At 58.8% G+C, this 57,671-nt stretch carries 53 protein-coding genes (1 of these 53 running past the window's edge); 32 read left to right on the top strand and 21 right to left on the bottom strand.

Going from position 1 to position 57,671, the window contains the following annotated elements; genetic code table 11:
* On the bottom strand, positions 1–297 hold the start of the coding sequence (alaS, locus tag HDE72_RS06590; RefSeq protein ID WP_183738131.1) for an alanine--tRNA ligase. 2,316 nt of this gene lie to the left of the window's left edge; 297 of the gene's 2,613 nt are visible here — the first part of the coding sequence; its start codon is at positions 295–297; its stop codon lies beyond the left edge, outside the window.
* 92 nt (positions 298–389) lie between these two features.
* Positions 390–830: a Fur family transcriptional regulator gene (locus HDE72_RS06585; RefSeq protein WP_183738130.1), complete on the bottom strand. Its 441-nt coding sequence runs from the start codon at positions 828–830 to the stop codon at positions 390–392.
* A gap of 190 nt (positions 831–1,020) precedes the next feature.
* On the opposite strand from HDE72_RS06585, the gene HDE72_RS06580 reads away from it, so the two are divergent.
* Positions 1,021–3,087, top strand: a complete 2,067-nt coding sequence (locus tag HDE72_RS06580) for a TonB-dependent receptor domain-containing protein (RefSeq protein WP_183738129.1) — start codon at positions 1,021–1,023, stop codon at positions 3,085–3,087.
* On the opposite strand, the gene ugpQ is transcribed toward HDE72_RS06580, so the two are convergent.
* Complete coding sequence (ugpQ, locus tag HDE72_RS06575; RefSeq protein ID WP_183738128.1) at positions 3,059–3,814, bottom strand: glycerophosphodiester phosphodiesterase; 756 nt, start codon at positions 3,812–3,814, stop codon at positions 3,059–3,061. The two genes, HDE72_RS06580 and ugpQ, sit on opposite strands and share 29 nt — an antisense overlap.
* A gap of 166 nt (positions 3,815–3,980) precedes the next feature.
* Here ugpQ and HDE72_RS06570 point away from each other — a divergent pair, with 166 nt between their 5' ends.
* Together HDE72_RS06570 and HDE72_RS06565 are read left to right on the top strand one after the other, a co-directional pair.
* Entirely contained in the window at positions 3,981–5,108 is a 1,128-nt protein-coding gene (locus HDE72_RS06570) for a sensor histidine kinase (RefSeq protein ID WP_260176546.1), read from the top strand.
* Entirely contained in the window at positions 5,105–5,911 is an 807-nt protein-coding gene (locus HDE72_RS06565) for a LytR/AlgR family response regulator transcription factor (RefSeq protein ID WP_183738127.1), read from the top strand. Before HDE72_RS06570 ends, HDE72_RS06565 begins: the two co-directional genes overlap by 4 nt.
* Before the next feature lie 2 nt (positions 5,912–5,913).
* Here HDE72_RS06565 and HDE72_RS06560 read toward each other — a convergent pair whose 3' ends face one another.
* Positions 5,914–6,240, bottom strand: coding sequence for a hypothetical protein (locus HDE72_RS06560; RefSeq protein WP_183738126.1), 327 nt, complete (start codon positions 6,238–6,240; stop codon positions 5,914–5,916).
* 91 nt (positions 6,241–6,331) lie between these two features.
* On the bottom strand, positions 6,332–7,567 hold the full coding sequence (locus HDE72_RS06555) for an MFS transporter (protein ID WP_183738124.1): 1,236 nt from the start codon (positions 7,565–7,567) through the stop codon (positions 6,332–6,334).
* 101 nt (positions 7,568–7,668) lie between these two features.
* Here HDE72_RS06555 and HDE72_RS06550 point away from each other — a divergent pair, with 101 nt between their 5' ends.
* Entirely contained in the window at positions 7,669–8,568 is a 900-nt protein-coding gene (locus HDE72_RS06550) for a LysR family transcriptional regulator (RefSeq protein ID WP_183738122.1), read from the top strand.
* Positions 8,569–8,614: 46 nt separating this feature from the next.
* Here the strand turns inward: HDE72_RS06550 and HDE72_RS06545 are convergent, their stop codons facing one another.
* The 4 genes from HDE72_RS06545 to HDE72_RS06530 all read right to left on the bottom strand — a co-directional run bounded on the left by HDE72_RS06545 (position 8,615) and on the right by HDE72_RS06530 (position 11,192).
* Positions 8,615–9,487: a hypothetical protein gene (locus HDE72_RS06545; RefSeq protein WP_183738120.1), complete on the bottom strand. Its 873-nt coding sequence runs from the start codon at positions 9,485–9,487 to the stop codon at positions 8,615–8,617.
* Between the two features lie 19 nt (positions 9,488–9,506).
* Positions 9,507–10,295, bottom strand: a complete 789-nt coding sequence (locus tag HDE72_RS06540) for a hypothetical protein (RefSeq protein ID WP_183738118.1) — start codon at positions 10,293–10,295, stop codon at positions 9,507–9,509.
* On the bottom strand, positions 10,285–10,797 hold the full coding sequence (locus tag HDE72_RS06535; protein ID WP_183738116.1) for a hypothetical protein: 513 nt from the start codon (positions 10,795–10,797) through the stop codon (positions 10,285–10,287). The genes HDE72_RS06540 and HDE72_RS06535 overlap by 11 nt, the downstream gene beginning before the upstream one ends.
* A gap of 101 nt (positions 10,798–10,898) precedes the next feature.
* The gene (locus HDE72_RS06530) at positions 10,899–11,192 is read right to left on the bottom strand and encodes a DnaJ domain-containing protein (protein ID WP_183738114.1); all 294 of its coding nucleotides are present in this window, start codon (positions 11,190–11,192) and stop codon (positions 10,899–10,901) included.
* 172 nt (positions 11,193–11,364) lie between these two features.
* On the opposite strand from HDE72_RS06530, the gene HDE72_RS06525 reads away from it, so the two are divergent.
* The 3 genes from HDE72_RS06525 (at position 11,365) to HDE72_RS06515 (ending at position 16,060) form a co-directional block, all read left to right on the top strand.
* Positions 11,365–13,131 (top strand): glutamine--tRNA ligase/YqeY domain fusion protein, encoded by a 1,767-nt coding sequence (locus tag HDE72_RS06525; protein ID WP_183738112.1) that lies wholly within the window; start codon positions 11,365–11,367, stop codon positions 13,129–13,131.
* Positions 13,132–13,413: 282 nt separating this feature from the next.
* Entirely contained in the window at positions 13,414–15,192 is a 1,779-nt protein-coding gene (locus HDE72_RS06520; protein WP_260176545.1) for a CHASE domain-containing protein, read from the top strand.
* Positions 15,193–15,349: 157 nt separating this feature from the next.
* The gene (locus HDE72_RS06515) at positions 15,350–16,060 is read left to right on the top strand and encodes a glycine-rich domain-containing protein (RefSeq protein ID WP_183738111.1); all 711 of its coding nucleotides are present in this window, start codon (positions 15,350–15,352) and stop codon (positions 16,058–16,060) included.
* Between the two features lie 160 nt (positions 16,061–16,220).
* Here the strand turns inward: HDE72_RS06515 and HDE72_RS06510 are convergent, their stop codons facing one another.
* From HDE72_RS06510 to HDE72_RS06495, 4 genes are all read right to left on the bottom strand, one after another.
* Positions 16,221–16,460 (bottom strand): hypothetical protein, encoded by a 240-nt coding sequence (locus HDE72_RS06510; RefSeq protein WP_029496207.1) that lies wholly within the window; start codon positions 16,458–16,460, stop codon positions 16,221–16,223.
* A 246-nt stretch (positions 16,461–16,706) separates the two neighbouring features.
* On the bottom strand, positions 16,707–16,952 hold the full coding sequence (locus tag HDE72_RS06505) for a hypothetical protein (protein WP_183738109.1): 246 nt from the start codon (positions 16,950–16,952) through the stop codon (positions 16,707–16,709).
* Positions 16,953–17,117: 165 nt separating this feature from the next.
* On the bottom strand, positions 17,118–17,381 hold the full coding sequence (locus HDE72_RS06500; protein ID WP_183738107.1) for a hypothetical protein: 264 nt from the start codon (positions 17,379–17,381) through the stop codon (positions 17,118–17,120).
* A gap of 85 nt (positions 17,382–17,466) precedes the next feature.
* Positions 17,467–18,384: an SDR family oxidoreductase gene (locus tag HDE72_RS06495; RefSeq protein WP_183738105.1), complete on the bottom strand. Its 918-nt coding sequence runs from the start codon at positions 18,382–18,384 to the stop codon at positions 17,467–17,469.
* Positions 18,385–18,396: 12 nt separating this feature from the next.
* On the opposite strand from HDE72_RS06495, the gene HDE72_RS06490 reads away from it, so the two are divergent.
* The 5 genes from HDE72_RS06490 (at position 18,397) to HDE72_RS06470 (ending at position 23,278) form a co-directional block, all read left to right on the top strand.
* Entirely contained in the window at positions 18,397–19,422 is a 1,026-nt protein-coding gene (locus HDE72_RS06490; protein WP_183738103.1) for a CDP-6-deoxy-delta-3,4-glucoseen reductase, read from the top strand.
* Positions 19,423–19,500: 78 nt separating this feature from the next.
* A complete protein-coding gene (locus HDE72_RS06485) occupies positions 19,501–20,772 on the top strand; it encodes an MFS transporter (protein ID WP_183738101.1) in 1,272 nt (423 codons plus the stop codon).
* Positions 20,773–20,812: 40 nt separating this feature from the next.
* A complete protein-coding gene (locus tag HDE72_RS06480; protein WP_183738099.1) occupies positions 20,813–21,478 on the top strand; it encodes a DUF1345 domain-containing protein in 666 nt (221 codons plus the stop codon).
* Positions 21,479–21,689: 211 nt separating this feature from the next.
* Positions 21,690–22,067: an HPF/RaiA family ribosome-associated protein gene (locus HDE72_RS06475; protein WP_183738097.1), complete on the top strand. Its 378-nt coding sequence runs from the start codon at positions 21,690–21,692 to the stop codon at positions 22,065–22,067.
* 245 nt (positions 22,068–22,312) lie between these two features.
* A complete protein-coding gene (locus HDE72_RS06470; protein ID WP_183738095.1) occupies positions 22,313–23,278 on the top strand; it encodes a GGDEF domain-containing protein in 966 nt (321 codons plus the stop codon).
* Between the two features lies 1 nt (position 23,279).
* On the opposite strand, the gene HDE72_RS06465 is transcribed toward HDE72_RS06470, so the two are convergent.
* Positions 23,280–23,891: a DUF5610 domain-containing protein gene (locus HDE72_RS06465; protein ID WP_311735203.1), complete on the bottom strand. Its 612-nt coding sequence runs from the start codon at positions 23,889–23,891 to the stop codon at positions 23,280–23,282.
* Between the two features lie 132 nt (positions 23,892–24,023).
* On the opposite strand from HDE72_RS06465, the gene sbcB reads away from it, so the two are divergent.
* Positions 24,024–25,472 carry an exodeoxyribonuclease I gene (gene sbcB / locus HDE72_RS06460; protein WP_183738091.1) on the top strand — a complete coding sequence of 483 codons (1,449 nt, stop codon included), beginning with the start codon at positions 24,024–24,026 and terminating at the stop codon, positions 25,470–25,472.
* A 54-nt stretch (positions 25,473–25,526) separates the two neighbouring features.
* On the opposite strand, the gene pyrF is transcribed toward sbcB, so the two are convergent.
* Positions 25,527–26,351, bottom strand: coding sequence for an orotidine-5'-phosphate decarboxylase (gene pyrF, locus HDE72_RS06455; protein WP_183738089.1), 825 nt, complete (start codon positions 26,349–26,351; stop codon positions 25,527–25,529).
* A gap of 196 nt (positions 26,352–26,547) precedes the next feature.
* On the opposite strand from pyrF, the gene HDE72_RS06450 reads away from it, so the two are divergent.
* From HDE72_RS06450 to HDE72_RS06430, 5 genes are all read left to right on the top strand, one after another.
* Positions 26,548–27,132 carry a LemA family protein gene (locus tag HDE72_RS06450; RefSeq protein ID WP_183738338.1) on the top strand — a complete coding sequence of 195 codons (585 nt, stop codon included), beginning with the start codon at positions 26,548–26,550 and terminating at the stop codon, positions 27,130–27,132.
* 2 nt (positions 27,133–27,134) lie between these two features.
* Positions 27,135–27,983 carry a TPM domain-containing protein gene (locus tag HDE72_RS06445; RefSeq protein ID WP_183738087.1) on the top strand — a complete coding sequence of 283 codons (849 nt, stop codon included), beginning with the start codon at positions 27,135–27,137 and terminating at the stop codon, positions 27,981–27,983.
* On the top strand, positions 27,983–28,519 hold the full coding sequence (locus HDE72_RS06440) for a TPM domain-containing protein (RefSeq protein WP_260176542.1): 537 nt from the start codon (positions 27,983–27,985) through the stop codon (positions 28,517–28,519). The genes HDE72_RS06445 and HDE72_RS06440 overlap by 1 nt, the downstream gene beginning before the upstream one ends.
* Positions 28,520–28,604: 85 nt before the next feature.
* Positions 28,605–29,369 (top strand): SDR family NAD(P)-dependent oxidoreductase, encoded by a 765-nt coding sequence (locus HDE72_RS06435; protein WP_183738085.1) that lies wholly within the window; start codon positions 28,605–28,607, stop codon positions 29,367–29,369.
* Between the two features lie 554 nt (positions 29,370–29,923).
* Complete coding sequence (locus HDE72_RS06430) at positions 29,924–30,340, top strand: VanZ family protein (RefSeq protein ID WP_260176541.1); 417 nt, start codon at positions 29,924–29,926, stop codon at positions 30,338–30,340.
* A 23-nt stretch (positions 30,341–30,363) separates the two neighbouring features.
* Here HDE72_RS06430 and HDE72_RS06425 read toward each other — a convergent pair whose 3' ends face one another.
* Positions 30,364–30,651, bottom strand: a complete 288-nt coding sequence (locus tag HDE72_RS06425) for a hypothetical protein (RefSeq protein WP_183738083.1) — start codon at positions 30,649–30,651, stop codon at positions 30,364–30,366.
* Positions 30,652–30,923: 272 nt separating this feature from the next.
* Between HDE72_RS06425 and HDE72_RS06420 the strand changes: the two genes are divergently transcribed.
* Positions 30,924–31,421, top strand: a complete 498-nt coding sequence (locus HDE72_RS06420; protein ID WP_183738081.1) for a hypothetical protein — start codon at positions 30,924–30,926, stop codon at positions 31,419–31,421.
* A 127-nt stretch (positions 31,422–31,548) separates the two neighbouring features.
* Here the strand turns inward: HDE72_RS06420 and HDE72_RS06415 are convergent, their stop codons facing one another.
* On the bottom strand, positions 31,549–32,742 hold the full coding sequence (locus tag HDE72_RS06415; protein ID WP_311735204.1) for a dipeptidase: 1,194 nt from the start codon (positions 32,740–32,742) through the stop codon (positions 31,549–31,551).
* Complete coding sequence (locus tag HDE72_RS27700) at positions 32,733–33,077, bottom strand: hypothetical protein (RefSeq protein WP_260176540.1); 345 nt, start codon at positions 33,075–33,077, stop codon at positions 32,733–32,735. The genes HDE72_RS06415 and HDE72_RS27700 overlap by 10 nt, the downstream gene beginning before the upstream one ends.
* 232 nt (positions 33,078–33,309) lie before the next feature.
* On the opposite strand from HDE72_RS27700, the gene HDE72_RS06410 reads away from it, so the two are divergent.
* Together HDE72_RS06410 and HDE72_RS06405 are read left to right on the top strand one after the other, a co-directional pair.
* On the top strand, positions 33,310–34,308 hold the full coding sequence (locus HDE72_RS06410; RefSeq protein WP_183738079.1) for an LLM class flavin-dependent oxidoreductase: 999 nt from the start codon (positions 33,310–33,312) through the stop codon (positions 34,306–34,308).
* Positions 34,309–34,501: 193 nt separating this feature from the next.
* Entirely contained in the window at positions 34,502–35,713 is a 1,212-nt protein-coding gene (locus HDE72_RS06405) for an MFS transporter (protein ID WP_183738077.1), read from the top strand.
* Between the two features lie 64 nt (positions 35,714–35,777).
* Here HDE72_RS06405 and HDE72_RS06400 read toward each other — a convergent pair whose 3' ends face one another.
* Together HDE72_RS06400 and HDE72_RS06395 are read right to left on the bottom strand one after the other, a co-directional pair.
* Entirely contained in the window at positions 35,778–37,427 is a 1,650-nt protein-coding gene (locus tag HDE72_RS06400; RefSeq protein WP_183738075.1) for a M28 family peptidase, read from the bottom strand.
* A 153-nt stretch (positions 37,428–37,580) separates the two neighbouring features.
* Positions 37,581–38,417: an HDOD domain-containing protein gene (locus HDE72_RS06395; protein ID WP_183738073.1), complete on the bottom strand. Its 837-nt coding sequence runs from the start codon at positions 38,415–38,417 to the stop codon at positions 37,581–37,583.
* Between the two features lie 294 nt (positions 38,418–38,711).
* Between HDE72_RS06395 and tcuC the strand changes: the two genes are divergently transcribed.
* The 11 genes from tcuC to gluQRS all read left to right on the top strand — a co-directional run bounded on the left by tcuC (position 38,712) and on the right by gluQRS (position 55,123).
* Entirely contained in the window at positions 38,712–40,031 is a 1,320-nt protein-coding gene (gene tcuC, locus HDE72_RS06390) for an MFS transporter (protein ID WP_183738071.1), read from the top strand.
* A gap of 93 nt (positions 40,032–40,124) precedes the next feature.
* A complete protein-coding gene (gene tssF, locus HDE72_RS06385; protein ID WP_183738069.1) occupies positions 40,125–41,966 on the top strand; it encodes a type VI secretion system baseplate subunit TssF in 1,842 nt (613 codons plus the stop codon).
* Positions 41,930–42,976: a type VI secretion system baseplate subunit TssG gene (gene tssG, locus HDE72_RS06380; protein ID WP_183738067.1), complete on the top strand. Its 1,047-nt coding sequence runs from the start codon at positions 41,930–41,932 to the stop codon at positions 42,974–42,976. Before tssF ends, tssG begins: the two co-directional genes overlap by 37 nt.
* Before the next feature lie 77 nt (positions 42,977–43,053).
* Positions 43,054–45,210, top strand: coding sequence for a type VI secretion system Vgr family protein (locus HDE72_RS06375; protein WP_183738065.1), 2,157 nt, complete (start codon positions 43,054–43,056; stop codon positions 45,208–45,210).
* A 14-nt stretch (positions 45,211–45,224) separates the two neighbouring features.
* Positions 45,225–46,580 (top strand): DUF2169 family type VI secretion system accessory protein, encoded by a 1,356-nt coding sequence (locus HDE72_RS06370; protein WP_183738063.1) that lies wholly within the window; start codon positions 45,225–45,227, stop codon positions 46,578–46,580.
* A complete protein-coding gene (locus tag HDE72_RS06365; protein WP_183738061.1) occupies positions 46,570–51,531 on the top strand; it encodes an RHS repeat-associated core domain-containing protein in 4,962 nt (1,653 codons plus the stop codon). The genes HDE72_RS06370 and HDE72_RS06365 overlap by 11 nt, the downstream gene beginning before the upstream one ends.
* Positions 51,528–51,899: a hypothetical protein gene (locus HDE72_RS06360; RefSeq protein WP_183738059.1), complete on the top strand. Its 372-nt coding sequence runs from the start codon at positions 51,528–51,530 to the stop codon at positions 51,897–51,899. The genes HDE72_RS06365 and HDE72_RS06360 overlap by 4 nt, the downstream gene beginning before the upstream one ends.
* 318 nt (positions 51,900–52,217) lie before the next feature.
* Complete coding sequence (locus HDE72_RS06355) at positions 52,218–52,673, top strand: hypothetical protein (protein ID WP_183738057.1); 456 nt, start codon at positions 52,218–52,220, stop codon at positions 52,671–52,673.
* 47 nt (positions 52,674–52,720) lie between these two features.
* Entirely contained in the window at positions 52,721–53,137 is a 417-nt protein-coding gene (locus tag HDE72_RS06350) for a hypothetical protein (protein WP_183738055.1), read from the top strand.
* Between the two features lie 657 nt (positions 53,138–53,794).
* Complete coding sequence (locus HDE72_RS06345; RefSeq protein ID WP_183738053.1) at positions 53,795–54,076, top strand: hypothetical protein; 282 nt, start codon at positions 53,795–53,797, stop codon at positions 54,074–54,076.
* Between the two features lie 132 nt (positions 54,077–54,208).
* A complete protein-coding gene (gene gluQRS, locus HDE72_RS06340) occupies positions 54,209–55,123 on the top strand; it encodes a tRNA glutamyl-Q(34) synthetase GluQRS (RefSeq protein WP_183738051.1) in 915 nt (304 codons plus the stop codon).
* 88 nt (positions 55,124–55,211) lie between these two features.
* Here the strand turns inward: gluQRS and HDE72_RS06335 are convergent, their stop codons facing one another.
* Complete coding sequence (locus tag HDE72_RS06335) at positions 55,212–57,488, bottom strand: TonB-dependent receptor (protein ID WP_183738049.1); 2,277 nt, start codon at positions 57,486–57,488, stop codon at positions 55,212–55,214.
* Positions 57,489–57,671: the final 183 nt, after the last annotated feature.

Here is a 57,671-nt window from a genome sequence, read left to right as displayed (position 1 = left end):
GTCGCCAAAGCTGAAGTTGCCCAGCATTTCAAAGAAGGTGTGGTGGCGCGCCGTGTAGCCGACGTTTTCCAGATCGTTGTGCTTGCCGCCGGCGCGCACGCAGCGCTGCACGGAGGTGGCGCGCGTGTACGGACGGCTGTCGGTGCCCGTAAACACGTCCTTGAATTGCACCATGCCGCTGTTCGTCAACAGCAAGGTCGGATCATTGCCTGGCACCAGGGAGCTGGAGCGGACGATGGAATGGCCCTTGGACTCGAAAAATTTGAGGAACTTGTCGCGGATTTCAGATGATTTCATGTTTTATTGGCAAAAGGTGGCGGCAGCTTTAAAGGGGTGATTATACGTGATATGGGTGCCCGGAATTAAGGACAAGACAAGGACACAGGCCGTCAGGCAGGGTCGGCGTGGCTGCAATCGTGCGGTGCCGCCGCCGTTGCATGCGCGGCGCTGGCGGCGGGATTGCAGTCGGCGCAGCGGCCATACAAGGTCAGCTCATGGTGCTCGACCACAAAACCTTGCGGCGCCATGCGTTTCAAGTCACCAGGGCAATCATGCACGTCGAACACGCGCTGGCACTGGGTGCACTGAAAATGGTGATGGTGGTGATTGGCCACCGCATTCGATTCATAACGCGGGTTTTCACCGGGCAAGGTCACCACCTGCACCTTGTCTTCCAGTACCAGCGATTTGAGGTTGCGGTAAACGGTGGCGATGCCCAGCTGCTTTACTTGCAGACTGGCCTGTTCGAGTATCTCTTGCGCCGACAAGGGGCGCTGGGCCGACTCGATGGCGGCTTGTATAGCGGTTTTTTGACGTGTTGTGCGTTCCATAGCCCACAGAATACACCATCGCCCTCTGCACTTCAGCACCACCTCAGTTGCTGTTTATCTTTACTGCATGCAAAATTTTCCACCCAGTAATGATAATGCGTTATCATTATCATTTTATGGCGCAGCTGATATTTTCTGAAACGCCTGTCACACCTTGAAAACACCGTTATAGATAAAGGAATCCCCGCCCATGACCGTTACCAAGCACCCGTACCGACCGACCCCGCTCGCCCTCGCCCTGACGCTGGCCTTTGCCGCTCCGGCCAGCGTATTGGCGCAGCAAACCCCTGCCCTGCCTGCCGTGACCGTTTCGGCCAGCGCCCTGGCCCTGGGCAGCGACGAGATGAGCACACCGGTCACCGTGCTGGAAGGCGAAGCACTGGTACGTGCACGCGAAGCCACCTTGGGTGAAACCCTGGCGGGCCAGCCTGGCATCACGTCCAGCCATTTCGGCGCTGGCGCCAGCCGCCCCATCATTCGCGGCATGGATGGCCCACGCGTCAAAATCCTGTCGGACGGTGCTGAAGTGCAAGATGCCTCCACCATCAGCCCCGACCATGCGGTAGCGGCCGAGCCGATGCTGTCGGAACAGATCGAAGTCTTGCGCGGCCCGTCGGCGCTGGCCTATGGCGGCGGCGCCGTCGGTGGCGTGGTCAATGTGATCGACAAGAAAATCCCCACCCGCGTGCCGGCCAAGGGGGTTGAGGGCAGCGCGGAAGTGCGCGCCAATTCGGCTGCGCGCGAAAAAGCGGGCGCCTTTGAAGTCACCGGCGGCTCAGGCAATATCGCCGTGCACGCGGAAGGCGTGAAGCGCAACGCCAGCGCCTACAAGGTCGGCAGCGGCTGGGAAGGCGGCTCCACCGTGCCTGGCAGCTACAACCGGACCGACACGGGCAGCGTCGGTGTGTCGTGGGTGGGCGAACGCGGCTTCCTGGGTCTGGCTTTTACCAGCCAGCACGCCGAATACGGCTTGCCCGGCCACAACCATGAATTCGAAAGCTGCCACCCGCACGGCACGCACCTGCATTGCGGCAGCCATGAAGGCCACGATCACGGTGATGGCGGCGACGAGCACGACCATGATCATGGCGCTGGCGACGTGCCTTACGTCAAGCTGAAAAGCGAGCGCTGGGATGTGCGCGGCGAATTGCGCGATCCCGTCCCTGGCTTTGCCAAGCTGCGCCTGCGTGCCTCGTTTACCGATTACCAGCATGATGAAATCGAAGGCACGGAAGTGGCCACCACCTTCAAGAACAAGGCGCACGATGCGCGGCTGGAAATGGAACACCAGCCGGTGCTGGGATGGCGCGGCGTAGTGGGCTTGCAAACATCGAAACGCGATTTCTCCGCGCTCGGCGAAGAAGCCTATGTGGCGCCCACCGTGACGAAAAAACACGCGGCTTTCCTGATCGAGGAATACAAGCTCGATCAATGGCGTTTCGAAGCGGGCCTGCGCCACGAATGGCAAGACATCGCCGTCGACAGCGCCACCCTGCAAGAGCGCAGCGCCAAGGGTACCTCGGTGTCGCTGGGCGCCGTGTGGAAATTCGCGCCGCAGTATTCGCTCGGTTCGACCCTGTCGCGCACGCACCGTTTGCCCAGCGCCGAAGAACTGTATGCGCACGGCGTGCACATGGCCACCGCGACCTATGAGCTGGGCAACCAGGATCTGAACAAGGAAACGTCGAACAATATCGACTTGACCCTGCGCAAATACGCGGGCGCCACCACGTTTTCGGCCAGCGCCTACCGCAACAAGATCGATAATTACATTTTCGGCTCCACGCTGGATAGCCATGAAGGTTTCCAGCTGATCCAGTACACCCAGCGCGACGCCACCTTCACGGGCTTTGAAGGACAAATCCGCCAGCAGATCAACCCGATGTTCGGCGCCAGCCTGTTTGGCGACAGCGTACGGGCCAGACTGGCCGATGGCGGCGGCAACCTCCCCCGCATACCGGCGCAGCGTTTTGGTCTACGGTTCGACGCCATCTGGCAGGCATGGAGCGGCCTGGCCGAGTTCTACCGGGTCAACAAGCAAGACAAGGTAGCTGCCTTCGAGACGGAAACGCCAGGCTACAATATGCTGAACCTGAGCGCCAACTACGACACCCGCATCGGCACCACGCCAGCCCAGTTCTACCTCAAGGCCAACAACCTGACGAATCAGCTGGCGTTCAGCAACACCTCGTTCATCAAGAATGCGGCGCCGTTGACGGGGCGCAATATCACGCTGGGGATGCGAGTGACGTTTTAATCAGGTCGATCCGGTCTGTACAAAAGCCGTCCACGCCCCAGGCCAGCAATTCGCTGGCCCGCTCGGGCGTGTTGACGGTGTAGCAGAACAAACCCAATCCTTCGGCCTTGACCGCCTGCGCCAAGGCCTGCGTCAGTAGCTGGTGCTTGCAATGCAGGGCCACCACGCCCAGCTCTTTTGCCTGCCGTGCCCAGTCAGCGGGAATTGCATCGACCAGCCAGCCGCGTGCCAGCTCGGGCGCGGTCTGGCGCGCCGCCTGCAGGGATTCAATACTGAACGACGATAGCAGCGGCAGTAATGCTTCGGCAGCAATCTCGGCAGCGAAATAATCGCGCGTGGCACGCGCCACCACCTCGCCCGTCTGCGCGTCAAAACCAGGCGCTGGCTTGATCTCGATATTCATCCAGATGCCCTGCGTCTTGCAGTAGGCCACCACGGCCTCGAAGCTGGGTACGCCCTCGCCGGCAAACTGGGGGCCGAACCAGGCGCCCGCGTCCATCTTGCCCAGCTGCGCCGCCGTGTAATCGTTGATATTGCCGCTGCCAGCCACGGTGCGGCCCAGTTCCGGGTCATGCACCACCACCGGCACGCCGTCGCTCGCCAGCATGACGTCAAATTCCACCGCGCGGTAGCCGTAAGCGAGGCCACAGCGCAAACCGGCGAGCGTATTTTCAGGGGCCAGCGTGCCGCCGCCGCGGTGCGCCAGGGTGCGTGGGTAGGGCCACATGTTTGTCCTTGTTCAATATGGTGGGCTTATCATCGCGTGAGCGCGCAGCCATGTAAAGGATAAATTGGCGAGATTGGCGCCGTGCCAGCCACGTTTCGTCGCACGGCTGTTGCACTGGCAGCGCACCGGCCACACAATGCCTTATCAACCACAAAACAAAATACCCATGTCCAGCCAGCATCCCTCCTCAGTCCAGTCCAGCCAGCCCGGCAAGTTGCGCCGCTCGCGCTATTACCGCATGCTGCACGATCTGCGCTATGCACTGGTCCTCAATGTGATCTGCGCCCTGCTGATTAGCTACATCATCAATCCGGGCAGCAATCTGGGACAAAACCTGATCGCCGCCATGTGCATAGGCACGATCGCCTTTGTGTTGATCGACGGTGCGCGCCTGACCCTGTGGAAGCCCGACCAACGCCCCAAGGCCTTGCCATTCATCCTGATCATCCTGGTGTCTGTACCGGTGGCGCAATGGCTGGGCATGTATTTGTTTACCTGGCTGACCAATGTCCAAGTGAAAGCCTTGAGCAAGCTCGATTCGACTGAAATGGTCGCCAACCTGGTGTTTACGCTGGCCGTGACAGGTGCTGCCGTCCTGTTTTTTTCCAGCCGCGAAAAAATTTCTCGCCTGCAAACGGCAGCGGCGCAGGAAAAAGCCCGCGCCGAATCGGTGGCGCGCCAGGCCATGCAAACCCAGCTGCAACTGCTGCAGGCGCAGATCGAGCCGCATATGCTGTTCAATACCCTGGCCAACCTGCAGGGCCTGATCAGCTTTGACACCGACAAGGCGCAGCTGCTGCTGGAACAGCTGATTCAATACCTGCGCGCCACCCTCAGTTCTTCACGCGCCGGCACCACCACCCTGGGCCAGGAATTTGCGCTGATGGACGCTTACCTGGGCCTGATGGCCATCCGCATGGGGCCGCGCCTGGGCTACACCCTGCAATTACCCGATCATTTGCGCCAGCTGACCGTGCCGCCCATGCTGCTGCAGCCGCTGGTGGAAAACGCCATCCAGCACGGGCTGGAACCCAAGATAGAAGGCGGCCATATCACGGTCGAGGCCAGCAGCGATGGCACACAACTTACGCTGACGGTGCGCGATGACGGCCTGGGTCTCGACCACCCTGGCCAGAGCAAGGGCACGCAGCTCGGTGTATCGAATATCCGCGAACGCCTGCAAGTGATGCATGGCGCGGCGGCCAGCCTGTCTTTACTTGCCCAGCCGGAGGGCGGCGTCATCGCTTGCCTGATCCTGCCCCTGCAATCGACTACCACGAGCATCCCATCATGAGCGAACACATTCCCCGCACCATCCGCGCCCTGATCGCCGAAGACGAACCGATACTGGCTGCCGCCCTCACCCACGCCTTGCGCCGGCTGTGGCCGGAGCTGGAGATCGTCGCCACCTGCGCGAATGGCGTGGAAGCGCTGCAACAAGGCCTGGCCCTGTTACCGGAGATCCTCTTTCTCGATATCAAGATGCCGGGCAAGACGGGGCTGGAAGCGGCCGAGGAAATGGCCGAGCAATGGCCGGAGACGCGTCCTTTTCCGCATATCGTGTTTGTGACTGCCTATGACGAATATGCCTTGAACGCTTTTGAACACGCGGCCGCCGACTACGTATTAAAACCTGTCAACGATGCGCGCCTGGGCAAGACGGTGGAACGCTTGCGGCAGCGCTTGCGTGTAGATAACATCGTGACCCCGGGCACAGACGACAACCTGGCCCGCTTGCTGACGCAGTTGCAAGCCATGACGCCACCTGCGCCAAGGCTGCAAATGATACGGGCGGCCGTCGGCAACAGCGTGCGCATGATCCCCATGGCGGACGTGGTGTATTTCGAAGCGCTGGACAAATACATCAACGTGGTGTGCCAGGATGGCGAAGCACTGATACGCACCAGCCTGAAAGAACTCTTGCCGCAACTGGACCCGCAGCAATTCTGGCAAATTCACCGTGGCACCATCGTCAACGCCAGCGCGATTGCCAGCGCCGTACGCGACGAAGCAGGCAAGCTGTCGCTGACCCTGCGCCAGCATCCGGCGCAATTAAGGGTCAGCCCTTTGTATGCCCATCTGTTCCGGCAAATGTAAAATCAGTGCAGCTGATGCTTCAGGTCCGACAACGCATCGTGCACCTTCAGCACCGCCTGCTTCATTTCCGGCGTCAACTGGGTCGCCATGCCGCAAGCCCGTTTGGCGCGGTCGCCCAGCGATTCCAGCTGGTCGACCGCCTGACGGATGCGCGCATCGTCATGCGTATCGATCGCCTGGCGTACCGCGTTCTTTTGCTGCTCCAACTGGTCCATGCAATCCTTCAAGTCCATCGGCATGGCTTGCGCGCTGCCGCACATTGTCGCCGCCTGGCCTATCGCCTGTTCGATAACGCCAAAACGCCGTGCCAATTCGCTTGCCTGCAACATGGTGATCCTCCTTGTGTTATTAGGTGTCTGCAGTTGGAGCAGCCAGCTGACGGGAGGTTCCCCAAGGTGCATGAATTTCCCCATGGTAGCTTCAGGCTGCTGCCGCCACGCTTGCCCCCAAAGGCTGCAAATGGCGCAAACGCAAGGCAATCAATACACCGCCGCCCAGGCACAGTCCCAGCATGATGATCACGCCGGTCCAGCCATCGAAGCCCCACATCATGCCGGAGGCGGAACCGATCAGGCTGGAACCGAGGTAATAGAACAGCAGGTAAAAGGCCGAGGCCAGCGCTTGCGGGGCGCGGGCGCGGCGGCTGACCCAGCTGCTGGCGATCGAGTGCGAGGCGAAGAAGCCAAAGGTGGCCAGCGCCATGCCGGCCACGATCAGCACCAGCGAATTGAACAGGGTCAGCAAGATGCCGGACAACATCACCGACAGCATGATCCACAGCACGCCGCGCCGGCCCAGGCGGTCCACCAGGCGGCCGGCCCAGACGGAGCTGAAAATACCGATCAGATACAAAAAGGCCAGCAAACCGATGGTGCTCTGGCGCAAGCCAAACGGTGCGGCCAGCAAGCGGTAGCCGATGTAGTTATACAGGCTGACAAAACAGCCCATCAGCAAGAACGCCAGGATAAATAGCCAGGGCAAGCCTTGATCTGAAAAATGCTGGCGGACGGCATGCGGCAAGGCATTCCAGCCTTTGGTCGTGGGGACGAAATTTTTCGAGGTCGGCAGGCTGCGCCAGAATTCAAGGCCGGCCAGCAAACCGGCCACGCCGAGGGTGCCCAAGGCCCAGCGCCAGGACAAAAAATCGCTGAGCACGGAAGCGATCAAGCGCCCGGACATGCCGCCAAAGGCGCTGCCGGCTATATACAAGCCCATCGACAGTCCCAGCGATGGCGGATCGATTTCCTCGCCCAGATAGGCCATGGCCACGGCGGGCATGCCGCCCAAGGCGATGCCCAGCACGGCGCGGATGGCCAGCAGTTGCGTAAAATCCTGGGCAAAGGCAGACAACACCGTCAGCACGGCGGCGCTGAGCATGGAAAACACCATCAGCGACTTGCGGCCGATGCGGTCCGACACGGCGCTCAAGAGCACCAGCGAGATGGCCAGCAAGCCGCTCGAGACCGACAGCGACCAGCTGCTTTGCGCGGGGCTCAAATGAAACTGGTGCGACAGCAAGGGAAACAGCGGCTGTATGCAATACAGCAAGCTGAACGTGGAAAAGCCGCCAAAGAACAGGGCGCGGTTGGTGCGCGTGAATTCGGGCGTGCCTTTGGCGATGGCAGGGGTAGCAAGGGGGAGCGATAAATCAGACATGGCCGTGTTCGGTAGGAGCGAGTTTTCATCATAAGATTGTCAACTCATATCGTCCAATATATATTTAAGGCCCAAGTCATACTTAAAAAAGATAACTGTATATGGAATTGCGCCACTTGCGTTACTTCGTCGCCGTCGCCGAAGAGCTGCATTTCACACGCGCGGCCGAGCGCCTGCATATCGGCCAGCCGCCGCTGAGCCAGCAAATCCAGGCACTGGAAGCGGAACTGGGGGCACAGTTGCTTGATCGCAACAAGCGCTCGGTACGGCTGACAGAAGCAGGCCGTTTGTTTCTGGACGATGCGCGCCGCATCCTGGCCCTGTCGGAACAGGCGGCCATCACGGCGCAGCGTGCCCAGCGCGGCGAAGCGGGAGAATTGCGCATCGGCTTTACCTTTTCCACGCCGTTTACGCCCTACTTCGCCACCGTCATCAACCGCTATCGCCAGCAGTTTCCGCATGTCAGTCTGACCCTGCAAGAAATCGCCACCCTGCATCAGCTCGAAGCGATTGCCGCGCGCACCCTGGACCTGGGTTTCGTGCGCACGCCCGAGACGACATTTCCTGACGCCATCAAACTCACGGAGCTGCGGCAAGACCCGCTGTTGCTGGTGCTACCCGTCGACCACCCGCTGGCGGCGAAAACAGCGGTGGCGGTGGCCGACCTGGCCGGCGAAGCGTTCGTCATGTATCCGAAAAATGCGGGGACAGGAATTTATATACGGATTTTCCGCCTGTGCCGGGCGGCCGGTTTCATTCCACGCATCACCCAGGAGGCGGGCGAAGCATCGACCATCATCGGCCTGGTGGCGGCCGGCTGCGGCATATCCGTGCTGCCCGCTTCCTTCGACCGTATCCGCATGGATGGCGTGTGCTACCGCCCGATTGCCGACCCGCAGGCGACCACCAGCCTGTTCCTGGCCTTGCGGGACGATGAAACCTCACCGCTGGTGACGGCCTTCGTGAAGCTGGCCGAAGCGGTGGCGCAAGAAGGCAAGTGAATGTGGAAAGTGTTGGGGACAGGCCCGAAGGGACTGCCCCAATCAGTTAAGAATAATCCGCGTCCAGCTCCGACCCGGCATAGTTTTCCAGATCTTCGAACAGGCTCTTCATGCTGGCCCGCGTGCGGATTTTCTGCACCACGGTGCAGCTGCGGCGGTACGCGGCGATACGGTCCTGCAGCACCGGATGGTGTTGCGCGGGCACCTTGGCCAGCAGGGCGGCCCAGCCTTCTTCGAAGTCGGGCTTGTTCTTGCGCACGGAACGCACGAAACGCTCGAATTCCTTCTGCCCCGTGCGCGCCATGATGCGCCCGCCGCCTTCGATGGCGAAGATGATGGCCACGGCAATCACGCCTTCGGCATTCAGGTCGCTGTCGCTGACGGGACCGTTGTCGTGGTGGCGGCGCAGCCAGCCGGCCAGGCGCACCACGGCTTGCACTTCCTTGCGCTGCTGCAACTGCAACGCATATTTCTCAAAGCCGGCCCAGTTCTGGTTCGGGTCAGCCTGGCAAATATCGATGAACAGCTCGCGCAAACGCCGCGCCATATAGACGGGGTCCTGGTCGTACTCGCCCACCAGCGCATCTTCGGGTAGTTGCGACAATTCCTTGATCAGGCGAAAACCCACCTGGAAGGCGTGCTCGGCGCCATGTTCGACCAAAAAATCCAGCGCGGCCTGGTCGCCTTCGTGATGCAAGGCGTGTTCCAGGCCCAGCGAGACGCCGCCCACCGTCAGGTACAAGGCTTTCTGGATGCCGTCGGCCGTGCGTTCATTGGTAAACTTCTCGGCCACCATGGCCGTGATGCCCGTCAATTCATCGGCCAGGTTCAGCGCCGCATCAAGACGCGGATCCGTCGGCAAGAGCTTGATGGCGCGTATCAGGCGCGGAAGATTCTCTACAACAATTGCTGGCAGCATTAGTGTTTCCCTGCTTTCATCAAGAGAAGATACCGGTGCCCAGGCTGCGGCGGGTGCTGGCGCGCGGCGCACTGCGCGTGCTCGGCACTTGCTTGCGCAAGCGGTACAGCAATTCCTTGGTGCTACGCTGCAACATCGTCGGCTCTTCGTCCGGGTCGTCCGAATATTCGGCGTCGGCCAGGTCGGCGCTGTGGCGGAAATCGGGGAACAGTTCAAACAGCGAGCGGTCCCAGCCGTCTTCATTGGCTTGCGCCAGTTCGATCGCCAGCGGCACGATATCGTTGTCGGACGAGGTCACGCCCGTCACATACGGTCCCTTGATGACGATCTCGCCAGCCACTTCGAGGATTTCCTTCGGCGCCATCGAGAACAGAATGGCAAACGCGGTGGCGCCCCAGTCGGTGGCCGAGGCTTCCAGCAGCAATTCGCGGCGGCGCTCGGCGTCGTCGGTGGAAAACACCACGCCATGAATGTGGGCGAACAGCGATTCGGCGATGCGTTCCGGATCATCCTCGATCTGGTCGTCGCTCCAGGTGGCGGCGATGAAGGCCAGGCTGTCGGCCCAGGCCTTGGGCGGCACCAGCAAGGTGGCCAGCGACATCTTGCCGCCGTCAAAACCGGCCAGGTGCAAGGCCGTCACTTGCGGCGGAATCGAATTCAATACTTCCACCACGGCCAGGTCGCCGTACTGGTCGGCCGCATCGGCAAACGCCTGCTCTGCATGGCCCAGCGAACCGGACAGCACCAATTCCGTGACTTGTTTCGTCAGCGCGGGAAGATTGCTTTTTTGATCATTATTATCGGCCATGGTCATCTCCATCCTGGTCAAACATCTGGGCGAAATCGTCAGTGGCTTCGTCTTCGTCATGCTCGTCGTCGCCGTCGTCATTGGCGGCCAGCTGGTCCAGCGACTGGTCGTCGTCATCCCACAGGCGCGGATGCTTGTGCAGGAAGGCCGTGATGATGGCCTGGCGGGCAAGGTCGGGGAAGCTCTCTTCGATGGCAGCATACATCTTGGCCGCTTCCGGGGCAGCACAGGACGCCATGGCAAACACGCGGGCCGTATCGCCGAACTCGTAGTCTTCGCTTTCGGCCAGCAAGCCTTTCGGGTCGCTGAAGCTAATGTGGTCCACCAGCGCGAAGGCCAGCATGTTGACGTCTTCGATGCCGCCGCCGCTGGCGTATTCGCCCACCAGCGCGTCGACCATGCTCTTGTAGTTCTTGCGATTGGGCGGATCGCCCAAAATGCCTTCGATCTGGCCTTCCAGTTCACGCGACTGATAGGCGAATTCGGGATGTACTCTTCTCATGTTGTGCTTTCCAATGTCATACGCGGCGCTGTTTTATAAAACAAAAGCGCCGTTGTTTTTTTTAACTTATTCAGGCCCGCTGCAGCGGCCTGCAAGGGCGCTTAATCTGCCGGAAGTACCGTACCATGCAGGCGGAACACGCCGCACCACAGGGCATAGGCTTCCGCATCGGCATCGATGATGATGCGGTGGTTGACGCTTTGGTCGTATTCGGCGCGCTTGACCGGATCGGCCAGGATTTCATACGCCTTGGTCACGCTCTTGAAGCGCGCCTCGGCGCCGGGAGCCTGGTTGCGGTCGGGGTGAAAACGCATCGCCAGCGAGCGATAGATTTTCTTGATTTCATCATCGCTGGCATTGGGGGCGACACCGAGGACGTTGTATAAATTTTCCATGGGAGGCTCCGGGGTGCTGATTTTCTGCTGATATAAAGGCGAATTATCCTATAGAACGGCCATGAAGTCGCTGGCATGCGCTGAATGAAGGCAAATTGAAGGCAAATTGGCAGCAGAAAGACGCTTGCGGTACGGTAAAATGCTCTTTACTGTCACTCTCAAGCATTGATCAATGAGCAACGATAAACCTAGTAGCGCTGCCGCCGCACCGGCGCTGGCACCCAATTTTTTGCGTAACATCATCGAAGCCGACCTGGCCGCCGGCACCCATGTGCGTCCCGGCCTGCCCCAGGTGATCACGCGTTTCCCGCCAGAACCAAACGGTTATCTGCACGTGGGCCACGCCAAGTCGATCTGCGTCAATTTTGGCCTGGCGCGCGATTACGCCGGCCAGTGCAATCTGCGCTTCGACGACACCAATCCGGCCAAGGAAGAGCAGGAATACGTCGACACCATCATGGACAGCGTGAAATGGCTGGGCTTTGACTGGGAAGCGGCCGGCGGCGTCAGCAATCTGCACTACGCCAGCGATTATTTCGACCAGCTGTATGCGATGGCCGAATACCTGATCACGGCCGGCTACGCCTATGTCGATAGCCAGAGCGCCGAAGAGATGGCCGCCAACCGTGGCAATTTCGGCCAGGCTGGCAAGAATTCGGCCTTCCGCGACCGTCCGCGCGAGGAATCGCTGGCCCTGTTCCGCGCCATGAAGGCGGGCCAGTTCAAGGATGGCGAACACATCTTGCGCGCAAAAGTCAGCGAAGACGCGATGAGCTCGCCGAACATGAACTTGCGCGACCCGGCCATCTACCGCATCCGCCATGCGCACCACCACCGCACGGGCGACGCCTGGTGCATCTACCCGATGTATGACTACACGCACCCGATTTCAGATGCGCTGGAAAACATCACCCATTCGGTCTGCACCCTGGAATTCCAGGATCACCGCCCATTCTATGACTGGCTGCTGGCAACCCTGTCCGCTGGCGGCTTTTTCCAGCAACCGGTGCCGCACCAGTTCGAATTCTCGCGCCTGAACCTGACCTACATCGTCACCAGCAAGCGCAAGCTGCGCCAGCTGGTAGAAGAAAAGATCGTCGACGGCTGGGACGACCCGCGCATGCCTACCCTGGTGGGCATGCGCCGCCGTGGCTACACGCCGGAAGCGATCCAGCTGATGTGCGAACGCACGGGCGTGACCAAGTCCGACGGCTGGATCGATTACAGCGTGCTCGAAGGCTGTCTGCGCGAAGACCTGGACCCGAAAGCGCCGCGCACGGTGGCCGTGCTGCGCCCATTGAAGCTGATCATCGACAACTTCCCGGAAGGCGAAAGCGTGGAATGCACGGCGCCCGTGCACCCGCACTTCCCGGAGCGCGGCTTGCGCAGCTTCCCGATTTCACGCGAATTGTGGATCGAGGAAGACGACTTCATGGAAGTGCCGAACAAGGGTTATTTCCGTCTGTACCCGCCTGTCGACGACAAGCCGGGCAGCCGCGTGCGCCTGCGCTACGGCTACGTCATCGAGTGCACCGGCTTTGAAAAAGATGCGGACGGCAAGGTTATCGCCGTGCATTGCAACTATTTCCCGGACAGCAAGTCGGGCACCGAAGGCAGCGCCAATTACAAGGTCAAGGGCAATATGCACTGGGTCAGCGCAGCGACGGCGATTGCCGCCGAAGTACGTCTGTACGACCGCTTGTTCACCGATGCGCAGCCGGACGCCGGCGGCAAGGACTTCAAGCAATTGCTGAACCCACTGGCCAAGGACGTGGTGCAAGCATGGCTGGAACCGGGCGCGGAACTGGCCATGCCGGAACAGCGCTTCCAGTTCGAACGCCATGGCTATTTCGCGGCCGACCGCGTGGATAGCCAGCCAGGCAAGCCCGTGTTCAACCGTATCGTCACCCTGAAAGACAGCTGGCAGCCGGCCAAGTAAGCGCCGTCCGCAGTGAAGCAGCCCCCGGCTTGCCAGGCAATCCGGGGGCTTTTTTCATTTCAGCAACAAGTTTTTTCCGCGAGAATCTTGCCTATTGACTACAATGTGACTAGTTTTGTATAGTAAGCACCTATTGCGTAATTTGCAATTTCAATAGCGCTTGTGCAAGCTCCGGCAGGCAGCACCCGATTCCTCTTTTTGATGCGGATGGCAATGTCTGCTACAACCGGCGAGAAACAGCCAAGACCAGAAAAAAGACCACTCTGGCTGCTCGGCGGTGTCATGTCCATGCTGGTCGGCCTGCTGTTCTATATGGCGGCGTCGCTGTCGATCGAAAACGATGCCAACGAACTGTTCAAGAATCTGACGCGCAATACCCGTCAAAGTATCGATGCCAGGGTGAAGTCGTATAGCGATTTGCTGCGCGGTGCAGCCAGCCTGTTCAAGGCCAGCGACCATGTCAGCCGGGAAGATTTCCACCATTACGTGGCCAATATGGATTTGCAGCGCAATTTTCCTGGCGTAATGAACCTCAATTACACGCAGGAAATCAGCGCAGCGCAGCGCCCTGCTTTCGAAGCGGCAATGCGGCGCGACTATCCGGCCGGACGTGATGACTATCCCGCTTTTGCCATCGAACCCGCTGGGCAACGCGCGCACTATTCCGTGCTCGTGTATATAGAACCGATCTCCAGCGCCCCGGAAAAATATGGTTTTGACATTGCTGTACGGCCACCCGTCAGCGATGTGCTGGCGCAGTCGCGCGATTCTGGCCAGATGAGCAATTCCGGCATGCCCGTGCCGATGCCGAACCGGCCACAACTGACAGGCATGGCCCTGCGCCTGCCCATCTACCGCAACGGCATGCCGCTAGCTACCGTACAGCAGCGCCGCGCCGCCTATGATGGTTCGGTTGGCATCGGTTTCGATCTGGCGCTGATGGTGGGCAGCGTGCTCAACGACATGGCGGTGCGCAATGTGCGCCTGACCTTGTTCGACGTCGGTGCGCAAACCCGGCAACCGCTCGATGTACCGCACCAGATGCGCCCCATCTACGACAGCACGGCGGCGGGCTTGCACTCGCCCTGGTGGCAACCTGGCCAGTCCAGCAAGTATTTGAGCAGCACCATGCTGATCGATTACAACGGCCGCGTATGGCAAGCCCTGTTCAGCGTGCGCAAGAGCGACCTGTACACCAGCTTCGACGCCTACCTGCCCTGGCTGGCCCTGCTGGCCGGTTTTTGCGGCAGCATGTTGCTGTACACACTGTTCCACACCTTGTCGTCGTCGCGCCTGCGGGCGATCCAGATGGCCACCGGCATGACGCAGGAATTGCGCGCCAGCCAGTTGCGCCTGCAATCGTCGAATCAAAAATTGCGCCGGCTGGCGGCCCACGCCGACCAGATCAAGGAAGAGGAACGCAAGCGCATCGCGCGTGAAATCCACGATGACCTGGGACAGAACCTGCTGGTGCTGCGCATCGATGCCGACATGCTCGCCTCGCGCACGGCGCAGCAACACCCACGCCTGAATGCACGCGCCCGCGCCACTCTGGGCCAGATCGACGCCACCATCAAGAGCGTGCGCCAGATCATCAACGACTTGCGCCCTACCGTGCTCGACCTGGGCGTGAACGCGGCGGTCGAATGGCAGGTGGCGCAGTTTCGCCTGCGCACGGGCATCGTTTGCGACGTCATCGAAAGCCACGACGATATCTCGCTCAGCGACCAATGCGCGACCGCCCTGTTTCGTATCCTGCAAGAATCACTGAGCAATATTTCCCAGCACGCCCACGCCAGCCGGGTACAGGTGATGCTGAAGAAATGCCGCGACACCATGTCGATGACGGTCAGCGACAATGGCGTGGGTGCCGCCATCGATGGGCGCAACAAGCCGGGCTCGTTTGGCCTGGTGGGCATAGAGGAGCGCATCAAGCTGCTGGGCGGCACGTTTTACATCGAAAGCAGCCCCGGCGCCGGCATGTGCGTACATGTCAAGGTGCCGCTGGAGGCGGACGCCTCGGTCTACACCCAGCAGGATGAATCGGACATCAGCGCCTGACGCTAGCAACATGCAATGCTTGCTTATTTCGTAATTCAATGCAATATTGACGCAGAACAACCTTTCCACACTGACAGGAGTTTCCCACCAGAACAGCCTTTCTACCTCAGCTGTACAGTCTTTCCAGTCACATTTTCTTTTTTACAGAAGGATATTCATGGATACGAACGACAGTTTCAAGGCAATTGCAGAATTGAATTTGGATGCGATCAAGGTCAAACTGATGCACCGGGAATCCGGTGAAGGCTGGAGCCTGGAAAAGGCGAATGCCGTGGAATTCGAATACCGCCGCTTCCTGATCCTGATGAAGCAATTCCCGCAGGAAGAAACGGCGCCACTGATGGATGTGGACACCTTCTGGCACTACCATATTCTTGACACGCTGAAATACGCGGCCGATTGCGGGCAGGTATTCGGTTATTTCCTGCATCACTTCCCCTACATCGGCTTGCGCGGCGAAGACGACGAAGCGGCGCATCACCGCGTCGGCGAGCGCATGAAGCAGTTGTATGAACAGACATTCGGGGAAGCTTACGAGCGCACGGAAACGGCCTACTCGGGCAGGGCCGTACAAACAGCGTATTCGGGCATGGCCATCCAGGCGGCTTATTCGGGCGCAGCCGTCAAGGCAGCTTATTCGGGCGCGGCCGTCAAAACAGCGTATTCGGGCATGGCTATCCAGACCGCCTATTCGGGCATGGCAACACCGGCACAGACCGCCTACTCGGGCGCGGCGCGCACGGCATTTTCCAGCGCACCGGGCTCGCTTGCCGCAGCGGTGGTCAAATCATCATTGGCAGAGGGACAGGTCAGCAGTTTCTATGTCGACCGGCCATCCATCGCCGCCAGCCAGGAAATGTCGTCCTGACAGGGTAGCTACTGAGCGGACTCACTATCGAGCCGGCATGGATAGCGTGTGGGCTGCCGCACGCGGCAAGCCGGATAAAACCAGGCGGCACCTCTCACGTTGCCGTCTGTCTACCACGTGAGGCAGCACATTAAAGCAACGTCAACTACGCAGCCTTCAATCAGGCAGCCATCAGTTCGCGCAGTTCACGGATGCTGAAGTCGCTGATTTCGTGCATGCGGATCAGGATCGTGGCGCCGATCGGCAGGGTGTTGTGACGAATCTTGCTGATGACGGGTGGCGCCACTTCCAGTGCGCGCGACAGGGCGGCATCATTTTTCAGCTGCAGCTTGTCAATGATGGCGTCAAGAACGCGATTTGGGTTATAGGTAGGCAAAGAGGTAATTTGTTTGAGAGACATGATCAAAAATCCGAACTTGTTGTATTACTGCGAATAAAAAATGATTAAAGGACTGCTTTGCAATAAATCTTGGGGAAGATACTAAAAAACGCCATTGCTTATGCGGTTTTTAGTTTGCAGGCCATATAATACACGTTATTGTTGATTTTTGCTTAACTTAAAGCAATTTTGTGATAATTGAATAGATTTGACGCACTTTTAATGTGCTAGAGGATAACTCAAAATGGAAAAGTTTGCTGCAGGCCATCAATTTTTTCGGTGAGCAATTCCGCCATCCATCAGCCATGTAATGGTCATCAGCATGCTCAGCCGGGCCATGTCAGCGGAGAGCTGCCAGCCCTGCGCGGCCAAGGTGGCCGGCGAGACGTCAGCAAGGCTACAAGCCAGCTGCCGCCTGATTTCATAGGGCGCGGGAGGCGCCTGGCGCGCTCCTTCGCGCCGCCGCATATAGGCCCGTACCTGCTCCTTGCTGGGATGAGTCACGGAGTACATTGCATGCTCCTGTGGGCCACTATACGGAATGTTGCAGACCGATGTTACAAGCAGTAATGCGGCGCTTGCTCGCCTGCCTGCTTACATTAGCCTCACGCCGCCACGGCGCGTTTGCGCAATATCAATAGTGCGATAAGCACAAAGTCCGGCAACTGCCGGACGGAATCATGGTTTCTTTTGCTGGCGCACGCGTTGCTGCTGCTTTTCCTGTGTTTGCTGACGATTCTGCTTGCGCTCGTACAAGGTCACGGCATCCTTCTTGGCCTGCTCCGCGGTACGCATCTCGGCGTGATCGTCGTGCGGCACAAAAAATTCCGCATCCTGGGCCGACACCACCAGCTTGATGGCAGCCTCATCATCAAGGTCATACAGTTCCGTGAGGACAGTGGTGACCTCGTCCAGGTATTCTTCGTAAGTCAGGGTAGTCATGCAATCATCCTCGGTAAAATAGCGCATGGCAAGAAAGCGCAATGCCTCTTCTTGCCTGTAAAAAGTGGGGAAATAACCGGTCATTTTAACTGATGACAGGATTCCCGGCTGACAACATCGTCAGCGCATCGGACACGCGCGGGTAGCGCAGGCGCACCCTCAGCTCGCGCTTGATGCGCGTATTGTCCAGCCGGCGCGATTCTGACATGAATGACAACAACATCGGCGTCAGCATTTGCTGCAGCTGCGCGCGCGGCAACCGTGGCGGATGCGGCAAGCCGAAGGCATCGGCGACCGCATCGAAATACTCCGCCATCTTCATTTCGCTGTCATCGCTGGCGTGATAAATGCGGCCCGGCCGGGCGCGCCACAAGGCCCGCTCGATAATGCGCGCCAAATCGTCGGCGTGAATATGGTTGGTATACACATCGTCTTGCGGCGCCAAGGCTGGCGTGCCCTCGCGCAATCGTTTCAAGGGCAAGCGGTCGTCGGCGTAAATACCGGGCACGCGCAAGATGGCCAGGCTGGCGGCACGGCGCACGCCCCAGGCGCGCAAGACGGTTTCTGCATCCACGCGGCGCTGCGCACGCGCATTGCGTGGCGCAGGCGCACGCGTTTCCGCCACCTTGGCACCACCACAATCACCATACACGCCGCTGGTACTGACATATACCAGCCGCGCGTGCTCAGGTAAAATGGCGGCCAGATTACGCGTGCGCCGGTCCAGCCGCCCCGTCGGCTGGGGCGGCGCCAGATGCACGATCCACGGCGCCAGCCCGGCCAGCCGCCGCAGGCTGGCGCGGTCATCGAGGTTGGCCACGATGGGCACGGCGCCCGCCGCACGCAGTTCTGCACAGCGCGCAGGCTGGCTGGTCACGGCAAACACGCGAAAGCGCCCGGCCAGCAAGGGCAGCAGCCGCATGCCAACATCGCCGCAGCCAAGAATCAGCAGGCGTGGCAAGCCCAGCGGCTTGTGCAATGGTTCAATTAATATGTTTTTCATCTCAAGGATAGTATGACTTTTCAAGTGACTGTTCAGCCTAGCGGCCAGCAATTCAGCTGCGAAGCGGACGAAACCGTGCTGGCAGCGGCAATACGCGCCGGCGTGAGCTTGCCTTATGGCTGTAAAAATGGCGCTTGCGGTTCCTGCAAGGGCAAGGTCGTGTCCGGCAGCGTACAGCATAAGGCGCACCAGGAACGTGCATTGACGCCGGACGAAGCGGCGGCCGGCTACTCGCTGTTCTGCTGCGCCACCACCGGCGGCGACCTCGTCATCGAAGCACGCGTGGTAGCGGGCAGCAGCGATTACCCGATCAAGAAAATGCCATCGCGCGTCACCACCATCGAGAAAGTCGCCCCCGACGTGGTGGTGCTGACCCTGCAATTGCCGGCCAGCGAGCGCCTGAACTACCGCGCCGGACAGTATATCGAAATCATGTTGCGCGACAACAAGCGCCGCAGCTACAGCATGGCCAGCGCCCCCGTCGAGGGCGGCCCGGTCAGCCTGCATATCCGTCACATGCCGGGCGGCCTGTTCACCGACCAGGTGTTTGGCAGCATGAAAGAGCGCGACATCCTGCGTTTCGAAGGTCCGATGGGCACCTTCTTCCTGCGCGAAGATAGCGACAAGCCGGTGGTGCTGCTGGCGTCGGGCACGGGTTTTGCGCCCTTGAAAGCCATCGTCGAGCACATGATCAACGAGAAATCGCCGCGCCCCATCACCTTGTACTGGGGCGCGCGCCGTCCGCACGACCTGTATATGGATGCGCTGTGCCGCCAGTGGGCAGCCGACTTGCCGCAATTCAGCTACGTGCCGGTGGTGTCGAACGCGCTGGAAGAAGACCAGTGGCAAGGCCGCACGGGCTTCGTGCACCAGGCCGTAATGGCCGACCTGCCAGACATGGCTGCCTACCAGGTGTATGCCTGTGGCGCGCCGGTGGTGGTGGAATCGGCCAACCGCGATTTCGTCAGCCTGTGCAATCTGCCGGCGCAAGAGTTTTACGCGGACGCGTTTACTAGCGAGGCTGACCTGACCAAATAACACCCTCCATGCAGCGGGAAGGCGCTGCGGGCGCCGCCCGCTGCCTTCCCACACCCCGCTGCTCTCTGGAAAGTGTTCATGTCCCTCGCTTCGCCCGGCAATGGTTTCAGCGTCCTGCGTCACCGCAATTTCTCTTTCTACCTGTCTGCCCGCGTGCTGGGCACCCTGGCCGTGCAAATGCAAAGCGTGGCCATCGGCTGGCAGGTGTACCAGCTGACGGGCAGCCTGTTCGACCTGGGCTTGATCGGCCTGGCGCAATTCGCCCCCTTCCTGGTCTTGATCCTGCCGGCTGGCCACGCGGCCGACCGCTACAACCGCCGCAATATCATCGCCTGGTGTTTGACGGCGCAACTGGTTTGCGCGCTGGCGCTGCTGGCGTTTACCGCCAGCGGCATGCGCGTGGTCTGGCCCGTATTTGCCGTGCTGGTGCTGTTCGGCAGCGCACGCGCCTTCATGATGCCGGCCACGCAAGCCGTGCTGGTCAATATGGTACCCACCGAAAGCTTCAGCCGCGCCGTCGCGCTCAGCTCGTCGAGCTCGCATGTGGCCATCATCCTCGGCCCCATTCTGGGCGGCCTGCTGTATTACTTCGGCCCCAAGGTCGTGTACCTGGTGACCGCTTCGCTGCTGGTGTTATCGGTGCTGCTGATGCGCGCCACCACGCCGGCGCCGCAAGTGGTCAAACGCGCGCCCGTCAGCTGGCATACCCTGCTTGAAGGCTTGCGCTTCGTCTGGTCCAAACCCATCGTGCTGGGCGCCATCTCGCTGGACCTGTTTGCCGTGCTGTTCGGCGGCGCTACCGCCCTGCTGCCGGCGCTGGCCCACGATGTGCTGCATACCGGCCCCAGCGGCCTGGGCTTGCTGCGCACGGCGCCCGGCGTGGGCGCGGCCGTCTGTTCGATTGCGCTGGCCTTCTTCCCGATCACGCGCCGGGTGGGCGCCTGGATGTTTGGCGGCGTGGCCGTGTTTGGCCTGGGCACCCTGACCCTGGGCGCCACCAGCCATGTCGCGGTGGCCCTGGCGGCCCTGTTCCTGATGGGCGCCGGCGACATGGTCAGCGTGTATATCCGCCATCTGCTGGTGCAGTTCGAAACGCCCGACGAAATACGCGGCCGCGTCAGCGCCGTCAATTCCGTGTTTATCGGCGCTTCGAACGAGCTGGGCGAATTTGAATCGGGCCTGACGGCCGGCTGGTTTGGCCTGGTGCGCGCCGTGCTGTTCGGCGGCGCCGCCACGCTGGCCGTGACGGGGCTGTGGGCGGTGCTGTTCCCCGTGCTGTCGCGCATGGACCGCTTCCCCCATCACGCGAAAGAGGAAGCGGCGAAAGGAAGCGCAGCAAGCCAAACTTAAAGGCTAAGATGCGGTATCGCCCACCACGCCTGCTTGCCCCATGAAAATATCGTTTCCCTTGCACGGCTTCATCCGCAGCCGCCCTCATCTGAGCATGGCCATCGTCATCGGCGTGGCGGCCGGTTTGCTGCTGCCCGACGCCTGGCGCCAGATGACGCGCTTGCTGGTGGCGTGGAATATCGCGGTGTGGCTGTACCTGATCACCATGGCCTGGATGATGATGCGCGCCAGTCATCACAAGGTCAAAACCGTGGCCGCACGCCAGGATGAACGGGCGGCCATGGTCTTGTCGGCGCTGTCGGTGGCGTCCGTGATGAGCCTGGTCGCGATCGTCTCGCAACTGTCGGCCATGAAAGACATGACGCCGGACGCGCGCGCCCTGCACTATGGCCTGACCATATTGACACTGGTCGGCTCCTGGTTCCTGGTCGGCACCCTGTTCTGCTTTCACTATGCCCATTTGTATTACCAGGCCAGCCCGCAGCAGCGCCCGCTGCGTTTTCCCGAGGATGAACAAAATCCCGATTACTGGGATTTCCTGTATTTCTCGTTCACCATCGCGGTGGCCGTGCAAACCTCGGACGTCACCGTGCAGACGCGCTTGATGCGCCAGATCGTGCTGGGCCAATCGGTGCTGAGTTTTTTCTTCAACCTGGTGGTGCTGGGCCTGTCGATTAATATTGCCGCCGGCCTGATTAATGGTTGATGAATGGCTGATGAATGGTCAATTCATTATTATGAGGCTGAAAAACATTTCCACAAGGAAACTTGACCTGACTGCAGGGTTAAGCCCATCTTAATCGTGCATAGCCCCTTGAAATAGGCGAAACAGGAGTAAGATAAGTCATGCAGGAGGTCATCTGCATGAGGCAGTAGCACGCCTGTGATGGGTTTTTTTTGAATTGAAGGAGTCTCGTATGCAAATCAATATCAATACCGACAGCACCATCGCCCACACCCCTGGATTGACCGAACATGTGCAATCCGTACTTGAAAACGCACTGAGCCGCTTTCGCGACAACCTGACGCGTATCGAAGTCCACCTGAGCGACACGAATGGCCCGAAAGGCGGTGCAGACGATATCCGCTGCGTCATCGAAGCCCGCGTTGCTGGCTATCAACCTATCGCCGTCACCGAGCAAAATGCCAGCGTGCATCAATCGCTCAGCGGCGCCACCGAGAAACTCAAACGCGCCATCGATAGCGCCATGGGCCGCCTGCACGGCAGCAAACGCCATGCCAGCGGCAAAAATGCCGTGAGCGATGCACCGGAAGCGGAAGAAGCCGCCGAGTAATTCCCCGTGTTTTTATAGAGACCTGGGCAGCCGATCAAGGCTGCCTTTGCATTTGGGGTACAGTTTTTGGCAAGCCATGCCAACATTGCACTTCAAACAATTATCATCACGACAAAATGATTGTCGTATTTCACACATAATTTCACTTCTGGAAAGCCTTTTTCATTACAGTAAAGCCTGCTTTAAGCTATCATGAAGCAACCAGCTCACTGCTTGCGTGGCGCTGGCTTTTTGAAAGTGGGCTTGTGGAACAAATCGGCAACTTCAGCGCTTCAAACTGCAACATCGGCGATCTACAGCTATTTCGCGATGGGGCGGACAGCCGGACGGCTGTCATGCTGGCCCCCTGCCCCGTGATCCGCCTGGAAGCGGGCGAAGCGCTGACCGACACGCAAGGCGCCAGCCTCTACATCGTACTGCGCGGTTCGCTGGCGGTCGCCGCCGACACGCATACGGGCATGGACGACGGCACCGTCAGCAAAGTCTTGCCCGGCGAAAGCGTGGGCGAACAATCGGTGCTGGACGAAGCGAGCAACCTGGCCGCCATTTCCGCCCTGGAAGAAACTGACTTGCTGGTGATTAACGCCGGTCTCGTGTGGGAATTGATCGAACGATCGAACGGCCTGGCGCGCAATCTGCTGCGCCTGCTTTCATTCCGCATCCGCGCCGCCAACGCCTTGTTGCGCCGGCGCCAGAAGCTGGGCGAATTCTACCGCCAGCTGTCAATGGTCGACAGCCTGACCGGCTTGTACAACCGCGCCTGGCTCAACGATTTACTGCCGAACATGATCGTCACGGCGCACAGCAGCGGCGAGCCGCTGTCGCTGGTGATGATAGACCTCGACCATTTCAAGCGTTTCAACGACACCCACGGCCACCAGGCCGGCGACCAGGCGCTGCGCATCGCCGCCCAGGTGCTGGGGTCCGCCTCGCGTCCGACCGATTTTGCCGTGCGCTATGGCGGCGAAGAATTGATGGTGATCTTGCCGGACACCAGCGAGCAGGTGGCCATGCTGGTGGCGGAGCGGCTATGCGAACGCCTGCAGCACGCCGTCATCTTCAACGACATGCGCTGCCCGCTGCCGCATATCACGGGCTCCTTCGGCGTGGCCAGCCTGGCGCAAAACCAGGATGAGCACGGCTTGATCGCTGCGGCGGATACGGCCTTGTACCGCGCCAAGGCAGCCGGCCGCAATACCGTTTCCCTGTAAATCAGGCAGCCTTGGTATCCGGTTTATCTGACGCTGCCGGCGCATCAGCCTTCTTGCTGCTGTGCGCGGCCTGGAAATCGGCGTAGCCCTTTTGCACCAGCGCATAGGTCTTGTCGATATTGCTGGCGATGTCACCACCCAGCACTTTCAAGCCACCGAGGATGTCGCGCGCTTCCTTGAAACCTTTTTCCATGCCGCCACTGATGGTATCCATGAACTTTTGCAAGGTGGCATCGTCGTCATCGCCGGGATGCTGTTTCTTGTAGGCTTCAAAGAAACCGGTCGACAAGGATACAATGCGGCTCGCCGTTGCCTCGGGACTATTGTCTTGCGACGCCGCGTTTTGCACCGCGTCATCGCCATACTGGCCCTTCAAGGCTTCATTGATGCTGGTGATGGCTGATTTGTAGACCAGCGCCAGCGGATCGTTCTGCGAACCGATGGAGACATTGAGCGAGGCCTGCATGATGGACGCGTTCAGTTGCAGGCGCGACTTGTCGTTGACGCTCATCTCGGTGCTGCTGCCATCTTTTTGGCGGACCTTGCTGTCGTCGGTATTGACGGAATTCAGGGAACTGCTGGAATTAGCGCCTGCGGCGATGGGAATTGACACGATAGGCCTCCTTGAACGGACAATATATGACACCATGCGAGAATGATCTTCCCGCTCTCATATATTATCGGCAAGTATTCAAAAAACTATAGCCACGACTTTTTTTAGCGACCAACAACGCCACCACCATCAATGACTATCCAGACTTTTCTTTGGCACGATTACGAAACCTTTGGCGTACAGCCGCGCCGCGACCGCCCGGCCCAGTTCGCGGCCATCCGCACCGATGCCGAGCTGAATGAAATCGGCGAACCCATCATGCTGTATTGCCAGCCTGCCAATGATTTCCTGCCAGATCCGCAATCGTGTCTGATCACCGGCATTACGCCACAGCAATGCCTGCAGCAAGGCGTGCCCGAGCATGCATTCGCGACCGTGATCGAAGCGGCCTTTTCCGAGCCTGGCACCATCGGCGTGGGCTACAACACCATCCGTTTCGACGATGAAGTCACGCGTTTCTTGCTTTGGCGCAACCTGCACGACCCGTATGCGCGCGAATGGAAAAATCATTGCGGCCGCTGGGACTTGCTCGACGTGGTGCGCATGACGCACGCGCTGCGCCCGGACGGCATGCAATGGCCCAAGCGCGACGATGGCCAGACCAGTTTCCGCTTGGAACACTTAAGCAAGGCCAATGGCTTGCTGCACGAAGCGGCGCATGATGCGCTGTCCGACGTGCGCGCCACCATCGCCCTGGCCCGTTTGATCAAGCAGACGCAGCCGAAACTGTTCGAATTCTGCCTGGCGCTGCACAAGAAAGACAAGGTCGCCAGCGAAATGGGCATGCACCTGGACGCCGCCCAGCGCCAGCCTTTCCTGCATGTCTCGGGCATGTTCCCGGCCGAGAGCGGCTGCCTGGGCCTGGTCTGGCCGCTGGCCACGCATCCAAGCAACAAGAATGAAGTACTGGTCTGGGATTGCCAGTACGATCCGCGCGAACTGGCCACCCTGGACGCCGACACCATCCGCACACGTTTGTTTACCCGTGCTGACGCCATGCCGGAAGGGCTGACCCGCCTGCCCGTGAAAAGCGTGCACCTGAATAAGTCGCCCATGCTGGTAGGCAATTTGAAAACCCTGTCGCCCGCCATGGCCGAGCGCTGGGGCATCGATGTCGAGACAGCGCTGGCCAACGCCAGCCATGCCGCCAGCTTACCCGATATGTCGGCCACCTGGGCCGCCGTCTTCCAGCGCCCCGGCAGCGATGGCGCGGTCGACGTGGATGAAGACCTGTATGGCGGTTTTGTCAGCAATGACGACCGCCGCCTGCTCGACTCGCTGCGCCGCAAGACGCCGGCCGAACTGGCCGCCGCGCGCCCTTCGTTTGCCGACGAACGCCTGCAGGAATTGCTGTTCCGCTACCGCGCACGCAATTTCCCACAGACATTAAGCGAAGCGGAAAGCCTGCGCTGGGAACAGCACCGCGCCGCCCGTTTGTTCGACGGCGAGGCCGGCGCCCGCACCATCGAAATGCTGTTCACGGAAATCGATACCTTGTCGGAATCGGTCGATGAACGGGGAGAAGAGATACTGGGCGAGCTGTATGACTATGTAGAGATGGTCGCGCCGCTACGCGATTAAATGAAAAATGCCGGGTCAGTTAATGAGCCCGGCATTTTTCATATTGCGTGAAACTTAAACGCTTCTGTGCGCGTTGATCGCATCGCGCGTGTCGATCGCCACGCGGCGGGCTGCATCGGCAAAATCTTCGCCGTCTTGCGGCTGGGCATAAATGATGGCGCGCGAAGAACTGATCATCATGCCCATGCCGCCCGCCGTCTGGCCTGCGCCTACCGTGGCGGCAATGTCGCCACCCTGGGCGCCGATGCCAGGCACCAGCAGCGGCATGTCGCCGACGATGGCGCGCACTTGCGCCAATTCTTCAGGGAACGTTGCGCCCACCACCAGTGCGCACTGGCCGTTCTTGTTCCACTTGCCTGCCACCAGACGCGCCACGCGCTGGTACAGCGGTTCGCCATCGATTTGCAGGAATTGCAGGTCCGAGCCGCCTGGATTGGAAGTACGGCACAGGATGATCACGCCGCGGTCGGCCCACGCCAGGTAAGGGTCGAGCGAATCTTCACCCATATACGGGTTCACGGTAACGGCGTCGGCGCCATAACGCTCGAACGCTTCGCGTGCGTATTGGGTGGCGGTGGCGCCGATGTCGCCGCGCTTGGCATCGAGGATCAGCGGAATATGCGGGTAATTTTCGCGCAGGTAGCGGCAAATGTCTTCCAGCTGCTTTTCTGCGCCCAGCGCGCCAAAATAGGCGATCTGCGGCTTGAAGGCGCACACCAGGTCAGCCGTGGCGTCGATGATGCGGGTGCAAAAGGTGGTGATACCATCGGGTGCATCGCGCAGTTCCGCCGGCAATTTCGCCAGGTCAGGGTCCAGGCCCACGCACAGCAGGGAATTATTGGCCGTCCACGCGGCGGATAATTTATTGATGAAATTCACGGCACACCTTCTCTATATTCAGTTGCAAACCCCGTATTGTAACGCGGCCGGGCCACTCCACGACAGCCGCCATGGCGCATGGGCGGCCGCGCTCGCTTATTAAACCAACCCCTGTTGCCGTTTCAGGTATATTTATCGTACCCCCTCACTACGCACGGAACCCATCATGCAAATCACCAATCAATTCACCAAATGGATGCGCCTGGCCTTGAGCGTCACCGTGCTGGCCGGTATCTTGACGGGCTGCGGCTACAACGATTTCCAAAGCAAGGATGAGGCGACCAAGGCGGCCTGGGGCGAAGTGGTCAACCAGTACCAGCGCCGCTCCGACCTGATCCCCAACCTGGTCAACACGGTGAAAGGCTATGCCACCCACGAGCGCGAAACGCTGGAAGCGGTGACCAAGGCGCGCGCCGCCGCCACCAGTTTCCAGATCACGCCGGAAGTGCTGAACGACCCGAATGCCTTCGCCAAATTCCAGCAAGTACAAGGCCAGCTGTCGTCTGCGCTGTCGCGCCTGATGGTGGTGTCCGAGAAATATCCTGACTTGAAGGCCGACACCAGTTTCCGCGACTTGCAGTCGCAACTGGAAGGCACGGAAAACCGCATCACCGTGGCGCGCCAGCGTTATATTGCTGCCGTGCAGGATTACAATGTGCACGCGCGCAGCTTCCCGAACAACCTGACGGCCATGATCTTCGGCTACAAGGTCAAGCCATCGTTCACGGTCGACAATGAAAAGGCCATCTCGACGGCGCCTACCGTCGATTTCGGCAAGTAATCATGAACGCCCGGGCCTATCTGGCGGCGCTGTGCGGGGCGCTGCTCTTCTGGCTGGCGCTGCCGGCCAGCGCACAGCTGGTGGCCGTGCCGCCGCTGACCGCCCGCGTCACCGACCAGGCCGGCATGCTCGATGACAAGCAAAAAGCGGCGCTGGAAGCGGTGCTGGGCGACTACGAAGCCAAGACGGGCAGCCAGATCGCCGTGCTGCTGGTCAAGAGCACGGCGCCGGAAGCCATCGAGCAATACAGCATCCGCGTGACGGACGCCTGGAAGCTGGGCCGCAAAGGCGTCGATGACGGCGTGCTGCTGATGGTGGCGAAAGACAATCCATCGGCGCTACGGCGTTTGCGCATCGAGGCGGGGCGTGGCGTGCAAGGCGTGCTGACCGATGCCCAATCGAAACGCATACTGCAAGACGTGATAGCGCCCCATTTCAAACAGGACGATTATTACGGTGGCCTGGTGGCGGGCGTGGGCGCCATCTCTACCCTGCTGAACCAGGAACAATTGCCTGCAGTGGCCCAGAAACAGGCGCCGGCCGCCGTGCAGACGGGCGCCAGCTTCTGGCTGCCGCTGCTATTCTTTGGCTTCCTGATCGCCCTGATCGTGTACCGCTCGCGTGGCGGGCCGAACCGCTTGCAGCGCGGCAGCAACTGGTCCAGCGGAGCGACCGGCGTGGTGCTGGGCAGCATACTCAGCCAGGCGCTGAATAACCGCAGCGGCGGCGGCTTTACGGGCGGCGGCGGTTTCGGCGGCGATGGAGGCGGTGGCGGCGGTGGCGGCGGTGGTGGTTTTGGCGGCGGTGGCGGCGGCAGTTTTGACGGCGGCGGCGCCTCGGGAGACTGGTAATGATGCATCATCACGGCACGAAACACCTAACGTTCGGGCAACGTTGCGGACGTACCTTGAAACACTTGCGCAGCACGCCTGCGGCGGCGCGCAAGGCCTTTCCCGAAACCACGCTGAAAGCCATCGAACACAGTATTGCCGATGGCGAAAAAGTCCATAACGCAGAAATCCGGTTGATCGTCGAAGCAGCCCTGACGCCAGGCATGGCCTATTCCGGGATCAGCAACCGTCAACGGGCGCGCGAACTGTTCGCCCAGTATGGCGTGTGGGATACGGAAGACAATTGCGGCGTGCTGATCTACATCAACCTGGCCTCGCACCAGGTCGATATCGTGGCCGACCGCAATGTGGGCCGCCGTGTCAGCCCGGAAGAATGGCAAGCCGTGTGCCGCACCATGACCACGGGCTTTGCCAGCGGCAACTTCCACGACAGCACGCTGCAAGCGCTGCAGCAACTCAATACCTTGCTGCAAAGTCATTTCCCCTCCACCGGCCCGCGCAGCAATCAGTTGCCGAACGAAGCGATCCTTTTATAAGGCGTGCGCAGGGATTAAAATCTGTGTTTGCCGCGCGAGATACGCGTCTTGCTTGCGCGGCGCCACCACACGCAGAGGAAACACCATGAAATTACAAGGCAAAACCGCCATCGTCACGGGCGCCACGCAGGGCATCGGCCTGGCGTGCGCCAGCCGTTTGATCGCCGAAGGCGCGCAAGTGATGCTGGTCGACATCAAGGAAGAAGGCGCGCAAGCGGCCGCCGCGCTGGGCCCGCAAGCACACTTCTTTTGCGCCGACGTCAGCCAGAAAGCCGATGTCGATGCAATGCTGAAAGAAACCCTGGCCCGCTTCGGCCAGATCGACATCCTGGTCAACAACGCGGGCGTGACCCATGCAGCCGACTTCCTCGACGTCTGTGAAGACGATTTCGACCGCGTGATGCGCATCAACCTGAAATCGATGTTTTTGTGCGGCCAGGCCGTGGCGCGCGAAATGGTCAAGCGCAACACTGGCTGTATTATCAATATGTCCAGCGTGAATGCCGAACTGGCGATCCCGAACCAGGTGCCTTACGTGGTGTCGAAAGGCGCCATCAACCAGCTGACCAAGGTCATGTCGCTGAACCTGGCCTCGTACGGCGTGCGCGTGAACGGCATCGGCCCCGGCACCATCCTGACGGAACTGGCCAAGCAAGCTGTATTGTCCAGCCCGCAAGCACGCCACACCATCCTGTCGCGCACCCCGCTGGGCCGCTGCGGCGAGCCGGAAGAAGTGGCCGGCATCGCCGCTTTCCTGGCCAGCGACGACGCCAGCTATATGACGGGACAAACCATCTATGTCGATGGCGGGCGCATGGCCTTGAACTATACAGTTGCCGTCAAGGAATAAATTCCGGTAGGCACGTAAGACCAAGTTATATCAAAAAACGATAATCGATATCTGAAAATACCATTAGACACATATAGTGCGACGCAGCATAATGCACCTGTCTCCACTATTCTCCTCCAAGAAAATAGTTTTAAGCCCGCTTTCACCAGCGGGCTTTTTTTTATCCGGCGTCTGTGCACGCATCCGCTACCGCCGCCCTTTTCGCTGGCGCCAGCATCAAAAAACTTTCTTTAAAAAATGTTGCGGCGTGTCATGGGCCGGTCATTTTCCCTCCCTATACTAGCTTCATCTGCTGTACACGCAACCGATATGCGCGACGACAGACAGGTGTGCCCCCGTGGTACACCACACCCTCTTCATGACTGTGGCGCAGGCAGCCTTCCTTGCTGCGACATGGTTGGTACAGCTCAACTCTTGAACCCGTTTGGGTTTTTGGCCCGCTCAGCAGCGGGCCTTTTTTTGTCCGTACACAAAGTCTTGCGCAAGTATCATCTCTTGCCGCCTTGCCCATGCTATGGTTGCCCTTTTCACTACCCTGTAACTCCATGCTAGCGATGCTGACACGATACTGTTTTTCCGAGCAATACCAAGGCTGGCGCTACCGCACGGCACTGATACTGTATGCGCTGGTCATCCTGATCGGCGATATTCCTGGCGCGCGCGCCGATATCGGGCAATATGCCTCGGGCGTGGTCTTGCATTCCATCGGCTACGGCGTGCTGGCCCTGATTTTGTTCAGCGGCACGGCAGGCAGCATGCTGCGCCGCGCCGTGCACGCCATGCTGATGGTGGCGGCCATGGGAGCGCTGGACGAATTCATCCAGAGCTTCCTGCCTTACCGCCACGGCGCCGTCTCGGACTGGCTGGTCGACATCACGGCGGCGGCCATCGTCGTCCTGCCCCTAACTTTCCTGTGGCCAAAAATAGTGGCCGCCGCACTGGGCCCTATCGCAGCCCGCGAAAAAAACTAAAGCCTCACCAGGCCAGGCGCAGCTCAGGCCTGGCCTGCATGACTATCCGCCAATTCCAGCGGCAACTGCCCCTGCTCGCCATGCCCCGGCGTAGCGATGCGCCGCAGCAAGGCGCGCATTTCGCGGCGGCTGCCTGCCCCGACGGCACGCGCCGTATCGCGCTGAATCTCCAGCAACTGTTCCGACCGTGCCAGACGCACCAGCCCATGCAAGGCTTGCTCCAGCACATGCCGCGTGCGGGCGTCTTGCCCGGCACCACGTACACTCAACACCAATTCATCGATCAGCTTTGCGGTAGGGCCTGAGGACATTTTTTCTCCTGAAGTGAACAGCGAAGAAACGTGCAAGCGCACGTAATGTTTATTGCAAGCATCTATTTATACCAAGCGTGACACCTCACCATTTGATATGGCGCAAGCTGCCATGACAGGCGCTGAACATTCATCGCGTCGACTACTCTTACTTGTACTAGCCACGGCGGCGTCCAGGATGCAATATGCAATATGCAATACGCAATATCAGGATCTGCCATCTGCCATCGCCTCGCGGTTATCGCCCCCTATCTTTAGCAAAGGAGACCAAGATGATATCTAAAAACACCCTGTTGTTGCCTGGCTTGCTATGTGCGTTCTTGTGTACCGTATTGGCTGCCTGCCATTCCACCGATAGCAACAGCCTGACGCGCAGCAGTGGCGGCGATGCTTACAACGCCACCGCTGGCACCAGCACGCCAGGCAGCATGCCCGGCAGCAGTACCAGCAGCAGCAACACCGGCAGCACCTCCACGGCCAGCGACATGAGCACCGGCAGTGACGCCAGCCAGTCCGGCATGAACATCAGCTCGGCGAGCGTGCAATCGATAGAAACCGTGCCACGCAGCATGGATCAAGGCAGCGGCGACATGCAGACAGGAACCTCGGGAACGGGTGGCACCGGCGGCGCGGCGGCGAACAATATGCTCTACCGCGTGACCTTGCGGCTGGACGATGGCTCGACCCGTACCTTCCTGCAAAATAACCAGCCAGGCTTCCAGATCGGCGACCGGGTCAGCGTGCAAAAGGGCGTGATACAGCGCCAATAACGCTACTAGCTGCTAATATCGCCAGCATCAGCCCGGCACCATGGTCAATGGCCGTCGTCGTCCCTGTATCAGGGGCGACGGCCAGTCAGGCACAAACTTGAAGAAACGCCATGGCGTGGCAAGCGCGCTATTTCGCCAGTTCGATCAGCGCGGCCGTGTACATCTGCAAGTTCAACAGCAGTTGTTTTTCCGTGATGAATTCATGTTCGGAATGGCCGGTGTACACCGTGTGCGGCATGGCGGGGCCAAAGCTGACGGCGTTGGGGAACAGCCGCGAATTGGTGCCGCCGCCGATGGCGACCGGTTGCGGATCAGTAATACCCGTGTAATGCGAAAACACTGTTAACAAGGTGGGAATCTGCGGCGCACTGGTTTGCAACCACGGTTCACCTATCTGCACTTGCAGCTCGGCCGCCACATGGCGCTGTGCCTTCCAGCCATTAAACGCATCCAGCACTTGCTGGCGCAAGGCATAGGCTGTCTTGCCTTGCGGACGGCGCAGATTGATATTCAGTTCCAGCTCGCCATTATTCTGCTTGAGCACGGTAGGCGCCACCGTCATCGGCCCCATGAAGGCGTCGCGGTAAGCGATCTGTCCAAATTTCTCGCCATACAGTCCGGTGCCCACCAGCTGATTCAGGAATGACAGCATGTCGGCCGCCTGCGTGCCCGTCCACGGCTGCACGTTCAAGGCGTCGGCCAGCATGCTGATGGCATTCAGACCGTCTTCCGGTTTCGACGAATGCGCCGATACCCCAAGCGCCTTGACGGTCAGGGTCTCCCCTTGGCGCTCGAAGGTGTAGCGCATGCCTTGCTGCTGCTGTGCCCGCGCCCTTATCTGCGCTTCCAGCGCGGCAGTCGCGTGTTCGATGGTGGCCCTGGCGTCTTCCGGAATCTGGCTGCCGAAAAAGCCGCCCGTCAGGCTGCGCAAGACGGGCGCAGTAGCGCTGGGCAAGGCAGCATCCGCTGGCAGGCTCAGCTTGATAGAGCCATAACCTTTCTCGGCCGTCACCACCGGGTATTCTGCATCGATGGTGATATTGATGTCCGGCGGCGTATGAGTCTTGAGAAACTCTTTCAACGGTTCCCAATCCGATTCCTCGGCCATGTAGACATACAATTCCACCCGCTTGCGTAGCAGCACCTTTTTATCCTGGATGGACTTCATCGCGTACAGGGCGGTGGCGATCGGCCCCTTGTCGTCTTCCGTGCCCCGTCCCAGCAGCTTGCCCGGTTCGCTGGTACGGTCCAGCTCGAATGGCGAGCGTGCCCATTTCGCCGGGTCCACCGGCTGCACGTCGCCATGCGTGATCACGCCCACGCGCTCGCTGCCCCCCCCATGCCGATCACCACCACGTGGCCGTAATCGTGGAAATCAAAACCCAGGCGCTGCGCCTCTTGCTGCAGATAACGCTTGAAACCCGCGTGCTGGGGGTTGCTCGCAAACGGCACGGCAGGGTCAGCCACCGTATTGAAGCTGACCATCTTCGCCAGACTGGAAATCATTGCTTCGGGATAGGTTGCCAGCGCATAGCGGGCCGCATCTTGCGCTTCAGCACTGACTGCAGCATCGGCGGCAGAGGCGTACACGGGCAAGTGAAAAGCACACTGTAGCAGCAGCGGCAACAAGGTACGCAGGGCAAGTTTCTTGAACATCGGATATCAGTCAGCCAGGCAAAAGTCGGGATGATCACTCTAACATTGCCTTATTGAATTTCCAATCAGCACGAGTTTTTTACCGATCAGTACGCAAAAAGCGGATTCGCATTATCATAGCGCCAGCCTTGTCTTTTCTTCATGGCCGGCGCCGGGTGCTACAACCCTGCAGCCATCAGGGGATAGATAAATCGTCCATTGTGATTCACCACTATAGCCCGATATTGCTCTCATGATTCCATTTTCCATACTCGATCTGGCCCCCATCGCCGAAGGCAGCAGCGCTGCGATTTCTTTCAAGAACACGCTGGACCTGGCGCAGCATGGCGAACGCTGGGGCTTTAACCGCTACTGGCTGGCCGAACACCACGGCATGCCGGGCATCGCCAGCGCCGCCACGGCGGTGGTCATCGCCCACGTAGCGGCCGGCACCAAGACCATCCGCGTAGGCGCGGGCGGCGTGATGCTGCCGAATCACTCGCCGCTGGTGATTGCCGAACAGTTCGGCACCCTGGAAGCGCTGTATCCAGGCCGCATCGACCTGGGCCTGGGCCGCGCGCCCGGTTCCGACCAGACCACCGCGCGCGCCTTGCGCCGCGATTTACAGTCGGATGCCGAGCAGTTTCCGCAAGACGTGCTCGAATTGATGGACTATATGTCCGATGAACCGCGCCAGCGCGTGCTGGCCGTGCCGGGCAAGGGTTCGAATGTTCCTGTCTGGATACTCGGTTCGAGCATGTTCGGCGCGCAACTGGCCGCCCACATGGGCTTGCCTTACGCCTTTGCCTCGCACTTCGCGCCGCAAATGATGAAGATGGCCGTCGACTACTACCGCGCCAACTTCAAGCCATCGAAGCAGCTGGCCAAGCCGCACGTGATGCTGGGCTTTAATGTGTTTGCCGCCGATACCGATGAAGAAGCGCATTTGCGCGCCACCTCGATGCAGCAAGCGTTCGTCAACCTGCGCACGGGACGCCCATCGCGCTTGCAGCCACCGGTGCCCGGCTACCTGGAACAGCTGGGTCCGCAAGAGCGGGCCATGCTCGACTCCGTGCTGTCCTGCACCGCCATCGGCTCGCCCGCCACGGTAAAGGCGAAGATGGCCGCTTTCATCAAGGAAACCGGCGCCGACGAGCTGATGATCACCTCGCAAATCTTCGACCACCAGCACCGCCTGCGCTCCTACGAAATCACGGCGCAAGTGCATGCTGAACTGGCTGCAGAAGAGTAACGCGCCTTTACCCTTTATCCTCCTGGTATATCCCGCTATATACCTTTTCCCGGCCATCATTCATGATCGCCGGGATTTTTTTGTCTTGTCACGATGACCAGTATCGCCAGAAAAACCGGCCTTGCCCGGCAGGAAAACCGCCCGGGCGCTATCATGCACCTCCAAAAGCGTCATTCCAAGAAAGTTGTACCGCATGAAATCAGCCAGCTCCAAGATCGACGCCAGCACCCTGCTGACGTCGACCCGCATCCTGTTGTTCGCCCTGTCCGCCGGCGTGCTCGTTGCCAGCCTGTATTACGTCCAGCCCCTCACTTCCATGCTGGCCGCCTCGTTTGGCGTCAGCGTCACCCACGCCGGCTACCTGGTCACGGCCACGCAGATCGGCTATGTGCTGGGCATCGTCTTTTTGGTGCCGCTCAGCGACGTATTGAACCGCCGCAAACTGCTGACCTGGATGCTGCTCGCCAAGATCGCCGCCCTGCTGCTGGCCGCCGCCAGCCAGAACATTTATATTTTTGCGATTGCCAGCGTGTTGATGGGCATCACGGCCAGCGCCCTGATGGTAGTCACGGCCATGGTGGCGTCGTACGCACCCGACCATAGCCGGGGCCGCATGGTGGGCACCGTCATGACAGGCTTGCTGTTGGGAATCTTGCTGGCCCGCACAGTGTCCGGCATCGTCGCGCACATCAGCGGCGGCTGGCGCACCGTCTACGTGCTGGCGGCCGTCGTTGTGCTGGCCCTGCTGCTGATGCTGCGCCACATCCTGCCCGATGAAGCGCCACGCGGCAAATTGCAATACGGCAAGCTGATGGCCTCCCTGGGCGACATCATCCGCCAGGAACCGCTGCTGCGCCAGCGCGCCCTGTTCGCCGGCCTGGGCCTGGGCACGTTCAGCGTGTTCTGGACCGGACTGACTTTTTTACTCAGCGGCGCACCGTACCATTACTCGGAATTGCAGATCGGCATGTTCGGCCTGGCCGGCGCCACCGGTGCGCTGGCTGCCAACACGGCGGGCCGCATGGCTGACCGCGGCCATGCACGCCAGGCTACCTGGCTGCTGGCCATCGCCTCGCTGGCGGGCTGGGCCTTCATCGGCCTGGGCGCGCAATCGCTGACCTTATTGCTGATCGGCATAGTGCTGCTCGACGTGGGCGTGATGGGCCTGCAAGTGACGCACCAGTCCATCATCTACAAGCTGGCGCCGCATGCGCGGGCGCGCGTCACCACGGTGTTTATCGCCTCCGGCTTTATCGGCGCCTCGGCCGGCTCGGCGCTGGCCAGCGCCAGCTTTGCCGCTGGCGGCTGGCTGGCCCTGTGCGCCGTCGGCGGCGCCATGCCGCTGCTGATGCTGCTGGTGTGGGGCAAGTACAGCTACGACCAGCGGCGCCTGGCACAAGCGTAAATGGCGGCACAAAAAAACCGCTCAGTTCATGCAAACTGCGCGGTTTTTTCATGCTGCGGCTGTGTTATTTGACTTGCTCACGCACCTTGCCAAAGGCATCGCCGGCCTTCCAGGCTGGCATCCTGGCGGCATTGGCTACGGCTTGCCCCAGGTTCAGGGTGAACTGGGCTTGCTGCGTCATGCCCGACAGATCCCAGCTGGCGTCGTACTCATCGCTCACCTGATGGTAACGGGGGCCGTAGGCGGCCGCCTTGGCTTTCGACGCTTCCACGTCCTTCACATACTCGCGTCCGCCATTGATGGAAAACGCGGGCACGCCGGCCTTGGCAAAGCTGAAATGGTCGCTGCGGAAATAGCCACCCGCCAGGTCAGGACGTGCTTGTGCAATATGCATGCCCATGGATTTTGCCACCGTGGCCGCCATGGCGCCCAGTTCCGTGCGTTCGCTGCCCTGCACGCCGATGTCGTGCGTGGCGCCCACGAAGTTCAGGCTATCGAGGTTCAGCGCGGCCGCCGTCTTGTCCAAAGGCCATAGCGGATCGGCCGCATACGCGGCGCTGCCCAGCAAGCCCTGTTCTTCGGCCGCTACCCACAGGAAAATCTGTGTGCGCCTGGCCGGTTTCTTGGCCGCTTCCTGCGCCATGGCCAGCAAACCGGCCGTGCCCGACGCATTGTCGACCGCGCCGTTATATATGATGTCGGCGCCAGGCTTGTCGCCCTCTTTTGGCTGTATGCCCAGGTGATCCCAGTGGGCGCTATAGATGACGGCCTCATCCTTCAACCTGGCATCGGTACCCGGCACCATGCCGGCCACATTGAATTGTTCCACCTTGCGCACCGCCGATTTCATCTCGCCAGCCAGTTTTGCATCCAATGCGACGGCCTGGAAATCCTTGCGCTCGGCCTTGGCGCGCAGCGCGTCCAGGTCTTGCCCACCAGCAGCGAACAAGCGGCGCGCTGCGTCTTCCGTGATCCAGCCCTGCAGCGGCGTGCCGGCGGTGCGCGCAGCCAGCTGGAAGCGCTCGGCGCCACTCCAGCTGTTTTGCACTACGCTCCAGTCATACGAGGCCGATGGTTTGGTGTGGATCAGCAACACGCCGGCGGCGCCCTGGCGCTGGGCTTCTTCGAATTTATAGGTCCAGCGGCCGTAATAGGTCAGCGCCTTGCCGGCAAAGCGGTTCGGTTCGGCCTCGGTCGGCTGCGGATCGTTGACCATCATGACCACGATCTTGCCCTTGACGTCCGTGCCCTTGAAATCATTCCAGCCTTCTTCGGGCGCCGTGATGCCGTAGCCGACAAATACCAGCGGCGCATCGAATGTATGCGTGGCAACCGAATCACCGGTGGCCCACACCCAGTCCGGGCCGAAGGCCAGCGGCACGGCTTTGCCACCGGCAAGCGCTTGCAGGCTGCTTTCGGCAGGCAAGGATTTCACGCCGGCGATCTGCACCGACTGGCGATAGCTGTTGCCGCGCACAGGCTTCAAGCCTGCCATCTGCGCCTGCGTTTCCAGATAAGCCACCGTCAGGTCGGCGCCGCGCTGGCCCGTGCCCCGGCCTTCGAGCAAGTCATTCGACAGGAAAGCCAGGTGGGCGCGCAACGGCGCTTCCTGCACCAGCGGCAAGCTGGCCGAGTTTGCCGCGTGGGCAGGGAAAGCCAGGGCCAGGCTGGCGGCGAGCGCCGTGGCGGCCAGGGAAGAAAACAGCTTCTGCATAAGATCCTTTTTGTAAGAGGAGATGAGATAAGCGGGACGGCGGGTAGCCGAACTGATAATTGTATGCGATGGTGAAACAGGCATCCAGGCTGCATCAAAATGCGGACGAAAAAAATCCCCGCCAGCGACAGCGGGGATGGTGTGCAAAACGTGTCAGACCAGCAAGGCCGCCGCCAGCGATTCGATCTCTTCCGCCGACTCCTCAAGGATGGTGTGCAAGGTGCTGCCACCGATGCCGAAGTCGATCTTCGCCGCCGCGAGGCGCCGCGCGGCGCTTTCGGGTGGATGCAGGGGCGAGCTGACTGGCGCCAGGTCGTTCGCCAGCACCAGGGTCGCGCCCAGGGTGCGCGGCGGAAACGGGCTGCCGCCATGCCACATGCCTTCCACCGCTTGCAGCACCAGGTCCGGCACTTCCAGCTGGCGCAGCACGCCGCGGCCGATCAGCTTTTCGCCGTATTCGATCCAGTCTTCCGTATTGTCGTCGAGCAAACCCGGATATTCCTCGGCCCGCGACAGCAAATAAAAGCCGCCCACTTCGTGCACGATAGCGGCAAACATGGCCGTTTCCACATCGACATGCGTGACTTTTTTGGCGATCACCTGGCTCAGTGCCGCCACGTGGGCCGTGTGCTCCCACAGCTTGGCGGCCTTGGCGCGCAAATGCGGATCGGTGATCTGGCTACCCAGCTGGCGCACGATGACAGACGCCACCATCGATTTCAAGGTGGCAAAACCCAGGCGCGAGACGGCTGCGCGCACATTGGCGATTTCATTGCCGGAACGGTTGTAGGCGGCCGAATTGGCCAGCGCCACGACCCTGGCCGACAGCAGCGGTTCAGCCATTACCATGCGCGCGGCCGCCTCGATATGGCAATCGGGATCATCGAGCGCATCTTGCAGCTTCAAGGTCGCCTTGACGTTGGCGGGAAAGGTCAGCTCACCCTTACTTGCCTGCAACGCAATGATTTTAAATACTGCCAATCGTTCCATGTATCGTTCTCCGAGACGGGCCTATGCTGGCTCTGCTGTACTGTGTGGGGAAAGGTGGGAACGCAGACCGCTCGCGCATCGCTTCCCTTTGCTGCCAATATTACAGCAGTTTTTATTGGAAGCCTTTCCCATTGGAAACTAATCCTGTCTGACGTGGTAAACCCTCATACACAACGAACGTAAAAAGCGGTAATAATAGAGATGAAACCGTGGATGCAAGCGTGGCTGCAACCGGGCTACTACCAAAGCCGCCTACAACAAGATGGGCGGTTGATAACATTATTGAGACCTTAGATGACCACCCTCTCCCCTCCTGCCCAGTCGAAGTTCGGCACCGTATTACGTGTCACCAGTGGCAACTTCATGGAAATGTTCGACTTTTTCCTGTTCGGTTTTTACGCCAACTATATTTCCCAGACATTTTTTCCAGCCGGTGATGCCTACGCCTCGCTGATGCTGACCTTCATGACCTTCGGCGCCGGCTTCCTGATGCGTCCGCTGGGCGCCATCCTGCTGGGCGCCTATGTCGACCGTGTCGGCCGCCGCAAGGGCCTGATCGTCACTCTGGCCCTGATGGCCACCGGCACCATGCTGATCGCCTTCGTGCCCGGTTATGCCACCATCGGCTACCTGGCCCCCTTCCTGGTCTTGACCGGGCGCTTGCTGCAAGGCTTTTCGGCTGGCGTGGAACTGGGCGGCGTGTCCGTCTACCTGTCGGAAATGGCCACGCCGGGCCGCAAGGGCTTTTATGTCAGCTGGCAATCAGCCAGCCAGCAAGTGGCGATCATCGTCGCTGCCGCGCTCGGTTATGGCCTGAACCAGGTCCTGACCCCGCTGCAAGTGGGTGCCTGGGGCTGGCGCATTCCCTTCTTTGTCGGTTGCATGATCGTGCCGGTCCTGTTCATCATCCGCCGTTCGCTGCAAGAAACAGAAGAATTCAAGCAACGCAAGCATCGCCCTGAATTGAAAGCCATCTTCCGCTCCATGGTCAGCAACTGGCGCCTGGTGCTCGCCGGCATGATGCTGGTCTCGTTTACCACCGTGTCGTTTTACCTGATCACCGTCTACACCCCGACCTTTGGCAAGAACGTGCTGAAACTGAGCACCAGCGACAGCCTGATCGTCACTTTCTGCATCGGCATTTCCAACTTCATCTGGCTGCCGATCATGGGCTCCTTGTCCGACCGCATTGGCCGCAAGCCTTTGTTGCTGTGCTTCAGCCTGCTGGCCATCCTCAGCACCTATCCCGCGCTGAGCTGGCTGGTGCACGACGCCAGCTTCCAGAAAATGCTGACCGTGGAACTGTGGTTGTCCTTCCTGTACGCCAGCTATAACGGCGCCATGGTGGTCGCGTTGACCGAAGTCATGCCAGTGGACGTGCGCACGGTCGGCTTCTCGCTGGCCTACAGCCTGGCCACGGCCATCTTCGGCGGCTTTACGCCGGCGATTGCCACCGGCCTGATCGAAGCGACCGGCGACAGCGCCGCCCCCGGCATGTGGATGACGTTTGCCGCCATCTGCGGCCTGATCGCCACTTTGATGCTGTATCGCAAGGGTGGTGCAGCCAGCATCGGCGACAGCAAGGCGGCGGCAGCCGTACCGCGCAGTGCATAAACAGCAGGGCAAGCAAGTTCATTATTAGAAATCAATATCCACCACCGCGCCTGATGCCAGCATGGAACTTTCCTGCTGGCGGAGAGCGCGACCGTGGAACAACTCTTACCGTATTACGAGCGCGAACTGGGCCTGTTTCGCCAGTACACGCGGGAATTTTCCAGCCGCTTCCCCAAGGCGGCCGGGCGCTTGCTGATCGCTGGCGACACCTGTGAAGATCCCCATATCGAGCGGCTGATACAGTCCTTCGCCCTGCTCACGGCCCGCGTCGCCAAGCGCCTCGACGACGACTATCCGCAATTTACCGACTCCCTGCTTGAAACGTTGTACCCGCATTATCTGCGGCCGTTTCCGTCGTGCTCGATCGCCCGCATCGCCCAGGAAGAATCGCCTGCCGGCAGCCAGCTGACCACCATTGCACGCGGCACGGTGCTGCGCTCGCATCCGGTGCAGGGCGTGGCCTGCAAATTCAGCAGCGCCTACGATGTAACTTTGGCGCCGCTGACGATCGCGAAGCTGCGCTTCAAGGCCATCATCGACGCCCCGCCCGGACTGCGCCTGCCAGAGGGCGCCAGCGCCCTGCTCAGCATTACTTTCACCAGCAGCAACGACAGCTATCACCTGGAGCAAACCGGCTTGCAACAGCTGCGCGTGTTCGCCGACGGCGAACCGTCCGTGCGCGCAGCCCTGCTCGACGCCTTGTTTTTGCGCAACGCCGGCGCTTATATTGCGCTGGATGAGCACAGTTCCTGGCTGCCCGTCAGCGGCATGCCCTTGAGGCCAGCCGGTTATGCCGACACCGATGCGCTGATCCCATTCGACTCCCGCTCGCACCCTGCCTTGCGCCTGCTCACCGAGTACTTTGCCTTTCCCGAAAAATTCCATTTCTTCGATATCGACTGGCCCATGCTGGCGACCTTGCTGCCCGCGCAATGCCGCCGCTTCACCCTGCACTTGCCGCTCAAACACTTGCGCAGCGACAGCCACGAAGCGCACCTGCTGGCGAGCGTCAGCCGTGACAACCTGCTGCTGGGCTGCACACCGGTGGTCAATCTGTTCAGCAAGGCCGGCGTGCCGGTGCGGCTCATGCATACCGAGCCCGACTACGCCCTGATCGCCGACGCCACGCATGCGTCTGCCTATGACATCCATAGCATCGAAGCCGTGACTCTGGTGCGCAAGGACGAGGCAGGCGAACGCCTGACTGGCTTTTTGCCCCTGTATTCGTCCTTGCAGGGCGACCAGACGGCTGGCGGCGGCCACTACTGGCTGGCCCGGCGCGACGCGGCCGTGGCGGCGATCAGCCCCGGCCATGAAATGCGGCTCAGCCTGATCGACCCGCAATTCTCACCAGGCACTGCGGCGTGCGCCACCGTATCAACCCAGCTGCTATGCAGCAACCGCGACTTGCCTACGCGGCTACAGTATGGTTTGCCGGGCGGCGACTTGTCGGCCGAAGACGTGCCCGACGGCATACCGGTGCGTTTCCTGCGCAAGCCCTCGGCCAGCCTGCGCTTCGATGCAGGCAGCGGCGCGCACTGGCGCTTGATCGCGCACCTGTCGCTCAATTATTCAGGGCTGACGCAAGCGGGCCTGGGTGAATTCCAGAAAATGCTCAGCCTGTACGACCTGCCCCGCTCGCCCGCGACACAAAAGCTGATCCACGGCATCACCACCTTGGCCCACGGCAGCACGCGCGAATGGATGGCTACCGTGCCCTTCCCCACCTTAATGCCCGGCATCGCCATACGGCTGGGTATCGATGAACAAGCATTTACCGGCAGCAGCATCTTCATTTTCGCGCAGGTGCTGCAGCGCTATTTCGCCATGAACAGCCAGCTTAACTGCTTTACCCGTTTGACCCTGGTATCGCAGCGCAGCGGCGAGGAACTCATACAATGCCCAGCCTGCTCCGCCGAAACGACGTCAGCGTAATCCAGCAGTTGCTCGATGCGCCGCAGCGCTTTACGTGCTTCCAGGCGCTGCGCCTGCTGCAAGCCTGGTTGGCCGAACACGGCGTCGATGAAAGCACGACGCTGGCCGATATCGTGCGCTTCGACAATAGCGTATCGCTGAGCTTTCCCGCCAGCCAGATCGAAGCATTGACAACGGGAGAACTGGACGATGCCGGCGCCGTGCTGCAGGCGCTGCTGTCGGGCCAGCTGCCGCATCTGCGTATCACGCCCACCTTCATGGGTTTCCTGGGTAGCCACGGCGTCTTGCCCAGCCATTATTCGGAGCGCATCGCCGCCCACCTTCACAGCGAACGCGACAGCAGTCCGCGCGACTTTCTCGACCTGTTTTCCAGCCGCGCCATCGCGCTATTCTTCCAGGCCTGGCAAAAGTACCGCATCGAACAGGGTCCCCTGCGTAACAACTTTTTGCCCCAGCTCTTGGCGCTGGCCGGCTACTACGGTAACGAGCACGGCAATAGCACAGCGATCGGCCTGTACAGCGGATTGCTGCAACAGAAAAACATGTCATCCATCATCATGGCGCGCATCCTGAGCGCCCACTTAGGCGTGCCGGTCCAGGTGACCGAGTCGACGGGTGGCATGGAAACCATGGCGCCGCGCGAACAAACCGCGCTGGGCGGTGTGAATGCCATGCTGGGCCAGCGGGCCGTCGTCGGCGAGCGCTGCCGCCGTCCCGAGCTGGCCGCGCGCCTGCGCATCGGCCCGTTGACGGCGCAACAGCATGCTGCCTTCCTGCCGGGCGCCCCCAACAGCGTGCAATTGAAAAAACTGTTGACGCTGTTTGGCCAGCCGCTGCTGCGCTACGACATCGTGCTGGTCTTGCGGGCCTGCGACGTGCAGCAACTGACCCTGTGCGCCACCGGCGAAAGCAGGCTGGGCTACGACAGCTTTCTCGGCCAGCAAGCGACAACGCGGGCACGCGACGATATGCATTACGTTTTGCCACTGATGGCGCCGCTCAATGACTGAGTCTTGCGGCCGCTCAAAACGCCTGAGCCCGCCATTGTTACAGTCGCTCAACTATCCCCACCGCGAGGCGATGTGCGATGACGCCGTTTCAAGATACGAGCCCGGCATTGACAGCGCTGCTGGCCGACATGCAGGGCGAGCGCCTGCTGCGCCTGCGCTTTCCGCACGGTGACGGTCCGGCCAACATGCAACTGCTGGCCAATAGCCTGGACGCCAGTGAAAGCCTGTCGCGCGATTTTTCCTACGTGGTGGAAGTGCTGTCCGACGACGCCAGCATCGCGCCGGACAAGCTGATGGGCAAGATGGTCACCATCGAACTGGTGCGCGAAGACGGCACCCTGCGCTACTTTAATGGCTACATCTTCGAATTTCGTTTCCTGCGCACCGACGGCGGTTTCGCCTGGTATGAAATGGTGCTGGAACCGTGGCTTGCCCACCTGCACTTGCGGCAAAACAATGTCGCCTTCCATGGCTTGACAGTGGCCGCGCTGACGGACAAGGTCTTCGAAGACTACCTGATGCGCGACTACAAGCTGGCGGCCACCGGCATCGATCCGGCCATCACCTACACCTGCCAGCACAATGAAAGCGACCATAACCTGCTGCACCGCCACTGGGAGCAGCTGGGCTGGCATTACCGCTATGAACACCGGCTGGATGGCCACACCTTGTGGCTGTCCGACGATAGCGGCAGCGGCAAGCCCATCGATGGCGAGTTCAGCGCCATGCCCTTCCAGCATCAGGCAGGATCATCGGAAGATGATGGCGTGCACAACTGGAGCACGGTGCGCCGCATGGCGCCCGCACAGATGACAGTGGCCAGTTTCAATTTCAAGAATCCGCGCAGCGCCCGCGCCAGCCGCGATACCCTGAACCGGCAAGGCGCCGTGCCACCGCTGGAAATCTATGAAAACACGGGCAGCTATGGCTTTAAGAATATCGACGACGGCGAAGCGCTGGCCCAGCGCCGCATGGAAGAGAGAGACGCGCGAGGCCAGCTGTTCGAGGCGCAAGGCAACGACCGTACGGCGCAGCCGGGGCGCTGGTTCACCCTGGACGGCCATTTTGATGTGGCCACGGCAGGCAAGGCCGCCACCGAATACCTGATCCTGTCGGTGCACCATTACGCCAGCAATAACTACCAGCAAGGCCGCAACGCCAGCTCGCACTACAGCAATACCTTCAGCTGCATCGAACGGGCCATCCCCTGGCGTCCGGGCCGCAATTTCCATAGCCGCGAACCGAAGATCTATGGCGTGCAGACGGCCACTGTGGTGGGCCCGCCCGGCGAAGAGATTTATACGGATGGTTATGGCCGGGTCAAAGTGCAATTCCACTGGGACCGCCTGGGCACATTCGACGACAAGAGCTCGCCCTGGATCAGGGTGGTGTCAACTTGGGCCGGCCCCAACTTCGGCCACATCAGCCTGCCCAGGATAGGCATGGAAGTGGCCGTGCAATTTCTCGATGGCAATGTCGCCCTGCCCATCATCATCGGCTGCGTCTACAACGCCCGCAATATGCCGCCCTGGGATTTGCCTGCCAATAAAACCCAGAGCGGCATGCTGAGCCGTTCATCGAAAAAAGGCACCACGGCGCACGCCAACGCGCTGCGTTTCGAAGACAGAAAAGATGCGGAAGAACTGTGGCTGCATGCCGAAAAAGACCAGCGCATTGAGGTAGAGCACGACGAATCGCACTGGGTCGGCAATGACCGCCGCAAAACCATCGACCATGATGAAACCGTGCACGTCAAACACGACCGCACGGAAACCGTCGGCCACGATGAAGACATTACCGTGCACAACAACCGCAAGGAACGGGTCGACCACGACGAACACATCGACATCGGCGACCACCGCCGCGAACACGTGGGTGGCAACGAGCAAGTGCAGATCGATGGCCACCGCTCGGAAAGGGTGCTGCTGGCCAAGGAAGAATTGATCGGCCTGGCCAAAGTGCTCACCATCGGCGCCGCCTACCAGACCACGGTGCTGGGCGCCATGAACACGACGGTCGTGCTGACGCAAACGGAACAGGTAGGCCTGACGAAAAGCATCACCGTCGGCGCCGACAGCAGCCTCAGCGCCAGCGATTCGCACACCATGACGGTGGGCAGTTCCAGCATCACCATCACGCCAGGACGCATCGAACTGGTGGCCGATGAAATCATCATCCGTGGCAGGAGCAAGGTGCAGATCCACGGCGACGATATCGATAACAATCCGGGCTGATCAGGACACCCTTCATGAGCGATACCGGTCACGCCCATTTCAATATTCCCAACCTGGTCTTCGACAATCGCACACCGCACGCGGCCACCCAGTTCGACATGGTCGATCAATTCGGCCAGGCCTTTCATGTGGTGGTGGCGCGCATGGGCTATGCCATCGGCCCGTGCGGCGCCGATGGATGGGCCAGCTTGACCCCCACGGCCAGGCCGGTGCCGCTGGCCACCGAAGACTTGCACCTGGGCGGCGACACGCAGGCGGGCGCTTTGCAGGAAAGCGATTTTGCACCGTACAAGCCGCGCTGCGACGTGATCGTCAACGCCGTGGCGCATGCGCCGCGCGGGCAGGCCATGCCACAGTTTGTGGTTCACCTCGGTCTGCGCTCGGGCAACAAGTCCTTGATCGACAAGACCCTGCAGGTATGCGGCGAACGCAGCTTCCGCAAGAAGGCCGTGCTGACACGCGTGGCGCAAGGCTGCGCCCGTATCGCCAGCGTGGGTTTGCTCAAAACCAATCCATGGCAGCTGAGCACCCCCGTCCCATTCTTGCAATTACCCTTGCACTACGCCTATGCCTATGGCGGGCAATGCCGCATCGCAGCCGACGATTGCGCCGCCAACGGCCTGCCGCCGGCAGTGCGTATCGCCAAGGGCCCGCTTGCCGCCCACGATTCTTGCCAGGCCAATCCGCTGGGACGCGGCTTTGCCCGCCACTGGTATCTGGACCTGAAACACATCCATGAACTGCCTGCGCCGCGCATCAGCTACGCATCGCTGCCCTGCACGGCGACGCAGTTCTGGCAAGGCGCCGCCGGCAAGGACTTGCCGCCACCGGCCGGACTGGCGCCGATCGGCCGTGGCTGGCTGCCGCGCCGTACTTTGGCCGGCAGCATCGAGGAAAAGGACAAGTGGGACCCGGACGACATACCGGCCCTGCCCGAGGATTTTGACTTTGCCTACTGGAACAGCACGCCGCCCGACCAGCAATGTCCGTTCCTGGCTGGGCAGGAACAATTTACCCTGACCAATCTGTGCCGCCACGATCATCCATCAGCCCGGGCCGACCAGCGCGGCAATACCGTGCTGCGCTTTACCCTGCCGCAACAGGTGATGTGCCTGCTGCTGGCGGACAAGCAGGACCAGTTGCTGGTCTTGCGCCTGGCCATCGATACGGTGCTGATCGATCCCGAAGCGGCCACCCTGGAACTGGTCTGGCGGACCATCGTGCCGGCCGATGCGGGCCAGAACGCCGCGCGCCTGCTGCATGTGATGGAGCCAGCGCAGATCGCCAGGATAGAACTGCTGGAACAGGCGCAGCAAGAACTGAGCAAGATGGCTGGGCAAGGCGACAAGGCGGCCAGCCATGACCAATGAAACCGTCACCAAATCGTCACGCTTTTATTGCGTCAGCCTCAGCCCCGACATTTGCAAGACGCCAGTCGGCTCCAGCACGCCGCCGCTGCCTTACAGCATCACCGGTGAATTCTCGAACGCGCAAAACGTCTCGCCCAACGTCAAATCGCATAGCGAACCCGTCATCCTGCACCAGCGCAGCACGATACCCACCGTCACCGGCGACGCGGCCGGCAAGGCAGGCGGCATCAAGAGCGGCACCGTCGGCAAGCAGGTCGACACCAAGGTCGCCAGCGCCATCCACCATGCCAACGGCGCCGACCTGATACAGGTAGGACGCGAAGTATGGATGAATGCACACAATACGGTCGGCAAGATTTATGAGCGTGGCGGCGAGAGCGCCAAGCCGCTGCTGCAAAAGTTAAAGGAAGCAGTAAAAGAAGCGGCGCAGGAATACAAGGATCACGGCTCTAAAGAAATGCACGCCACGGCGGCAGATCTGGTGGACGCGGGCGGCACCATACTGACAGGTAGCGCGGTGCTGGGCGTGGCGGGTGCCGCTGTCGGCGCCACGGGAATAGGCCTCCCGGCTGCCGCTGCGATGGAAACTGCCGCTGCCGCAGGCGCTACCGTGGGAACGGTAGCCGTTGCCGGTGGCAGCGCCATGGAGGCATCGGCCACGGTACTCGATCAGGCGGCCGATTATATATTGACCGGCAAGACGCCTGACTTGCTGGGCACGGCCGCAGAGATCGGCATGAATGTGGCTAGCACCGTACTACAAGCGGCGGTGTTCAGTAAAATTCCCGGCGGCAAATTATTAAGCAAGTTTCTCGGTAAAAAAGCTGCGCCCACGATCAAGAAAATCGAGGAAAAAATAGTCGGCAAAAAGCCCGTCAAGCCGCCCCCCAAACTCGACAAACCTCCGCCGAAAAGCGGCGGCGATGACGGCAAGAGCCGTGGCAAGAAAGAACCCAAATCGGAAGCGCCATCCGATTGCTGTCCCAAAAATGGCGGGCCCGCAAAAAAGCCCGTCAAGAGCCGCAAGCCCGTGCATTTCGGCACCGGCCAGGAAATTCTGTACCAGACCGATTTTGCGCTGGAACGCAGCATTCCCATTGCCTGGACACGCTGCTACCGCTCGGGCGCCGAGTGCGAAGACTGGGGCTTGCTGGGCGCGCGCTGGGCCACGCCCTACACCACCAGCCTGTCCCTGTGCGGCGCCGGCATCGTCTACCACGACGACAGCGGCCGCGCCTTGCGCCTGCCTGGCCTGGAAGCCGGCCAGCAATACGACAGCCGCAAGGAAGGTTTTACACTCACCCGCGATACCGCCGACACATTTACCTTGCTGTGGCGCGACGGCAGCCTGGAGCGTTTTGTGCGCGGCGAAACAGGCTGGCTGCCCCACGGTTACGATGGCGTCAACGCCATGCTGGCCCCGTCCGCCCCTGCCGCCACGCAACGCTTTGAACTGGTGCGCACGCAAGAGCGCGATGGACGCGGTGTCAACATCGAGCGTTTCCCCGACGCCAAGCCCGGCGCCGTACTACTGCGTCTGCGCAGCGATGACGGCAGCGTATTAGAGGCCATGCGCGCAGCAGCGAGCTTGCCGGCGCGTATAGACAGGATCGATGAGGTACTGGCGGACGGCAGCCGCATCTGCCATGTGCGCTACCGCTATGAAGCCGAAGCAAAGGAGACACAAGCCCCCTTTGCGCAGCGCCACAACCTGGTCGGCCAGTCGAATGTGCTGGGCGACACGCGCAGCTATAGCTACCGCAATCACTTGCTGACTTCCTGCACCGGCTACACGGGTTTTATCTACGATCTCGACTGGATCAGCCTTGATTTTTTACGCGCCCGCTGGAGCGGCAACCGCCTGGGCGACGAGGCACTGGCCGCCACCTTTCCCATTACCGTGGCCAACAGCTACCAGGCGCGGGCGATTGCCACCCGCGCGCGCGATGGCAGTGCCAGCACGTTGATCGATTACATCGACAACGACACCAGCCGCGTGATGGAAAACGGCGGCATCCTGGAATACCATTTTGACGCCAACTGGCTGGTCACCGAAGTGCGCCGCGTGCAGGATGGAAAGGCGGTGATACTGGGCCGGCGCGAGTGGGACCGCGACGGCATGTTGCTGGCCGACATCGACGCCAACGGCGCCGCCACCCGTTATGCCTACGATGCATCCGGCAACCTGACCGCCAGCACCGATGCACTGGGCCACCGCAGCAGCATCGCCTACGATGCAGCCAATCAACCGGTCGTCTTCACGGATGCATTGGGCCACATCACCCGGCGCGAATACGATGCGGCGGGCCGCCCCACTGCCATCACCGATGCGCTGGGAAAAGTTACCCGCTACCGCTATGACCAGCGCGGGCAATTGGCCGAACTGGTCGACGCCAAAGGTGGCAGCAAACACTTCCGCTACAACAGCCGAGGCTTGCTCACCGCCTACACGGATTGCTCCGGCAATACCAGTGAATATTCCTATGATGCGCAAGGGCAACTGATCGCCACGCACGATGCGCTGAGCCATGCCACCCACTACGAATACGATGCCCTGGGCCGTTTGATACGGCTCACCGGCCCCGATAAAACCCAGGAGCAATACCATTACGATGCCGACGGCAATCTGCTGCTGCAGTTGGATGCGGCCGGTCAACAGACGCGCTACCGCTACAACGGCCAGGGCATGCCCGTGGAACGCACGGACGCCATCGGCCAAACCTTGCGCTACCGCTACGATAGCGCGCTGCAACTGACGGAACTGATCAACGCCAAGGATGAAAGCTACCACCTCAGCTATCACGCCGAAGGCTGGTTGCTGTCGGAAACAGGCTTTGACGGCAAGCTCACGCAATACAGCTACGACCCGGCCGGCAATCTGATCGCCACCGAATGCGCCGGCCAGCGTACAGAGTTGCTGCGCGATGCGCTGGGCTTGCTGAGGGTCAAGACCACGGCCGATGGCGTGGTGCGCTATGCCTACGATGCGCTCGGTAATTTGTCTGCCGTTTCCTCCCCGCAGGCGGAGCAGCGTTTCTTTCACGATGCGCTGGGCCAACTGATCGAAGAACGCAGCGCCTGCTTCCTGCAAACGCTGCCCGAGGTCGCCAGGCTGCCCAACACAGACCGGTTGCCAGACGCCAGCTTCGTCATGCAACACGCATATGATGAACTGGGCAACCGCATCCAGACAATACTGCCCAATGGCCGCCGCATCGACACCCTACGCTACGGTTCCGGCCACTGGCATGGTGTGCTGTGGCACGGCAAGACCGTGATCGATGTCGAACGCGACCACTTGCATCGAGAAAAACAGCGCCACCTGGGCAGCGGCGGCCTGATCGCCACACGCCAATACGACCCGCAGTCACGGCTGACGCGGCTGACCCTGGGGCGCGACAGCGACACCGCAGCACCGCTGCGCGAGCGCCGCTTCCAATACGACGCACTCGGCAACCTGACCGGCATCCTGCAAACGGGCGCCATCGGCAACAATCGACTCGGCAATCTGCGCTACACCTACGATCCGCTGGGACAATTACTGTCCGCCTCGCAACCTGGCCTGGCCGAACACTTTGCCTTTGACCCTGCCGGCAACCTGGCCGATACCGCCCCCATTCAAGGCAACCTGCTGAAAAGCTATGGCGGTATCGCATACGACTACGACGAGCAAGGCAATACCACCAGCAAACGCTTCCATCCACCCAACCGGCAATCGAGCTGGAGCGACCTGGAACTGCAATACGACGCCGAAAACCGCCTCAGCCGCGCCAGCAAGACGGCCCACCAGTCACGCCAGCGCGCCCAGTACTTCTACGACGCCTTCAGCCGCCGCATCGCAAAACAGCTCAACACAGAGCAATTGCAGCAGCCGCAGGATATGGCCACCCACACCAGCTTCTTCGTCTGGGACGGCGACGTACTGGTACAGGAACTAGACCAAGCCGATACGGTCACATATCTGTACGAACCGGACAGCTTCGTGCCACTGGCGAGAATTCAATCGGAAGGAGGCCACAAGACAGCTGCAGTACATCTGCCCCGCATGGCTGCGTGGGACTTGCCAGACACTGGGCGCGATACCGCATTGCAGGAGGCAATAGCGCAGGAACACGCTGAAGCTGAAGCGCTGCACGCATCGGCCTGGACAGAAATCCAGGCCGCAGCCGATATGGCAGCGCCGCAAGACCGCATCACCCATTATCACTGCGACCACCTGGGCACGCCACGTGAACTGACGGACGCGCAAGGGAACGTGGTCTGGAGCGCACGCTACAAGGCGTGGGGATGCTTGCTTGAGACTGAAGGCGACATTGCACAGCCGTTGCGGTTTCAGGGGCAGTATGAGGATAGGGAAACTGGGCTGTTTTATAACCGGTACAGGTACTACGATCCTGAAACATCGCGTTTTCTCACACAAGATCCTGTCGGGTTATCTGGTGGGATTAACTTATATTCCTACGCACCCAACCCAACAATGTGGATTGATCCACTCGGGTTACAAAAAAAATGTGGGAATTGTTGTCTCGGTGGCCGTTTTTCCAGCGCTGATGGCGCTGCTCGCGCCGCATTAAGTCGTTACAATAAAAAATCAATTCGAGACAATCTTGAGTACGGCGGTCTAATTTACAAAGGGAAAAATGGGAAATATGACTTTACCAAAGCGACTCGTGGAGATGTCGATGGCGTCGACCCTTGGAGTGGCAAGAAAATTGCAAAAAATTGTGAAGAAACAGGGTATTGGCATACTCATGGAAATTACTCAACAGGAAAAGGAAAACCTACCACAAAAGAAAATGACTACTACGATAGCAATAATTTCTCAACAGCAGATATAGATGCCGCAAAATACAAAGGAATAGGAAAAACCGAATACAGAGGTTATTTAGGATCTCCAAATGGAACTTTCAAAGGATACAACTCAAAAAATGGAAAAATATATTATTTATGAAAAATATCACTACTATTTTAATATTACTCATTATTCTATCGATTGGTAGAAATACTTCCTCGGAAAACACACACCATAAAAAAGGAAGAGAAATGAAATATTCAGAAAATTTCAATGATAGAATATTGGGAAAATACTTTATATATTCCCTAATAGCTTATGAAGATTTCAAAGAAAAACAAAAAAATATAGAAGATTTCATAATCTATGTAAAAGATCAAGAAAATGAAATAGAATTAACTTTCCACCCTAACCTTGCAGAGGGAGAGAGACCAAAGCTAGGAGGTGGCACCTCGCTAGGACGAACAATAGTTTACCTTATCTCAAAGAAAGATAAAAAAATAGTTAAAATTAATTTCCAAAGATAAGAACCACTCTCAATAAAACGAATAAGAGTGATATTTCAGAAAAAATAAATAGGAATAAAAACAATACAACAAATGAATGATAATATTTATATTTGAATATTTTGTTTAAATTTTGAAGAGGAAAAAAAATTCTACATAAAAAATCTTGGATTTGAAAAAAATATAAGGAAAATGTATATCATTAATAATAAAAAAATTCCCGCACTACCGTTCTTCATAAATTAGTAAAAAAATCTCGAAGTAGAGTTTTCGTCGATGACTCCGACATAAGAAAATTATTACCCCATGCAAAAACCCTTAAATTCCCTAGGCCACAACATGAAAATAAACAAAGAAACTGGAGAAATAGAAATAAATGACAATATTATAATAGGTAAAAACACATCAAAAAATGATATATTAAAAATAGAAAAATTAGAGTATTTTGGGAAAACGAATGAATTCGAAACATATAGCACCCAAGGAATCTATTTCAACCAACTAAAAATGAAACTAATATTAAGATTTAAAAATGAAAAACTACTTATATTAGAATTCATTTGGCTAGATGGAGAAGTGAATAAACTAGGCTACGAATCAAGCAACTCGGAATTAAAAAAAGAAAAAACATACTTAAGCAAAATAATTTCGAGATTTCTATTTCAAGAAGCAGAAAAAACAACTCCATATGAGGATTTTTTTTCATTTTCATGGGGAGACATAATAATAAAATCAGATCAAAAATCATCATATTGTGTGACTATGATAGTGTATGGAAAAGATGAACTTATATAAAAACAATATTATTTCACATAAGAATGATGTGACATTGGAGAATAACAATGAAAGGACATTGGAAAAACAATAGTTTAGATAATAAGCCCTCATACATTTTCTCCCCTCCAACTGAATGGAATAAAGATGCCATTGAGACAGAAAACAATGAATACATTGAAGAAATATGCAGAGAAAATAAAACTTATACAGAAAAAAATGAGTGGATTAAAGAGATAAAAAATATTCCTGAAAAATTAATAGCAATTCTGCTGAGCGAAATGAAAAAAGGAAATTTTATTAAAAAAATAAGCGCCAGCGACTGGCCAAACAGGGGAAGCATTGTAGTTGTTCTAGCAAACAGATTTCATAATAAAAATAAAAATATACCAGGAACATCATGGCGAGAATTAAATGATTCCCACTATTGCAATGAGGAAATTTCAGAGACATACAAAGATATAGAGCACATTTTAATATGCTAAAATTACGCAAACCACACCAAATCATTTTTCATAAAAAAATATCATCATAATAAAATTCCAACAACATAATTATTATAATACATTACAAAATTGAAAAGATATGGATTTCAGTTCTCCGATGGAGCCTTCATCATTGATGAAATTACGATACTATCAAAAAAAATATCAATCAGAGAAATTCTCACCAATATTAATAAATATTTTCACATAAAACCAGAGAATATGAAATTTAACAAATATCATTTTACTGTGAGTTTCTTTATAAATAGTATTTTTATAGAATCTTTCATCATAAATGAAAAAAAAGGGTTAGTTAAATCATTGACAGTAAACAGAAAAATCAATCCCCACTTCCATAGAAAAAATGGCAATTCCACGGATGATACGATATAAGTCAAAAGAACAAGGCATTCTTGAAGGGTTATCGAATATAATTTTTATATATAACTGGGGAAAGATTAGTGTCAGATACGACATAAAAACATCGGCAGCATCCGCCTTTTTGGAATACTCATAAGAAATTTACAAAACAACATCATCGAAATACCAAAAATAATAAATATTACTCATCAAAAAATAACTAAAACTGCGAAAGCATGAAGGCAAATTTCGCCTCATATCCTCATCTGAAATAATATTTTTAAAAATTCTGGAAATATGAATAATGAAAATGAATTAACTGAAAAATTTGAAAAAATATCAGGAAAACATATTGAAAGACTACTTATAGCATATACGGAATTTAAAAAAGAACAAACAAATATTAATGACTTCACGATACAAATACAAGACAACGGTGAAGAAATTAAAATAACTTTCAATCCAAATCTTGCTAAAGGAGAGAGAATTTTGGGTGGAAAAACTTCTTTAGGCCGTTCGGTTACCTACACCATATCAAAAGATAAAAATAAGATTATTAAATCCAATTACCACAGATAAAATATAAAGTAAAACCATCAGGTTTCGATTTGACTTGGTTTTCACTCTGAACGATACTTACCCTACCGCTCCGTAGATCAAGCCATCCCGTAAAGTAACAGCAGCACATTCTTGTCAAACATATTTACCCGCATGACTGTTCCCACCGCCCCCTACATCGGCCGCTTCGCCCCCTCCCCCTCCGGCCCCTTGCACATGGGCTCACTCGTTGCCGCCATGGCCAGTTATCTCGATGCGAAGGTGCATCAGGGGACGTGGTTGCTGCGTATCGAGGACCTGGACTATGACCGCAATGTCGAGGGCGCCGACATGGCGATACTGGCCAGTTTGCAGCGCTGTGGGATGCATTGGGATGGAGAGGCGACGTGGCAGAGCCGGCGCTTGCCACTATATCAGGCGGCGCTGCAGCGCTTGAAAGACGATGGCCTCGTGTATGCGTGTGGCTGTTCGCGCAAGGAAATTGCCGATTCGAACTTGCGGGCGGGTGTGACCAAGAATGGCGTCGCCGTATATCCAGGCACCTGCCGGCATGGCTTGGCGCCGGGCAAGGAAGCGCGGGCCTTGCGGCTACGCGTGCCGCAGGCTACCCACGCTACCTACCGTTTTATCGACCGCTGGCAAGGCCAACAACAGCAGGATATCAGCGCCGAGGTGGGCGACTTTATCGTGCTGCGCGGCGATGGTTTCTGGGCCTATCAATTGGCAGTGGTGGTCGATGATGGCGCGCAGGCGATCACGCACATAGTGCGCGGGGCCGACCTGCTCGACTCCACGCCGCGCCAGCTGTATCTGCAAGCAGTGCTGGGCTTGCCCCAGCCACAGTTCATGCATGTGCCGGTCGTCAATAATGAGCTCGGTGAAAAGCTGTCCAAGCAGACCGGTGCGCTGGCCTTCGATACGGGTATGGAGGCGGCCACCTTGCTGTCGGCAGCGCTGCTGCCGACGGCGCGTTTTCTTGGTCTCGACGTGCGCGCGGACAACATTGACGACTTCTGGCGGCAAGCGATACCCGCCTGGGCGCAACGGCTGTCGCACTTGCCCAAGTAAAACCAAGCCATAAAAAAACCCGCTGCGGCGCGAGCCGGCAGCGGGTCAAAGCAGACGCCAGCCTGAGCTGGCGCCTGAAGTTGGGCAATTAGAAATTGCCCTTGAACTGCACACCCCATTGACGCGGATCATTGATGAAGCCGGTCCGGTTGTCGAAGTCGATGGCGCCGGTTACGCGGCGGGTGTTGGTGATGTTGCGGCCGAACAAGGCCACTTCATACTTGCCAGCATCCCAGGTGTAACCGGTGCGCAAGCCACCTTCCAGCAACGGTTTGCCGGTGAACTCGGTCGACTGGTACAGGAAGAAGTTGATTTCGCTGCGGTACGACCAATCCGTGAAGACGAAGATCTCGCCATTTTCCATCGGGATCGAGTAGCGGCCGGTAGCGGTCAAGGTCCATTTCGGCGCTTGTGGCAGCGGGTTGCCATTGATGACGACGTTGCCGGCAGCGTTGATCGGGTTCAGCACCGTGCAGCTGGCGCACTTGGCGACCGCCAGGGTCGGATCCTTGATTTCCGTAAAGTTGTAGCTGCCGCCGAAGGACATCTTCAGGCTAGGCGTCACGAAACCTTCCAGTTCCAGTTCCGCGCCGCGGCCATTCGTTTTGGCTGCATTGATCAAACGCGTCACGTTCGAATCGCCGCCCACTACCGTCAGCTGCTGGTTCTTGATCTGGTAATCGTAGATGCTGAACGCCAGACGTGCACGGCGGTCAAACAGGTCAGCCTTGATACCGGCTTCGTACGAAGTGATGGTTTCTGCATTAGCGATGGTCACAGGTACTTTATCGCTGGCTGGCGCAATACTCGGTGCGCGGAAACCGGTGGCGATACGGCCGTAGAAGTTCACGTCCTTGTTGTACTTGTAGGTGCCGCTCAAGTCCCAGTTGATTTTGCCTTTGCTGACATCGGCGCTGGTTGGGCCAACTTGTGTGATGTTGTCGGCGGCAACCGTATTGAAATCTTTCTTGTCCTTGGTGTAGCGCAAGCCACCACGCAGCATGAAGTCATCGCTGACAGCATAGTTGACCGAACCAAAGGTCGCCCACGCCGTATTCTTTTGGCGGCTGGCCAAATGATTTTGCAGCAAATGGGTGTCAGGGAAATAAGCGTCCGAATAACCGTTGGCATCTTCATTGAAATAGTACAAGCCTGCCTGCCAGTTCAGCGGACCAGCATTTTTCGATTCAGCGCGGAATTCTTGCGAATACTGTTTTACGCTGGTGATACCGCCTTGTGTTTCAACCTGGAATGGGATGAAACCCGGACCGTTCGGTGTGCCGCCATCGATGTCGCCATGCGATGCATATTGACCGACGTGCTCGAAGCCGGTGATCGAATACAGCTTGATGCCGTCCAGATCCCAGCTCAGGCGCGCGCTGGCGCCATTGGTGCTCAGGCTCTGGAAGTTCGGTGCATTGATGCTGATCTTGGTCGGATCGAAACCAGCGACGATATCGTTGCTGCCTTTATTCATCAAGTTCGCGAAGAACAGGCGCGCGCTGCCGGAGGTTGCGCGTTGATGCACATTGAACAGGGCATTGAAGCCGCTGCCGGTCGGTGCGTACAACAATTGCACGCGCTCGGCGTGTTCGTTGTAACCGTCCAGGGCGTTTTTCTGACCCGTGAAAGTATTATCGACATAATCGTCGCGGTGCTGGCGCAGGGTCGAGAAACGCATCGCCCATTCGTTGCTCAGCGGCACGTTCACGGCGCCATCAAAGTTGCTGGTGTTGTGGGTAGCGGTGGAAACGTTGTAATAACCTTCGACCTTGTCCAGGTTAGGCTTGACCGATTCAAACTTGACCACGCCAGCGGGCGTGTTGCGGCCAAACAAAGTACCTTGTGGACCACGCAAGACTTCCACGCCAGCCACGTCGAACAGCGGGTAGCCTTTCAGGATAGGGTTTTCCTGCACCACGTCGTCGTAAATCAGGGAAACAGGCTGCGAAGCAAAGATGTTGAAGTCGGTATTGCCGTAGCCGCGGATGTAGAAGCGCGGGAAGGTACGGCCGTTCGACGACTCCACGTTCAGGCTAGGCACTTTGCCGGCCAGCATGCGGATGTCCTGACCTCCGGAAACCAGCACGTCCAGCTTTTCGTCACGCAACAAGGATACGGAAACAGGCACGTCGCGGATGTTTTCCTTGCGGCGCTGGGCCGTCACGGTCACTGTTTCCAGTTGACCGGCTGCAGGCGCAGCAGCATCGGTAGCGGCGGCAGGTGCCGCATCGCTGCTAATGGCTGCAGGCGCAGCAGCAACTTCGTCAGCGTAGGCCGTAGCCATAGGCAAGGCAGCGGACAGTGCCAGCACAGCAGCGCTTTTGGCGCATAGCCGCTTATGCATCTTGGACATTTTGATCATGATGTTTCCCAGAAGTTTAAATAAAATTGACGTAACCTGTTCTGCAAACTTGTCTCCGGGATTTCTTCTGTGCGGCGCTGTCGCTATTGTCTGTTTATATAGGCCTGCACCTTCGTGGTGCGGCAGCGCGAGCGGGTGTCCCCCCACTCTCGGCGTCACTGGCTCTGCCTCGCTTGCCGTGGT

Source organism: Janthinobacterium saanense (genome assembly GCF_014200675.1).
In the GTDB taxonomy this organism is placed as follows: domain Bacteria; phylum Pseudomonadota; class Gammaproteobacteria; order Burkholderiales; family Burkholderiaceae_D; genus Janthinobacterium.
The sequence above is the reverse complement of the archived record's forward strand: the minus strand, read 5'-3'. Positions and strand labels throughout refer to the sequence as shown.

Bases quoted from the DNA above. Each gene is read 5' to 3' on its own strand.
- HDE72_RS06505 (WP_183738109.1), bottom strand. From the start codon at position 16,952: ATGTACTCCGTGACTCATCCCAGCAAGGAGCAGGTACGGGCCTATATG.
- HDE72_RS06550 (WP_183738122.1), top strand. From the start codon at position 7,669: ATGGAATTGCGCCACTTGCGTTACTTCGTCGCCGTCGCCGAAGAGCTG.
- HDE72_RS06510 (WP_029496207.1), bottom strand. From the start codon at position 16,460: ATGTCTCTCAAACAAATTACCTCTTTGCCTACCTATAACCCAAATCGC.
- HDE72_RS06395 (WP_183738073.1), bottom strand. From the start codon at position 38,417: ATGGAACGATTGGCAGTATTTAAAATCATTGCGTTGCAGGCAAGTAAG.
- HDE72_RS27700 (WP_260176540.1), bottom strand. From the start codon at position 33,077: ATGTTCAAGAAACTTGCCCTGCGTACCTTGTTGCCGCTGCTGCTACAG.
- HDE72_RS06450 (WP_183738338.1), top strand. From the start codon at position 26,548: ATGCGCCTGGCCTTGAGCGTCACCGTGCTGGCCGGTATCTTGACGGGC.
- HDE72_RS06525 (WP_183738112.1), top strand. From the start codon at position 11,365: ATGAGCAACGATAAACCTAGTAGCGCTGCCGCCGCACCGGCGCTGGCA.
- sbcB (WP_183738091.1), top strand. From the start codon at position 24,024: ATGACTATCCAGACTTTTCTTTGGCACGATTACGAAACCTTTGGCGTA.
- HDE72_RS06515 (WP_183738111.1), top strand. From the start codon at position 15,350: ATGGATACGAACGACAGTTTCAAGGCAATTGCAGAATTGAATTTGGAT.
- HDE72_RS06535 (WP_183738116.1), bottom strand. From the start codon at position 10,797: ATGAGAAGAGTACATCCCGAATTCGCCTATCAGTCGCGTGAACTGGAA.
- HDE72_RS06485 (WP_183738101.1), top strand. From the start codon at position 19,501: ATGTCCCTCGCTTCGCCCGGCAATGGTTTCAGCGTCCTGCGTCACCGC.
- HDE72_RS06350 (WP_183738055.1), top strand. From the start codon at position 52,721: ATGAAAGGACATTGGAAAAACAATAGTTTAGATAATAAGCCCTCATAC.
- HDE72_RS06355 (WP_183738057.1), top strand. From the start codon at position 52,218: ATGAAAATAAACAAAGAAACTGGAGAAATAGAAATAAATGACAATATT.
- HDE72_RS06540 (WP_183738118.1), bottom strand. From the start codon at position 10,295: ATGGCCGATAATAATGATCAAAAAAGCAATCTTCCCGCGCTGACGAAA.
- HDE72_RS06425 (WP_183738083.1), bottom strand. From the start codon at position 30,651: ATGTCCTCAGGCCCTACCGCAAAGCTGATCGATGAATTGGTGTTGAGT.
- HDE72_RS06410 (WP_183738079.1), top strand. From the start codon at position 33,310: ATGATTCCATTTTCCATACTCGATCTGGCCCCCATCGCCGAAGGCAGC.
- HDE72_RS06335 (WP_183738049.1), bottom strand. From the start codon at position 57,488: ATGATCAAAATGTCCAAGATGCATAAGCGGCTATGCGCCAAAAGCGCT.
- tssG (WP_183738067.1), top strand. From the start codon at position 41,930: ATGCCCAGCCTGCTCCGCCGAAACGACGTCAGCGTAATCCAGCAGTTG.
- HDE72_RS06435 (WP_183738085.1), top strand. From the start codon at position 28,605: ATGAAATTACAAGGCAAAACCGCCATCGTCACGGGCGCCACGCAGGGC.
- HDE72_RS06580 (WP_183738129.1), top strand. From the start codon at position 1,021: ATGACCGTTACCAAGCACCCGTACCGACCGACCCCGCTCGCCCTCGCC.
- gluQRS (WP_183738051.1), top strand. From the start codon at position 54,209: ATGACTGTTCCCACCGCCCCCTACATCGGCCGCTTCGCCCCCTCCCCC.
- HDE72_RS06475 (WP_183738097.1), top strand. From the start codon at position 21,690: ATGCAAATCAATATCAATACCGACAGCACCATCGCCCACACCCCTGGA.
- ugpQ (WP_183738128.1), bottom strand. From the start codon at position 3,814: ATGTGGCCCTACCCACGCACCCTGGCGCACCGCGGCGGCGGCACGCTG.
- HDE72_RS06585 (WP_183738130.1), bottom strand. From the start codon at position 830: ATGGAACGCACAACACGTCAAAAAACCGCTATACAAGCCGCCATCGAG.
- HDE72_RS06375 (WP_183738065.1), top strand. From the start codon at position 43,054: ATGACGCCGTTTCAAGATACGAGCCCGGCATTGACAGCGCTGCTGGCC.
- HDE72_RS06365 (WP_183738061.1), top strand. From the start codon at position 46,570: ATGACCAATGAAACCGTCACCAAATCGTCACGCTTTTATTGCGTCAGC.
- HDE72_RS06520 (WP_260176545.1), top strand. From the start codon at position 13,414: ATGTCCATGCTGGTCGGCCTGCTGTTCTATATGGCGGCGTCGCTGTCG.
- HDE72_RS06420 (WP_183738081.1), top strand. From the start codon at position 30,924: ATGATATCTAAAAACACCCTGTTGTTGCCTGGCTTGCTATGTGCGTTC.
- HDE72_RS06565 (WP_183738127.1), top strand. From the start codon at position 5,105: ATGAGCGAACACATTCCCCGCACCATCCGCGCCCTGATCGCCGAAGAC.
- HDE72_RS06400 (WP_183738075.1), bottom strand. From the start codon at position 37,427: ATGCAGAAGCTGTTTTCTTCCCTGGCCGCCACGGCGCTCGCCGCCAGC.
- HDE72_RS06560 (WP_183738126.1), bottom strand. From the start codon at position 6,240: ATGTTGCAGGCAAGCGAATTGGCACGGCGTTTTGGCGTTATCGAACAG.
- HDE72_RS06545 (WP_183738120.1), bottom strand. From the start codon at position 9,487: ATGCTGCCAGCAATTGTTGTAGAGAATCTTCCGCGCCTGATACGCGCC.
- HDE72_RS06490 (WP_183738103.1), top strand. From the start codon at position 18,397: ATGACTTTTCAAGTGACTGTTCAGCCTAGCGGCCAGCAATTCAGCTGC.
- HDE72_RS06440 (WP_260176542.1), top strand. From the start codon at position 27,983: ATGATGCATCATCACGGCACGAAACACCTAACGTTCGGGCAACGTTGC.
- HDE72_RS06570 (WP_260176546.1), top strand. From the start codon at position 3,981: ATGTCCAGCCAGCATCCCTCCTCAGTCCAGTCCAGCCAGCCCGGCAAG.
- HDE72_RS06500 (WP_183738107.1), bottom strand. From the start codon at position 17,381: ATGACTACCCTGACTTACGAAGAATACCTGGACGAGGTCACCACTGTC.
- HDE72_RS06430 (WP_260176541.1), top strand. From the start codon at position 29,924: ATGCTGACACGATACTGTTTTTCCGAGCAATACCAAGGCTGGCGCTAC.
- HDE72_RS06495 (WP_183738105.1), bottom strand. From the start codon at position 18,384: ATGAAAAACATATTAATTGAACCATTGCACAAGCCGCTGGGCTTGCCA.
- HDE72_RS06360 (WP_183738059.1), top strand. From the start codon at position 51,528: ATGAAAAATATCACTACTATTTTAATATTACTCATTATTCTATCGATT.
- HDE72_RS06445 (WP_183738087.1), top strand. From the start codon at position 27,135: ATGAACGCCCGGGCCTATCTGGCGGCGCTGTGCGGGGCGCTGCTCTTC.
- HDE72_RS06370 (WP_183738063.1), top strand. From the start codon at position 45,225: ATGAGCGATACCGGTCACGCCCATTTCAATATTCCCAACCTGGTCTTC.
- HDE72_RS06345 (WP_183738053.1), top strand. From the start codon at position 53,795: ATGAATAATGAAAATGAATTAACTGAAAAATTTGAAAAAATATCAGGA.
- HDE72_RS06480 (WP_183738099.1), top strand. From the start codon at position 20,813: ATGAAAATATCGTTTCCCTTGCACGGCTTCATCCGCAGCCGCCCTCAT.
- HDE72_RS06555 (WP_183738124.1), bottom strand. From the start codon at position 7,567: ATGTCTGATTTATCGCTCCCCCTTGCTACCCCTGCCATCGCCAAAGGC.
- tcuC (WP_183738071.1), top strand. From the start codon at position 38,712: ATGACCACCCTCTCCCCTCCTGCCCAGTCGAAGTTCGGCACCGTATTA.
- HDE72_RS06530 (WP_183738114.1), bottom strand. From the start codon at position 11,192: ATGGAAAATTTATACAACGTCCTCGGTGTCGCCCCCAATGCCAGCGAT.
- HDE72_RS06405 (WP_183738077.1), top strand. From the start codon at position 34,502: ATGAAATCAGCCAGCTCCAAGATCGACGCCAGCACCCTGCTGACGTCG.